Raw genomic sequence first — 56328 nt, 5'->3', positions numbered from 1 at the left:
GAGGGTCATGCCGATGTTCTCGAAGGACTGGAAGGCGAACCAGGCGACGATCCCGGCGGCCACGATCGTCCCGTACAGCTCGGTGGAGTCACGGGCGATGCGGCAGGCGCGCCAGAGGACCACGCCGAGCAGGAAGATGATGAAGCCCGCGCCGAGGAAGCCCAGCTCTTCCCCCGCGACCGTGAAGACGAAGTCCGTCTGCTGCTCGGGCACGAACTGGCCGGTGGTCTGCGAGCCGTGGAAGAGGCCGGCGCCGGTCAGGCCGCCGGAGCCGATGGCGATACGGGCCTGGTTGGTGTTGTAGCCGACGCCCGCGGGGTCCAGGTCCGGGTTGGCGAAGGCGGCGAAGCGGTTGATCTGGTACTCGTCCAGGATGTGCAGCTGCCAGATGGCGACACAGCCCATCACACCGGCGATGAGCAGGCCGAAGATCCAGCGGTTGGAGGCGCCGGAGGCGAGCAGCACGCCCAGGATGATGGACACCATGGCCAGGACCGTGCCGAGGTCGGGCATGAGCAGCACGATCAGGATCGGCACGGCCGCCAGGCCGAGTGACTGCACGACCGTGCGGTGGTCGGGGTACGGCTTGTCCCCGGCGTCGACCCGGGCCGCCAGTATCATCGCCATGCCCAGGATGATCGTGATCTTCACGAACTCGGCGGGCTGGAGCGAGAAGCCGCCGCCGAACACGATCCAGTTGCGGCTGCCGTTGATGGTGGCGCCGAGCGGGGTGAGCACCAGCAGCACCCCGAACAGCGAGATGCCGTAGAGGATCGGCACGGCGTTGCGCAGGGCGCGGTGGCCGAGCCAGATCGTGCCGATCATCAGGGCGAGCCCGATGCCGAGGTTCATCAGGTGCCGGATCAGGAAGTAGTACGGGTCGCCCTGGTTGATCTCGGTGCGGTTGCGGGTCGCGGAGTACACCAGCAGGGAGCCGAGCAGGGACAGCCCGGTGGCCGCGAACAGGATCGGCCAGTCGAGCCGGCGGGCGAGCGAGTCGCGGGCGAAGATCCTGGTCCAGCCGGCCCGCTCGGGCCCGTACCCGGAGACGGAGAAGCCGTTCGCGCCGGTCATGAGGGCATCCTCCGGCTTCCCCCCGCGCGAGTCCCGCGTGGCCGTCTGCGGGTGTTGCGGTTGCGGGTGGTGGGCGAGGGCGAGGTGGCGGGCTGCTGGTCGTCCCCGTTGCTGGGGTTGTCCTGCTGGGCCTTCTCGGCGTCCTCGGCGGGGTCGCCGGTGACCTTGGGGGTGATGATCGTGCCGTCCTTGCGGACCTTCGGCAGGCCCTTCTGCGGCGTGGGCAGCAGCGCCTTCTTCGTGTCGATGGAGCCGTCGCCCTGGACGCCGTAGAGCGCGCTGTAGATGTTGCGCACGGCCTCACCGGCGGAACCGGAACCGGTACCGGCCTGGGAGATCGTCATGATCACCGAGTAGTCCTTGGAGTACGTGGCCAGCCAGCCTGTGGTCTGCTTGCCGTAGACCTCCGCCGTACCGGTCTTGCCGTGCAGCGGGATCTTGTTCTGCGGCCAGCCGCCGAACTTCCACGCGGCGGTACCTCGGGTGATGACGCCCGCGAAGGCGTCGTCCATGCCCTTGAGGGTGGCCTGGCTGACGGGCAGCTTGCGCTGCACCCTGGGCTTGATCTCCTGGACGGTCCTGCCGTCGGCGCTGATGATCGCCTTGCCGATGGTCGGGTAGTACTCGGTGCCGCCGTTGGCGACCGCGCCGTAGATCATCGCCTCCTGGATCGGCGTGACGAGGGTGTCGCCCTGGCCGATGGAGTAGTTGATCTCGTCACCCTCGCGCATCTTGTTGCCTTCGAGGCAGTTCTCGTAGGCGATCTTCTCGACGTAGGAGCCGTCCTTCTTGCCGCTCTTGCACCAGGCGTCCTTGTTGGCCTTCCAGTAGTCGAGCTTCCACTGGCGGTCGGGGACACGGCCGCTGACCTCGTTGGGGAGGTCGATGCCGGTCTCCTTGCCGAGGCCGAACTGGTGGGCGGTCTTGAAGAAGTAGTCCTTCGGCTGGCCCTTCCTGGGGTTGATGCCTCCGTCCCTCTTCCACTCCCTGTCGGCGAGGCCGTAGAAGACGGTGTCGCAGGAGACCTCCAGGGCGCGGCCGAGGGAGATGTCGCCGAAGTTCTCGCCCTCGAAGTTCTTGAAGACCTGGCCGCCGACGGAGTAGGAGCTGGTGCAGGGGTAGCCGCCGTCCCAGGCGTAGCCGGCGTTGACCGCGGCGGCCGTGGAGACCACCTTGAAGGTGGAGCCGGGTGCGGCCTGACCCTGTATGGCCCGGTTGAGCAGCGGGTAGTCGGAGTCCTTGCCGGTGAGGGCCTTGTAGTCCTTGGCGGAGATGCCGCCCACCCACACGTTCGGGTCGTAGGTCGGTGCCGAGGCCATCGCGACGATGCGGCCGGTCTTGGCCTCCATGACGATGACGGCGCCGGAGTCGGCCTTGTAGTTCTCGCCGGTGATCTTGTCGTACTGCGTGCGGGCGGCCTTCATCGCCTTGTCCAGTTCGTACTCGGCGACGCGCTGCACGCGGGAGTCGATGCTGGTGACCAGGTTCGAACCGGGCTCGGCGGCGTCCGACTTGGCCTTGCCGATGACCCGGCCGAGGTTGTCCACCTCGTAGCGGGTGACGCCGGCCTTGCCGCGCAGCTCCTTGTCGTACTGCCGCTCCAGGCCGGAGCGGCCGACCATGTCGGAGCGCAGATAGGGCGAGTCGGTGTCCTTGGCCTTCTGGATCTCGGCGTCGGTGACGGGCGAGAGATAGCCGAGCACCTGCGCGGTGTTGGCCTTGCCCGGCCCCGGGTAGCGCCGCACGGCCTCGGGCTCGGCGGTGATGCCGGGGAAGTCCTCGGAGCGCTCGCGGATCTGCAGGGCCTGCTTGGGCGTGGCCTCGTCGGTGATCGGGATCGGCTGGTACGGCGAGCCGTTCCAGCACGGCTGGGGGGTCTTGGCGTCGCACAGCCGGACCTTCTGGATGACCTCCGCGGGCTTTATGCCGAGGATGCCGGCCAGCTTGGTCAGGACCGCCTTGCCGTCGTCCTTCTGCTTGAGCAGGTCGGTGCGGGAGGCGGAGACGACCAGGCGGGTCTCGTTGTCGGCGAGGGGCACGCCGCGGGCGTCCAGGATGTCGCCGCGCACGGCGGGGTCGACGACCTGCTGGACGTGGTTGCCGGAGGCCTCCTTCTGGTACTGGGCGCCCTGGCGGATCTGCAGGTACCAGAGCCGGCCGCCGAGCGTGCCGAGGAGGGAGAGGACGAGGATCTGGATCACGACGAGCCGGATCTGGACCCGTGGGGTCCGGCCGGTCTCGGGGATGTTGGTCACTGCGGCTGTCTCCCCCTCTCAGTGCGCACAGGCGAGTACGCGTACGAATGATGAACGACCGGCCGGTGAGCCGCCGTTCCGTGAAAGCTGACCCGTTCGAGTGAACTCGTGGGCACTCACAGCCGCTTGACCCCCTTGATCCGGCTGACCCGCGCGGAGCGGGTGCGGGCCTTGGCCTTCAGCGCGCCCAGGCCGCCGCGCTGGCTGCCGATGCGCAGGCCGGTGCCGGAGGAGAGCCAGCCGGCGGAGATGTCGCCGGACTTGGTGGCCGGGCCGGTCTCGGCGAGCGGGTCGTTGTCGGAGCGGCGGGCCAGCCACATGATCGCTGGGACCACGAACGGGGCGAGCAGCAGGTCGTACAGGGCCGCCGAGAACAGCAGTCCGGGCAGGCCGACATGGCGGGCGGCGGTGTCCCCGACCAGCGCGCCGACGCCCGCGTACAGCAGGGTGGAGCCGATGGCGGCGGCGACCACGACGGCCATCGGGCCGCTCGCCGACTTCAGGCGGCCGTTCTCCGGCCTGATGAGCCCGGCGAAGTAGCCGGTGACGCACAGCACGAGGGCGTAGCGGCCGGCCGCGTGGTCGGCGGGCGGGGCGAGGTCGGCGAGCAGGCCGGCGCCGAAGCCGACGAGGGCGCCGCCGACATGGCCGTAGACCATGGCGAGGCCGAGGACGGTGAGCAGCAGCAGGTCGGGGACGGCGCCCGGCAGGTGCAGGCGGGCGAGGACGCTCACCTGGATCACCAGGGCCACGACGACCAGCGCGGAGGAGAGCAGGATCCGGTTGACACGCATGGGGATTCAGCTCCTACTGCTGCTGGTCGTTGGCGGTCGCGTCGGCGGACGGGTTGACGGTGACCGTCACCGTCGGCGTCGGAACCGGCTTGGGCTTGGCCGGCAGGACCTCGTCGCGCGGGTCCTTCTTCGGGGCCTGGACGACCACACCGACGATGTCGAGCTTGGTGAAGCCGACGTACGGGGTGACGTAGATGGTGCGGGTGAGGCCGCCGTTGGAGGGTTCGACGCGGGAGACCACGCCGACCGGCACGCCCGGCACGAACGGCCGGTCGGCCTCCGAGCCGAAGGTGACGAGCCGGTCGCCCTTCCTCACCTCCGCCTTGCCGTTGAGCAGTTCCACGCGCAGTGGGCGGTCGCCCTGCCCGGAGGCGAAGCCGAGTTCGTCGCTGCCCTCCATGCGGGTGCCGACGGTGAAGTCGGGGTCGTTGGCGAGCAGCACGGTGGAGGTGTCGGGGCCGACCGTGGTGACCCGGCCGACGAGCCCGTCGCCGTTGAGCACGGTCATGTCGCGCTTGATGCCGTCGTTGGCACCGGCGTCGATGGTGATGGTCCAGGAGAAGCCCTGCGCCGCTCCTATGGCGATGACCTGGGCGCCCTTGATGCCGTACTGGCCCTCGCCGGCGATCTTCAGCATCCTGTCGAGCTGGTTCAGGCGGCTGCGGTTGCGGTCGTCGCTGCCGAGCTTCGCCTTGAGGGCCGCGTTCTCCTTCTCCAGGGTGGCGAGCCGGTCGTGCCGGCTGCCGGAGTCCCGGATCGCCGAGACCGCGTTGCCGACCGGGTCGACCGCCGAGGACAGCCCGTTCTCGACCGGGCCGAACACCGCGGCCGCGGCCTGCCGGGCACCGTCGACCGGGGAGTTCCTGCCCCCGCGGATATCCACCGTGATCAGCGCGAATGCGATGGCAACCAGCAGGACCAGGAGCAGCCGGCTCTCTTTCGTGTCCCTCACGTGCGGCGGCCGTGCCCTTCCTCAATAGGAATTCGGGAGCCCCTTTGCGGGCGCGATACGCGAAACGCAAGCCCGAGGGGCCATTTGTGGGAGCTTATGCCTCTCATCAACGATCCGCCGCACGAGCGGAGAACGTCTCGTACGGCGGAATCGAAGTGTTATGTCATCTGCGCGGCTGGGCGTCCAGGACCTGCTGCAGCGCCTCGAACTCCTCGACGCACTTGCCGGAGCCGAGCGCGACGCTGTCCAGCGGGTCCTCGGCGATGTGGATCGGCATGCCGGTCTCCCGCCGCAGCCGCTCGTCGAGTCCGCGCAGCAGGGCTCCGCCGCCGGTCAGAACGATTCCTCGGTCCATGATGTCGCCGGACAGCTCCGGCGGGCACTTGTCGAGCGTCGTCTTGACCGCGTCCACGATCGCGTTGACCGGCTCCTCGATCGCCTTGCGGACCTCGGCGGCCGAGATCACGACCGTCTTCGGCAGCCCGGAGACCAGGTCCCGGCCGCGGACTTCGGTGTGCTCGTCGGCGTCGAGGTCGTACGCCGAACCGATCGTGATCTTGATCTGCTCGGCCGTGCGCTCACCCAGCAGAAGGCTGTACTCCTTCTTGATGTACTGGATGATCGCGTTGTCCAGTTCGTCGCCCGCGACCCGGATGGACTGCGCGGTGACGATGCCGCCGAGCGAGATGACCGCGACCTCCGTGGTGCCGCCGCCGATGTCCACCACCATGTTGCCGGTGGCCTCGTGGACCGGCAGACCGGAGCCGATGGCCGCGGCCATGGGCTCCTCGATGATGTGCACCTGGCGGGCACCGGCCTGGGAGGACGCCTCGATCACGGCGCGGCGCTCGACGCCCGTGATGCCCGAGGGCACACAGACGACGACCCGCGGACGGGCGAGGTAACGCCGCTTGTGGATCTTCAGGATGAAGTAGCGGAGCATCCGCTCGGTGATCTCGAAGTCGGCGATCACGCCGTCCTTCAGCGGGCGGACGGCCACGATGTTGCCCGGCGTCCGGCCGATCATCTTCTTCGCTTCGGCACCGACCGCGAGGATCCCACCCGTGTTGGTGTTGATCGCGACGACGGACGGCTCGTTGAGCACGATTCCACGACCCCTGACGTACACCAGCGTGTTGGCGGTCCCGAGGTCGACAGCCATGTCACGGCCGATGAACGACATTGAGTTCCCCATCCGGATTCATCTGGCCTTCCCGAGCTTTGAGGGCATGTCAGGACGGCGAGGCGGGTGCTGTGACGTGAAGGCTTCCATCGTAAACGCGCCTGCACGGACACTGCGCGAGGGTCTCCGCCATTGTCACCAGATGGCGGCCCGCCCCGCTTGTGGAGACGGTCCAACGGAGGCACGCGTTCCCCCGATCGGTAAGGCATATGCCAAGGGACGGCCGGAAATGTACGGCCGTCCCTGGCCGGGCGCCATCGGGCGGACCTGACGCGCCGTCAGAAAAATTACCGAAAACTCAGACAGCCGCAGTTCACGCCCGGCCGGGGAAGAAGATCTTCACCTCGCGCTCGGCGGACTCCTCGGAGTCCGAGGCGTGGATCAGGTTCTCGCGGACGATCACGCCGTAGTCGCCGCGGATGGAACCGGGCGCCGCGGCGATCGGGTCGGTCGGGCCGGCGAGCGCGCGCACGCCCTCGATGACCCGCTCGCCCTCGACGATCAGCGCGACGACCGGACCGGAGGACATGAACTCGACCAGCGGCTCGTAGAAGGGCTTGCCCTTGTGCTCGCCGTAGTGCTGCTCCAGGGTCTCCTGGTCCAGGGTGCGCAGCTCCAGCGCGGTGATCTGCCAGCCCGCCTTGCGCTCGATCCGGCTGATGATCTCGCCGGTCAGGCCTCGACGGACGGCGTCGGGCTTGAGGAGGACGAGGGTGCGCTGGCTCACGGGAGGACTCCTTTGACTGACGTCTGCGGTGGGACGAGGTTACAGGGCGTGTCGGGGCGCCCGTTACGCAGCGTCAGCTGTGGAGGAGCCGGACTCCGCCTGCGCGGCGAATCTGGCCTTCGCCTCGTCCACCTTTCTGCCGAAGTGCACCGACGCCCACCACAGCGCCGCGAACACCGCACCCATGAAATACATGGTCGGGACGAAGACACCGGAGGCGATCAGCGCGATCTGCAGGGCCCAGCCGAGGGCCACCCCGCCGGGCCGGGTCACCATGCCGCACAGCAGCACGCTCAGCAGCATGGCGATACCGCTGACCAGCCACACCGTGGACATGGACAGGCTCGGGTCCTTCATGGCGACGAGCCCCGCGAACCCGATGACGAAGAACTCGCCGATCAGCGTCGACGCACAGAGCGTACGCATCTACGATCCTCAGCCCTTCCCCAGCAGCAGCCGGGCCTCGCCGACGGTGATGACGGAACCGGTGACCAGCACGCCACCGCCGGAGAACTCGCCCTCCTCCTCGGCCAGCGTGATCGCGGCCTCCAGGGCGTCCGGCAGCCGCGGCTCGACCTGCACCCGCTCCTCGCCGAACACCTCGACCGCGATCGCGGCCAGCTCGTCCGCGTCCATGGCCCGCGGGGTGGAGTTCTGCGTGACGACGACCTCCGCGAAGATCGGCTCGAAGGCCTCCAGCAGACCCCGCACGTTCTTGTCGCCGCTCGCGCCCACGACACCGATCAGCCGGCTGAAGTCGAACGCCTCCTGGACGGCCTCGGCGGTGGCGCGGGCGCCCGCCGGGTTGTGCGCGGCGTCCAGCACGATCGTCGGGGACCGCCGTACGACCTCCAGGCGCCCCGGCGAGGACACCGCCGCGAAGGCCTTCCGCACGGTGTCGATGTCCAGCGGTTCCGCGCGCTGCGCGCCGACGCCGAAGAACGCCTCGACCGCGGCGAGCGCCACGGCGGCGTTGTGCGCCTGGTGGGCGCCGTGCAGCGGGAGATACACCTCGGTGTACTCGCCGCCGAGGCCGCGCAGCGTGAGCAGCTGCCCGCCGACCGCGATCTGCCGGTCGACGACCCCGAACTCCAGCCCCTCGCGGGCCACCGTGGCGTCCACCTCGACGGCCTTCTTCAGCAGCACCTGCGCCGCGTCCACCGGCTGCTGCGCCAGGATCACCGTGGCGTCCTGCTTGATGATGCCGCTCTTCTCACCGGCGATCTCGGCCGGCGTCCCGCCCAGGCGGTCGGTGTGGTCCAGGTCGATGGGGGTGATCACGGCGACGTCACCGTCGATGACGTTGGTCGCGTCCCAGGAGCCGCCCATGCCCACCTCCACGACGGCCACGTCGACCGGGGCGTCCGCGAACGCGGCGTACGCCATGCCGGTGAGGACCTCGAAGAAGGAGAGGCGGTACTCCTGCTGCCCGTCCACCATCTCGACGTACGGCTTGATGTCGCGGTAGGTCTCGATGAAGCGCTCGGCGGAGACAGGCGCGCCGTCCAGGCTGATCCGCTCGGTGACCGACTGCACGTGCGGGCTGGTGTAGCGGCCGGTGCGCAGCTCGAAGGCGCCGAGCAGGGCCTCGATCATGCGGGCGGTGGAGGTCTTGCCGTTGGTGCCCGTGATGTGGATCGAGGGGTACGAGCGCTGGGGCTCGCCGAGCACGTCCATCAGCGCGGAGATGCGGCTGACCGAGGGCTCCAGCTTGGTCTCGCCCCAACGGGAGGCCAGCTCCGCCTCCACCTCGCGCAGGGCCTTGTCGACCTCCGGGTCCTCCGGCCGCGCGGGCACGTCGGCGTACGGCTGCCCGCCCTGGGTGCGCAGGGTTCGGCTGCCGGCCTCGATCACCGCGAGGTCGGGGTCGCGGGTGGTCTCGGCTTCGATGATCTCGTCGAAGCTGTCGAGGGGGTCGGGGGTGTCGCTGGTGCCGGGGTGGTCGCTCACAGGGCCAGTCTACGGAGCGGCGGTGACAACGGGCCGGTTCGGGGTGGCTGCGCGCCATGGCCGGGTCCCCGAGGCCGGCAAGGCCCCCGGCGCGTCCCACGCACCGGGGGCCTCACCTCCGTACGAACCCTTACGCCGGCGGCAGCTTCTCCAGCTGGGCCGTGATGCGGGCGATGTCCTCCTCGGCCTTGGAGAGCCGCGTGCGGATCTTGTCCACCACGTTCTCCGGGGCCTTGGCCAGGAACGCCTCGTTGCCGAGCTTGGCCGTGGCCTGGGCCTTCTCCTTCTCGGCGGCGGCGAGGTCCTTGGCCAGGCGCTTGCGCTCGGCGGCCACGTCGATCGTGCCGGAGAGGTCGAGGGCGACCTCGGCGCCGGCGACGGGCAGGGTGGCCGTGGCCGTGAAGGACTCACCCTCCGGCTGGAGGCGGAGCAGCTGGCGGATGGCGGCCTCGTGCGGGGCGAGGGCCGTACCGTCGAGCGTCAGGCGGGCCGGGACGCGCTGACCCGGCTGCAGACCCTGGTCGGCGCGGAAGCGGCGGACCTCGGTGATGACCGACTGGAGGGCCTCGATCTCCTTCTCGGCCGCCCGGTCCCGGAAGCCGCTGTCCTTGGGCCACTCGGCGATGACGACCGACTCGCCGCCGGTGAGGGTCGTCCAGAGGGTCTCGGTGACGAACGGGACCACCGGGTGGAGGAGCCTGAGGGTGACGTCCAGGACCTCGCCGAGGACGCGCTTCGAGACCTCCGCCGGCTCGCCGCCCGCCATGAAGACCGTCTTGGACAGCTCGACGTACCAGTCGAAGACCTCGTCCCACGCGAAGTGGAAGAGGGTGTCCGACAGCTTGGCGAACTGGAAGTCGTCGTAGTGGGCGTCGACTTCGGCGACGACCGAGTTCAGGCGGGAGAGGATCCAGCGGTCCGTCGCCGACATCGCGGACGGGTCCGGCAGCGGGCCCTGAACCGTCGCGCCGTTCATCAGGGCGAAACGGGTGGCGTTCCAGATCTTGTTGGCGAAGTTGCGGGAGCCCTGGACCCAGTCCTCGCCGATCGGGACGTCGACGCCGGGGTTGGCGCCGCGGGCGAGGGTGAAGCGGAGGGCGTCGCTGCCGTACTTGTCCATCCAGTCAAGGGGGTTGACGGCGTTCCCGAAGGACTTCGACATCTTCTTGCCGAACTGGTCGCGGACCATGCCGTGCAGGGCGATGGTGTGGAACGGCGGGGTGCCGTCCATCGCGTACAGGCCGAACATCATCATCCGGGCGACCCAGAAGAAGAGGATGTCGTAGCCGGTGACCAGGACGGAGTTCGGGTAGAACTTCGCGAGCGACTCGGTCTGTTCCGGCCAGCCGAGCGTCGAGAACGGCCACAGGCCGGAGGAGAACCAGGTGTCGAGGACGTCGGTGTCCTGGTGCCAGCCCTCACCGGTGGGAGCCTCGTCGTCGGGCCCGACGCACACGACTTCCCCGTTGGGGCCGTACCAGACCGGGATCCGGTGACCCCACCACAGCTGGCGCGAGATGCACCAGTCGTGGAGGTTGTCGACCCAGTCGAAGTACCGCTTCTCCATCTCCTGCGGATGGATCTTGACCTTGCCGTCGCGGACGGCGTCGCCGGCCGCCTTCGCCAGCGGGCCGACCTTGACCCACCACTGCATCGACAGGCGCGGCTCGATGGTGGTCTTGCAGCGCGAGCAGTGGCCGACGGAGTGGACGTACGGCCGCTTCTCGGCGACGATCCGGCCCTCGGCGCGCAGCGCGGCGACGATCGCCGAGCGGGCCTCCAGGCGGTCCATGCCCTGGAAGGGGCCGTGGACGGTGATGACGGCGTGCTCGTCCATCACGGTGATGGAGGGCAGGCCGTGCCGCTGGCCGATCTCGAAGTCGTTCGGGTCGTGGGCCGGGGTGACCTTGACGGCGCCGGTGCCGAACTCGGGGTCGACGTGGGTGTCCGCGACGACCGGGATGGAGCGGTCGGTCAGCGGGAGCCTGATGAGCTTGCCGACGAGGTGCTTGTAGCGCTCGTCGTCGGGGTGGACGGCGACGGCGGTGTCACCGAGCATGGTCTCGGCACGGGTGGTGGCGACGACGACCGCCTCGTCGCCCTCGCCGTACTTCAGCGAGACCAGCTCGCCGTCGTCGTCCTGGTACTCGACCTCGATGTCCGAGATGGCCGTCAGACAGCGCGGGCACCAGTTGATGATGCGCTCGGCGCGGTAGATCAGCTCGTCGTCGTAGAGGCGCTTGAAGATGGTCTGGACGGCCTGGGAGAGCCCCTCGTCCATGGTGAACCGCTCACGCGACCAGGCGACGCCGTCACCGAGGCGGCGCATCTGTCCGCTGATCTGCCCGCCGGACTCGGCCTTCCACTGCCAGACGCGCTCGACGAAGGCCTCGCGGCCGAGATCGTGCCGGGACTTGCCCTCCTTGCCCAGCTCGCGCTCGACGACGTTCTGCGTGGCGATACCGGCGTGGTCCATGCCCGGCTGCCACAGCGTCTCGTAGCCCTGCATGCGCTTACGGCGGGTCAGCGCGTCGATGAGGGTGTGCTCGAAGGCGTGGCCCAGGTGCAGGCTGCCCGTGACGTTCGGCGGCGGGATGACGATCGTGTACGGCGGCTTGTCGCTCTTCTCGTCCGCCTCGAAGTAACCGCGCTCTACCCAGCGCTCGTACAGCGGCCCCTCTACATCGGCCGGCGCGTACTGGGTCGGCAGTTCGGGGTCGGGCGCGGGTGGCTGCTGCTGAGCGTTCTCGGTCACGGGGGTCAGTTTAGAGGTGTCACGGGGTGGTCCCGAAACGCGTTTGTTCTGTAACGGTGCGGCCCCCGGTGCCATGCGCTTCCCGGGCCTGGGACAGGATGTTCGGAACGCATAAGGATCTGGAGGGGAACCCAGAGATGAGCAACAACCAGCCGGGCCCGTACGGCGGGCCGCCCCAGCAGCCGGGTCCGTACGGCCAGCCGGGGCAGCCTGGACCGTACGGCCAGCCGGGGCCGTACGGCCAGCAGCCGCAGGCTCCGCAGCCTGGCTACGGCTACCCCCAGCAGGCGCCGCCGGTCCCGCCGCAGCCCGGGTACGGCTACCCGCAGCAGGGCATGCCGCCGCAGCCGAACCCGTACGGCCAGCAGCCGGGGCCCTACGGCCAGCAGCCCTACGGCGTGCCGCAGCCGCCGCAGGCCGGTGGGGGCAAGAAGAAGACGGGCGTGATCATCGGCGCGGTGGCCGTGGTGGCGGCCGTGGCGGTGGGGGCGTACTTCCTCTTCAGCGGGAACGGCGGCGGTGTGACGGACGACGGGCCGCACAAGCTGACGGCGCCGGCCACGGTGATCAACGGCACGTACACGAAGGACGCGAACTCGTCCGGTGAGAAGGTCAGCTCGTCCGACCTGAAGGACTTCGAGAAGGCCGGCGTCAAGAACCCCCAGGGCGTCAGCGGTACGTACAAGAGCGGCACAGGGCTCACCGCGAACGGGTTCACCTTCAGCGGTGTCTACGGCACCATCGACGATCCCGCAGCGGTCCTCGACGCCGTCTTCGCCAAGGCCAAGGCGGAGTCGGAGAAGGACCAGAGCGACTCCGACGTGAAGGGCAAGCTCATCGGCAGCCCCGAGACGGTCACCCCGTCCGGCTTCTCCAACGGCATCATGAAGTGCCAGGTGATCCAGCTCGACAACACCAGCCCGTCGGCGTCGTCCAGCAAGGCGGCGAAGACGATCAAGGCGCCGGTCTGCATCTGGGCGGACCACAGCACGATCGCCCGGGTCACGAGGTTCAGCGTTGCCATGCTCGCCTCCGGTGACGGCGGCACGATCAACGACACGGCGGACTTGGCGGCCAAGCTCCGCAACGACGTGCGTGTCCCGGCCTGACGCGCTCCCCTGAGCGGCGAAGGGGCCCCGGTCTGCCGACCGGGGCCCCTTTCCGCTGTCCTGTGCGTTACGCCGACTTCTGCTCCCCCGACCCCCGCCCCCGCGCGTCCCGTGGGATCAGCGTCGGGTTGACGTTGGAGAGGACCACGTCGGCGGTGATGACCACGCGGGCCACGTCCTTGCGGGAGGGGACCTCGTACATCACGCCCTGGAGGACTTCCTCCATGATGGCGCGGAGGCCTCGGGCGCCGGTCTGGCGGAGGATGGCCTGGTCGGCGATGGCTTCGAGGGCCTCGCGTTCGAAGTCCAGCTCCACGCCGTCGAGTTCGAAGAGGCGCTCGTACTGCTTGACGAGCGCGTTGCGGGGCTCCACCAGGATCTTGAGCAGGGCCTCGCGGTCCAGGTTGTGGACCGAGGTGATCACCGGGAGGCGGCCGATGAACTCGGGGATCATGCCGAACTTGACCAGGTCCTCCGGCATGACGTCCTCGAAGACGTCCTTCGCCTCCAGCTCGCGCTTGGAGAGGATCGTCGCGCCGAAGCCGATGCCCTTGGCACCCGCGCGGGCCTCGATGATCTTCTCCAGACCGGCGAAGGCACCGCCCACGATGAACAGGACGTTCGTCGTGTCGATCTGGATGAACTCCTGGTGGGGGTGCTTGCGGCCGCCCTGGGGCGGGACCGACGCCGTGGTGCCTTCGAGGATCTTGAGCAGGGCCTGCTGGACGCCCTCGCCCGAGACGTCGCGGGTGATCGACGGGTTCTCGCTCTTGCGCGCCACCTTGTCGATCTCGTCGATGTAGATGATCCCGGTCTCGGCCTTCTTGACGTCGTAGTCCGCCGCCTGGATCAGTTTCAGGAGGATGTTCTCGACGTCCTCGCCGACGTAGCCCGCCTCCGTGAGCGCCGTCGCGTCGGCGATCGCGAAGGGCACGTTCAGCATGCGTGCCAGGGTCTGCGCGAGGAGGGTCTTGCCGGAGCCCGTGGGGCCCAGCAGGAGGATGTTGGACTTCGCGAGCTCGATGGCGTCGTCACGGCCGCTCGGGCCGCCGTTCTCGCCCGCCTGGACCCGCTTGTAGTGGTTGTACACCGCGACGGAGAGAGCTTTCTTCGCCGCTTCCTGGCCGACTACGTAGCCCTCCAGGAACTCGTAGATCTCGCGGGGCTTCGGGAGCTCCTCCCAGCGCACCTCGCTCGTCTCGGCGAGCTCCTCCTCGATGATCTCGTTGCAGAGATCGATGCACTCGTCGCAGATGTACACACCGGGCCCTGCGATGAGCTTCTTGACCTGCTTCTGGCTCTTGCCGCAGAACGAGCACTTGAGCAGATCGCCGCCGTCACCGATGCGTGCCACGGTGTGCTTCCCCTTCGCCTGGGAGACGACTGGACGCTTTCGAATCCAGCGGCTCCTGGTGCTGCCTTATGTCCGACGGTACCTTGCCGGGCCCGGTGTTCGGGCCCCCCTTGGCAGGGTTCACTTTGACGTGCACCGTGCCAAGAGGGGCAAAGAGCGTGCCGCTCCGCGTCAGCGGACCGCGGCGTTGTTCAGCTTGCGGGTGGAGATGATCTGGTCGACGAGGCCGTACTCCAGCGCCTCCTCGGCCGTGAGGATCTTGTCGCGCTCGATGTCCTCGCGGATCTTCTCGATCGGCTGGTTCGAGTGCTTGGCCAGCATGTCCTCCAGCTGCTCACGCATCCGGGTGAACTCGTTGGCGATGATCTCCAGGTCGGAGAGCTGGCCGCGGCCGGTGGAGCCGGCCGGCTGGTGGATCAGCACGCGCGAGTTCGGCAGCGCCATGCGCTTGCCGGGCGTACCGGCGGCGAGCAGGATGGCCGCGGCGGAGGCCGCCTGGCCCATGCAGACCGTCTGGATGTCGGGCTTCACGAACTGCATCGTGTCGTAGATCGCCGTCAGGGCGGTCATGTCGCCGCCAGGGCTGTTGATGTAGATCGAGATGTCCCGGTCCGGGTCCATCGACTCCAGGCACAGCAGCTGTGCCATGACGTCGTTGGCGGAGGCGTCGTCGATCTGGACGCCCAGGAAGATCACGCGCTCCTCGAAGAGCTTCGCGTACGGGTCGTACTCGCGGATGCCCTGGGAGGTGCGCTCGACGAAGCGCGGGATGACGTAGCGGCTTTCGGGGCGGGGCCCTTCGTACCTGCCGCTGGCGGCGCCGGGGAAGTTGCTCATGGGGTTCACCGTCCTGGTGGCGTTCTGGGGGCTGGGGTGGTGGCGGTGCGTGGCGTGGCCGGGCCGGTCAGGCACCGGTGCCGCCGCCTCCCGGAACACCCGAGGCGTTCGTGATGATCTCGTCAATGAGACCGTACTCCTTGGCCTCTTCCGGGGTGAACCAGCGGTCGCGGTCGGCGTCGCGGAGGATCGTCTCGACCGACTGGCCGGAGTGCCGCGCGGTCAGCTCGGTCATGGTCTTCTTGGTGCGCAGCAGGTACTGGGCCTGGATCTTGATGTCCGAGACCGTACCGCCCAGGCCCGCGGAGCCCTGGTGCATCATGATGTCCGTGTGCGGCAGGGAGAACCGCTTGCCGGCGGTGCCGCCCGTGAGCAGGAACTGGCCCATCGAGGCCGCCATGCCCATGCCGATCGTGACCACGTCGTTCGGGATGTACTGCATGGTGTCGTAGATCGCCATGCCGGCCGTCACCGAGCCGCCGGGGCTGTTGATGTAGAGGTAGATGTCCTTGTCAGGATCGGCGGCGAGGAGCAGCAGCTGCGCGGTGATCTTGTTGGCGATGTCGTCGTCGACCTGCTGGCCGAGGAAGATGATCCGCTCGCCGAGCAGCCGGTTGTAGACCTGGTCGCCGAGGCCACCACCGATGGAAGGCTCGCCGGCGGCGGAGGGCATCAGATTCGTCACGTATCCACCTGCTCGTCTTACGACGGCGCCGGGCCGTCTCATTGTTCTGCCTTTCATGGACCCTAACGCGAGGGTCCCTTCGGCGAATCCCGGAGATGGGGGTGTTCGCCGGGGGCGTAGCGGCTCCGCCGGGCACCGGGAGCCTGCTCGCGGTGGCGCGTGCGGTGCGTGGGCGGCTGCGGGGAGTCCGTGGTCGCTCGCGCAGTTCCCCGCGCCCCTTCAGGCCGGCTGCCACCCCGCATACGGCAAACGGGCCCCGGGGTGGTCCCCAGGGCCCGTTGTACGCGCCTCAGCGGCGCCGCAGGGCTGCTCAGCCCTCGGTGTTCTCCTCGGAGGTCTCCGACGCCTCGGCGGCCTCGGTCTCCTCCTCCTCGTCGTCCAGGTCGACGATCTCGCCGTTGGTGTCCTTCACCGTGGCGGCCTCGACCACGACGGCCAGGGCCTTGCCGCGGGCGACCTCGCCGACCAGGAGCGGCACCTGGCCGCCCTCGACGACGGCCTGGGCGAACTGGTCGGGGGACATGCCGGAGGAGGCCGCACGCCGCATGAGGTGCTCGGTGAGCTCCTCCTGGTTGACGTTGAGGTTCTCCTTCTTGACCAGCTCGTCGAGGACGAACTGGGTCTTGATGCCCTTGACCGCGGCCTCGCGGGTCTCGGTGTCGAACTCCTCGGCGGTCTTGCCCTGGATCTCCAGGTACTTGTCGAGGGTGAGGCCCATCTGGCCGAGCTGGTGGTGCTCCAGGTTGTGCTTGCGGGTGTTGATCTCGTCCTCAAGCAGCTTCTCGGGGACCGGGACCTCGACCAGCTCCAGGAGCTTCTCCAGGACGCGCTCCTGCGCCTGGGTGGCCTGGTCGAACTGCTTCATGTTCGCGAGGCGCTTGCGGCTGTCGGCCTTGAGCTCGTCCAGGGTGTCGAACTCGGAGGCGAGCTGCGCGAAGTCGTCGTCCAGCTCGGGCAGTTCACGGGCGGCGACCTGGGTGACCTTGACGGTGACCTCGGCCTCCTTGCCCGCGGCGGAGCCGCCCTTCAGCTCGGAGGTGAAGGTGGCCTCCTCGCCGGCGGACAGGCCCTTGACGGCGTCGTCGATGCCGTCCAGCAGCTCGCCGGAGCCGATGGTGTAGGAGACGCCGTTGGCGATGCCGTCCTCCAGCACCTCGCCGTCGACCTTGGCCTCCAGGTCGATGGTGACGACGTCGCCGTCCTCGGCGGCGCGCTCGACCGGGGAGGTGGAGGCGAAGCGCTCGCGCAGCTGCTCGACCGACTTCTCGACGTCCTCGTCGGTGACCTCGACGGCGTCGACCTCGACCTCGATCCCGGAGTAGTCCGGGATCTCCAGGGCCGGGCGGACGTCGACCTCGGCGGTGAAGTTCAGCGTCTCGCCGTCCTTCAGCTCGGTGATGTCGACGTCGGGCTGGCCCAGCGGGCTCAGCTCGGCCTCGTTGACCGCTTCGGTGTAGAACTTCGGCAGCGCGTCGTTGACGGCCTCCTCCAGCACCGCACCGCGGCCGAACCGCTGGTCGATGACGCGGGCCGGGATCTTGCCCTTGCGGAAGCCCTTCACCGTGACCTGCTGGTTGATCTTCTTGTACGCCGCGTCGAGGCTGTCCTTGAGCTCCTCGAAGGGCACCTCGACAGTGAGCCGAACCCGGGTCGGGTTCAGGGTCTCCACGGCGCTCTTCACGGTTCGGTCTCCTTGTGGCTGACTTCTTGGGTTCTGCCGGAGCCAGACTGGTCCGGCGGATTCGCCGCCCGGAGGAGTACGTAGGCCGTGAGGGCCGGGTCACACGGGCGCGCAGCTTGCATAGTAACCGCAGCGGGTCAGCGCCCCAAAAGGCGATCATCACGGCGCCGTGAGCAGATGCGTGGGCAGGTGGTCGGGGTGGCGGGATTTGAACCCACGGCCTTCCGCTCCCAAAGCGGACGCGCTACCAAGCTGCGCCACACCCCGTCTGGTGCGACACGTAGGGTACATGCCCGGGACGATTACGTCGGCCGGATTCCCGGAGACGGCGCGCGCGACGGCTCCGGAACCAACTCGTTGGCCTCGGCGGCGGGCGACCCGCTACGATGCCTCCAGTGCTGCGGTCACGGACCTGCGGCGCACTGTTGCGGGCGTAGCTCAATGGTAGAGCCCTAGTCTTCCAAACTAGCTACGCGGGTTCGATTCCCGTCGCCCGCTCTGTACGACTCAGGGCCAGGTCAGAGGATCAATCCTCCGCTTGGCCCTGATCGTTTCCGGGGGTCCGGATCAGTCCGCCGTGTCCCCCGCGTGCCCCTCCGGTTTTCGATCTTGCTTCTTCTTCGCCTCCTGCTTCGTCTTACGACCCTTGCTGACAAGGTTGCTCACAGCGTCGGCGATCAGCCGGTCACGGCCGGCGCTGGCGTGCTGGTAGATCAGCGCGGCGCGGGCGGTGCTGTGGCCCATGCGCGTCATCAGCTCCCGCGTGCTCGCTCCGGTGGAAGCGGCGAGGGTGTTGCCGGTGTGCCGAAGATCATGGAAGTGCAGGCCCTTGATCCCGGCATCGTCGCAGGCCTTGTGCCACAGCCGGTTGAAGTGGTTCCGGCGCGGAGTCGCACCCTTGGCCCCGACGAAGACACGACCGTCCGCCCCCGTTTCGGCGTACCGCTTCAGGTGATCGCGGACATCCGGGATGATCGCGGCCGGGATGGACACCGTGCGCTTGCCCGCAGCGCTCTTGGGCGCCTTGATCTCACGCTGCCCGTTGAACAGCTCAGCGACAGCACGACGGACGCGTACGGTGCCCTGGTCGAGGTCGATGTCCCGGCGGTGCAGGCCAATGAGCTCACCCCAGCGCAGGCCCAGGAAGCCGGCCATGAGCACGAGAGCGCGGTAACGCGGCTGGATCGCGTCAGCGAGGTCGTAGACCTCCTGCACGGTCGCGGTGGGCCGCTCAGGAGTGTGTACGACGCTGGCACCCTTGATCGTGCACGGGTTGCGCCTGATCATCTGGTCTGCGACGGCCGTCCCCATGATCGCGCGCAGCAGGGCGTACGCCTTGGCGACGGTCGTGGGGCCAGTGCCGGCAGCGAGCTTGTCAGCGCGCCAGCGTCGCACCAGCGGAGGCGAGATCTCGGCGACGTTGACGGCACCGAAGGCCGGTTCGAGATGGTGTCGCAGCAACGAGCCGTAGAGCTGGCGCGTGGTCGCGGTCAGCTCCCGTTCCTTGATCCAGGCAGCGGCGTACTCGCCGAACCGCACCTTTCCGGCGTCCGGGTCGTGCCAGTCGCCGCGCCGCATCTCGGTCTGCTTGTCGGCAAGCCAGTCGTCCGCGTCCTTCTTCGTGCGGAAGGTTTCCGGAGCAGGTCGGAGAAGTCCGTCAGGGCCGACGTAGCGCGCCTGGTAGCGGCCGGACGGGAGCTTGCGGACGCGGCCGAACTGTCGACGCTTACCAGCCATCAGGCAGCCTTCCCCAGGTTGGACCGACGAGGCTGCACCGTGTTGGCATCGATGAATTCTCGTACGGCGCTCTCGGGGATGCGCACGTGCCGGCCCACCTTCACGTAGGTGATCCGCCGCTCTTCGATCAAGCGCCGAGGAAAGCGCACGGTGGTGCCGAGCACTTCGGCCACCTGGTCAACGCTGAGGTACCGCTCATTCATGGTTGTGCGCTCCTTCCGAGGCGAGCAGGGCGGGTAGTTCCTCGCGGGCGATCTCGCGCTTGTGCTGGATGTCGCGGCGGATGTTGGCGGCGAGCCAGGACTCACCGGGGGTGTGGCCGTGGCCGGCGTAGGTCCAGTGGGCGAGGGTGAGCGTGGTTGCCTCCGTCTCGTCGCCGAGATCGGGCAAGCCCAGAGCGGCGCGCTGTTGGGCCGCGCGGTAGTCGGCGCGGACCTGGCGGAGGGCGCCCAGGGTGGTGGAGTAGCGGCGAGACTTGGTGGAGAAGTGGCCCCGGAAGCCGAGCATGTGAGCCCAGTCCCGGAGCTTCCGGTCCGGGTAGAGGGCGTGCAGGTCGAGGCACGCGGCGATGAGCCGGGCGGGGTGGTCGGGCACGCCGAGCAGCGCGAGGGCCTCTTTGTTGCCGATACGGCGATCCACAGTGCCGGTGGTCTCGGCTGCCTTGGTGGCGTACTTGGCTACGTAGGAGGCCACGGCCTGTTCGGTGATCTCCTCGCCGTCACCGAAGGCGCGGATCGGGCGCACGTCGAGCTGCTCGCCCCATGTGAGGGTGCGAGCCGGTTGGTCGCCGGCCGGGTCGATGTGGACCGCCAAACGTTCCGGGTCGGCTGCGGCGCGGATGGCGTCGGTGAGGAGGTCGAGGGTGGCCCAGGCTGGCGGCGGGCTGTCGGGTCCGTCGGGGCCGTCGAAGCGGATCACGGCATGGAAGTGGACGGCACCGCGCTTCTGGTACTCGGCGACCTTGCCGAAGGAGACGCGGGACTGTTCGCGAGCAGCCTTCTGCGTGAGTCCAGCCCGGCGGGCGATCTCGCGGCGCAGGTAGATCGTGAAGTAACGCCACAGGTCGGAGGCGTGGTTGTTCCACAGCACGGCGCCCGCGTAGTCGTAGGTGTCCGGGTCGAGCGGGGTGCCGAGTTCGGGAGCGTCCTCCGCGTGACGGGTGCCGCAGCGGCAGGGCCCGTTACCGGGCCGGTTGTGGACCGGGCCGAACGACGGCGCGGTGAGGGTGGCGAAGACGCGGGGGTGATCTCGGATGGTGTGCGGGGTGCCCTTGTCGGGGTCGCCGACGAGTCCGGCGCGGATGAGGTGGTAGGTGTCGCCCGCGTAGGTCCAGGCGCAGGACGGGCAGCGGGAGGCGCGGCGGTTTCCGCAGGCCAGGCGGAGCCGTCCGCCGGGTTCGCTGTCCGTGGAGTAGGAGTGCAGGACCTGCCCGGTGGCGCGGTCGCGGGTGACGGTGGCCCCGGTCAGGTGGATCGGGTCGGAGCAGCCGCCGGTGCGGCGGAGCTGTTCTTGAAGGCGGTCGAAGCCGGTGGACCCGGCCAGCCTCAGCACGTCGGCGAGGGTGGTCGGGTCCAGGCCCGCCATGGTGGCGGTGTCGGTCACGCGGCCACCTCCAGCGCGGTCGGGGCCAGGGAGCCCAGGACGGCGGTGGCAAGGGGTGCCGGGACGGCGTTGCCGATCTGCTCGAACTGTTTGGTGCGGGAGCCGGCCCACGGGTAGTCGGCACGGAAGCCCTGGAGGACAGCGGCCTCTTCGACAGCGAGACGGCGAATCGGGGTGCCCTCGGAGTCGATCCAGGAGACGTCGTTGAGAGCCTTGCCGAACAGGAGGGTCGGAGCGGGCTGGTCGAGGCGCCGGCGGGTCGCCGCCGGGCGGTTGCCGACCTTGAGCAACCAGGAGCGAGCGCGCCCGGTGACCGCCCAGGACGGGCCGGTGGTCGGGAAGCGGCTGCCACCGGTGGTGTGGTTCCCGCGAGTGATGACGACGCCGGGCGGGCAGCCCAGGACATCGAGCATGGTCCGCCACGGCGGAAGGCCGTCGCCGAAGAGGTCGGCAGGGCTGCCCCCATCGGCGTGGGTCGGCTCCGGGGGCAGCGCCGGGCGGATGCGGGAGGCGACCAGGAAGGCCCGTCGGCGGGTCTGAGGGAGGCCGAAGTCGGCAGCGTTGAGGATGCCGGTCCACGTCGAGTAGCCGACGCCAGCCAGCAGATGCGCGGTGTGTTCGAACAGCGGGAGTACCGCGGGGACTTCTTCCAGGGCGATCCAGTCCGGGTGCAGGTCGAGGGCGTAGCGGAGCGGTTCGACGACGAGCAGGGAGCGCGGGTCGGTGCAGGCGGTCCGCAGTCGTTCGCGGGTGTCGTGTCCGCAGGCGAGGTCGTCCAAGGCCTGGTGGCACAGGGGAAGGTCGTCGTTACCGGCGCGCAGGCCGGCGGCGCTGAACGTCTGGCAGGGCGGGGAGCCAATCAGCCCGGACGCCTTCCCGCGGAGTGGTGCGGTGGGGTAGGTGGCGACGTCGGCGCGGATCGTGGTGTGTCCTGCGGCGGCGCGGGTGGCGCAGACGGCCGGGTCGATCTCGATGCCGATGTCCCGAAGGCCGAGGGCGCGCAGACCCTCCGACCAGCCGCCGGGGCCGGCGAAGAGGTCGAGGACGCGGGACCGGTGCGCGGTGGTCACTTCTCGCCCTCCTTCGGGGTGTGGGCGTCGATCCATGCCTCCGCGCACACCTTGTGGACGGGCTTGCCACGGTCGGAGCGCAGCGGGGTGGGCTTGGTGCAGATCACGCAGGGCTTGTCGCCGGTGGGGTCGTAGTGCTTGGACGAGCGCCAGTCGAGGAGGGCCACGACGGTCACCTCCCGGCCGTGACGAGGGCGGGGGCAGAGGCGGTGTGGCCGGTGCCTTTGCACGTCGGGCAGGAGACGCGGAGCGTGGCGCGGGTGCCGTCGCGGTGGCGGGTGCCGGTGGTGATGTGGACGGTGGCGAAGCCGTCGCAGTCGCGGCAGACGGGCGTGTTCTGGGCGCGCTGAGGCATGATGGGGCTTCCCTTTCGGGTCCGTTGGATCAGGAAGGTGGGAAGGCACCGGGGCGGCGGTTCTTTGGCGAGAGAGCCGCCCCGGGGCCGGTCAGCGGTGCTTGTGCATGTCCTTGACGAGCGAGCGCAGGACGACGGCGGTCACGGCGACGGAGACGCCGGTGATGGCGACCGCCAGCAGCAGCGAGACCAGGACCGCGCCGACGACGAGGACCACGGCGGTGCCGCCACCGACGAGGGCGATCGCGGTACCGGGGGTGAGCTGCACCATCGGACGGTTCGAGGCCGGGGCCGCCGGCGCGACCGAGGCAGGGGCCTGTACGGCGGGCGCCTGAACGGCGGTCTCGGGCTGGAGGACGGTCGGGGGCGGGGCGGTGTCCGGGGTCGGGTATTTCGGGGTGAACACGGGCGGGTCTCCTCTCAGGCGCAGCGGTGGGTGCGGGCGGCGAGTTCGGCGGCGGAGCGGTCGTTGTGCTCGGTGGAGAAGCCGCACTTCGGGGCGGTGCAGGCGGCGGCGTGCTTGGTCTGGCCACGGCCGTTGTTGAAGGTGGCGACCTGGACGGGCCCGATGCGGATCACGTCGTAGAAGCGGTTCGGGCGCACGGTTGAACCTCCTTGGGTGTCAGGCGAGTTGAGCGACGATCGCGCCGGCGAGCTCTTCGGGGACGCCGAGGCGGGCGCGCAGGGTGGCGGTGTCGATGTCGGTTCCGGTACGGGTGCGGTGGTCGGCGGCGACCTTGCGGGCGTGGTCGACCAGGGCCGGAGGAACCGATGGGGCCGGAGCCGACGACTGCTGCGGCAGAGCGGGCGTGGGCTCCGGAGTGGTGACGGGCTCACGCTCGACTTCCGGCGCGGGAGCGGTCGGTTCGGGCGCCAGCGGGACCGGCGTCGCGTTGCTGGCCGGAGTCGGGGCATGGGCGAGCAGAGTGCCGCCGAGGAAGGCGAGGGCGGGCCACCCGGCGACGCCGAGCCGGAGCAGCGCGGGCGGGTGGGCCAGGTCGAGGAAGCCGGCGGTGGCGACGTTAGCGCCGAGTGAGGCGACCAGGGCGACCAGGAACCAGCACCAGGCCAGCCGGGTGCGGTGGGCGCGCAGCCGTCGCCAGGCGGCAACGAGGAGCAGGTCAACGGAGACCGGGTAGGCCCAGGCCTTCCAGCCGGACTGTCCGGCGGCGGCGGCCAGGTCATGCAGGTGGGCGAAGGACAGCGCTCCGGCGATCACAGCCTGGATGAGCACGGCGTCGGGGCGGATCGAGCGGGTCACGGGCTTCACCTCCTTAGAGGAGTTGGGCCGGGAGGGGGCGGGGATCGGGTCGCCCGCCCCAGACCCGACGGGTTCAGTCGGCGGGGGCGTCGCCGGAGCCGAGGCAGTTCAGGCACAGGCCCGTCTGTTCGCCGACTGTTCGACGCTTGCGGCCGACGCGGACCGTGCGGGAGACCTCACCGGTGCCGTGACAGACCGAGCACTTCGCCGGTTCCGGCACGGCGGGCTTGCGACGGGTGGTGGTCTTCCGGGCGGCCGTGATCACCAGCCCTCACCGGGGTACTCGGGCCCCTCGTTGGGGTCGAAGCCGGGCGGCAGAAGGCCGGGCGGCGGCTCCGGCAGCGACGCGGCCAGGGCAGGGCCCACGGCGTCGATGAACTCCGGGTCGGCGCCGGGGATGTGGGCGTACACGGTCAGGGCCAGGAGCAGGGATAAGGTGCGGTGGAAGTCGTCGCAGGGCTCGCACATGGCGGTGGTTCTCCCCTCTTCAGGCATGGCGGGGGTAGGGACTTGGCACGAAGCGGTCGCGCCGACCGGTGAGCGGGTGGGGTTACGTGGTGACGGGCTGAGCCGGCCCGGTCTCCACCGCCGAACCGATCTGGGCGACGGGCCGGAACGGGGCCAGGAACGGCAGCTCCGGTGTCAGGTCGGCGAAGTCGCGGCAGACGGCCGTCGCCTCGTCGGGGGTGATCCCGGGAGTGCGGATGCGGGACCAGCGGCCCGAGGAGTCGCCGGCGACCGCGATGCCGGGGCGGTCCGGCCGGATCGTGGTGACCGCAGCCACCGCGTCCGGGGCGATGTCGCCCAAGCCCATCTCGGCGGTCTGCTTGTCGTTGACCCGGTGCACGACCCGGCCGGTGAGCTGAGCCCGCAGGGCGGTGGCGCCCTTGCCGAGGTCGGAGCCGAAACGCTGCCCGCAGACCTCCAGGTAGATCCCGACCGCGCGGGCCATCTGGCCGAGGCGGACCAGTTGCATGACGGTGTGGTCGCGGGCCGGTTCCTCCTTCTTGGAGGTCACCCAGAACAGTTCGGCCACCTCGTCGATCAGGACGACCAGCGGGACCGGCCGCTCCTTCTCCGGCAGGTCCCACATGTCCGAGACCCCGTAGAGGGCGAGCAGATCGAAGCGGTCTTCCATCTCGCCGACCAGGGCGTCGATCAGGTGGCCGGCGGTCTGCGGGTCGGTGGCCAGGGCCGACAGGCGGGGCGCGTACCGGTTGTGCTCCACCCCGCGCTTGCAGTCGATCCCGACCAGGCCGACCGGCAGACGAGCCAGACCGGTGATCAGGTTGCGCTGATACATCGACTTGCCAGACTGGTTGGCGCCCAGGGTCAGAGCCATGGGGACCTTGCGGTAGTCCCGCTCATAGACCGTGCCGTCCTCGCGTAACGCGACCGGGACGACCAGGTCATGAGGGCGGGCCCTGCGCGGCAGACGGACCCGCCGGAGCACGTCATACCCCGTCATCCGCAGCTCCACGAACCCCGGCTTGGTCTCCAGCACGGACACCGACTGCACCCCGAAGGCGTGCCGAAGACGCTCGGACGAAGCCGCGATGTCCGCCGGTTCCAGCCCGGCCGGAAGCCGCAGCGTGATCCGCAACCCGGTCGACGTCGGCGAGACACGGCGGACCTTCGGCGGCACCCGCCGCACCTCCCGGCGAGCCACGTTCCGGGTCACGAACGCCCGCAGGCGGGACGGCTGCACCGTCAGCCCGCACACGTCCATCGTGGAGCCGTAGTTCCAGGTGAACCGACCCCAGGTGAGCGGCATACCGACCAGCGACCAGTACACGCGCGGGGCGCGGACCCTCGCATACCCGAGGCCGCCGGCGCCGGCCGCGACGCCTCCCACCTCGAACCAGGTGGCCAGGTCGGCCATGATCAGGCTCCGAGCGGCGTGATCGCGACCGCGCGGAACGAGATGCCGTGCCGCTTCTGGCCGTTGAACTCGTTCTCCCAGTCACGAGCCTTCAGCCCGGTCACGGCCACCGGGGTGCCCGGCGTGAGTCCCTCGGGGACCCCGGTCTCCGGAACGGTCACCTGGTAGAGGTTCCCCTCCCCCTCGTCCGAGACCAGCAGGCCCACGGTCGACAGGCTCCGATTCTCCTGGTCCACGGCCCGCTCACCGGTCTTCTTGTTGACCAGCTTCGGTTCCGGCGCGGTCGCCACGAACACCACGGCGGTCGACAGATCGATCTTGAACGACGGCATGGCAGTTCCCTCTGCTCGTGAGGCCGCCCCCAATGAGCAACCTCTCTAGAGATGACTCAATAGAACGGCAGATCTCTAGAGATGTCAACACGTCTCTAGAGATGTTTGGGGGTCGCCACTATGGCCAGCCGCGATGTGAGGGGGTAGATACAACCCCTAAGCTGTCTAGAGAAGAGAGGAGGGATCACATGGCCACCCAGGGCAGCGAGCGCCAGCCGAAGTACCAGCGCATTGCCGACGAGCTACGGGAAGCGATTCAGGCCGGCGAGTACGGCCCCGGTGATCGGCTACCAGGAGAGAACGACCTCATGGCCACGTACGGCGTGGCCCGCATGACCGCGCGCCAGGCGCTCGGCGTGCTCCAGAACGAGGGTCTGGCGGAGTCTCGCAAGGGTGCCGGCGTGTTCGTACGCGCCTTCAAGCCGCTCCGGCGGCGTGGTATTCAGCGGCTGTCCCGTGATCAATGGGGTTCAGGACGTTCCATCTGGTCAGCGGACATCGAGGACCGCACGCTAGTGGTCGACCAGGTACGCGTCTTCGAAGAGGCTTCACCCGAACGGATTAGTCAGGTCCTGGGCATGGAGCCCGGCGCGCCCGCCTGCATCCGCAGCCGCCGGTTCGTACTGGATGACAAACCCGTCCTGCTGTCCACGTCGTACCTGCCTGCGGACCTGGTAGCGGGTTCGGCGATCACCCAGGAGGACACCGGCCCCGGCGGCACCTACGCCCGTCTCGCCGAGCTTGGGTACAAGCCCGTCCACTTCCGCGAAGAGATCCGCTCTCGGATGCCGTCGCAGGAGGAGGCCAGCCGGCTCCAGCTCTCCATGGGCACTCCCGTGATTCTCATCTGCCGCACGGCGTTCGCCGACGAGGGCCGGCCCGTCGAGGTGAACGAGATGATCCTCGACTCCGCCGCGTACGTGCTGGAATACGACTTCGACGCCTGATCAGCCGACCCAGGTACGCGCGTCGCGCGCCACGCTGTAGATGCGCGCTACCTGATCGGACGTGAGTACGGGCGAGAGGCCCGAGAGCACCCGGTCGAGGTGCTTCACATCCAGGACGAGCACCGGCGGGTTCGCGTTCTTGACCGTGAGCTTCGCTGCGTGCACCACCGAGATCACGGGACGGACAGGAACGTCGACCCCGCAGCGGCGAGACAGGGCGCGGGACACGCGGCGTGCTTCGGACTGACTCACTGCGATGTGGCGCTGCGCAACCCCGTTCACCGTGATAGCCATGTCGCCGTACCAGACGGACTTCCCGCGGTGACGCTTGGAGTTGATGGAGAAGACGCCGGCGGGGCCGATGGCTAGGTGATCGATGTCAGCACCGCTGGCCCACTGGATGGCATGAAGGGTGAACCAGCCGTGGCCCCGAAGGCTCCTCAGTCTCCGACCAGTTACACGCTCGCCAATGAGACCGTCCGACCAGCTACGAATCTCCGACCCCGAAGACCAGCGTCCGATCAGTCGCAGCAGTGGGTTCGGCTGTAACTCACGGATCTTGCGGCTCACCGCGTCGCCCGGCCGGTTCCTCGCTAAGTCGTCTAACAGCGGCTGCACCTTGCCCCCTTGTGTGCCGTTCACTGCCAGACCACCACGGAGGCTCAACCGCTCCAAGACCCGTATCAGCCATGAGCTGTTACAGGTTTCTCTACCTCATCAAGCCCCGGCTGCGCTCCGCTCCGCCGGGCGCGCTTCCCGGCTCCGCTCCGCGCGACGCTCCTGCCTTCGGCCCGCTCCGCGCGCGCTGCGCCGACGCGCGCCCACGTGTGGATAGGGCCGGTGGCCATGAGTCGATCACCGCGTACGCGACGGTCAGAACAGTGCCTCCGGCGGGGGATCGGCCGGCACCGGGATGGAGGGGGCGCCGTCGCCGACTGCGGGTCCGTCGTGGCGGATGCTGGGGCTCCCATCCCGCACACCATCGACCCAGGCAGAGCCGAGCAGACGCGGCCCCTGGCGTCCAGGTCGTTCGTACAGTGGCGCGCTCCACCTGGACGCCAGGAACCACGCCTGCTCCACGGTGTGTGGGTCGACGGCGTACGGGATGGGAGCTGGGGAGGGTAGTGGGCTGAGGTATGACTGAGGGCCCGGGAATCTCCCAGGCCCTCAGCTACGACTTCGCGGATAGATCAGGCAGCGATCCGATTCTCAGCCCGCTTGCCCTTGTTCCACTCGGAGAGGATGAGCTGGTAGCACGTGCTCACCCTCGACCCCGTTCCGCTGTGCTGCGTACCGCCCGCGGACGCAAGTGCGGTGATGTTGGCGCGCCACCGGAACGCAGGGTCCTTCTTGCCGATCTTCTCGGCAAGAGCATCATCGCCCACGTGGTCACCATGCCGCCCCAGGAACATGCCGATGCCGCCGAGCAGCATTCCGTCCCAGGTGTCCTTCGTACGCCCCCACGCGGTCTCAGCGACCTTGAGCGTGCGCTCCAGGATCTCAGGCCCATACTGATCAGTGATGCGGAGCACACCCGCAACCGCGCCCACGGTGTTCGTCCCGGAGGAGCCCATGGACAGGTTGCGCGCCACCAGCGCCGACTCCGTGTCAACGAAGAGGGGCAGCCCCGCGGTCAGGCCGATCCTGTACTCGTCAAGAGGCCTCGGCTTGCTCGACTCGCGGTTCTTGATCAGGAACAGCACGGCCTCTTCCATCTGGTCGAGGTCATGGTGCACTTCGGCCACCAGGGTGGGAATGCCAGAGAGCTTGGCAGCGTGCCAACGGTGCATGCCGTCGACGATGTAACGCTCCCCGTTCGCGCGCTGCGAGACCACGATGGTCCCGAGCGCCTCGGGAACCATGTTCTTCGCGATACCCATAGCGCGCGGTTCGTTCAGCGTGCGCTGGGCCTTGTCGTCGATCTTGAGTTCTTCGACGGGGATGCTGACCCCGTGGACGACCCGGTGCTTCGGGAGCTGGTACGGGTACTTCTTGGGCATAGCTCTGCCCTCTCTCCGCCGCGCTTAGGAGGTTGGCCATCTGCCAGTTAAGGGATGCGACGTGCCGTCAAGAGTACTGGGCCAAAAGGGTGATGCAACACGTTTTACCGTTTGACTACTGCTCACTTAGCGGCGGAGCCTCCCCGCACCCACACGGCGCGCGTGCCCCTTGCATGCCCGGTCCAGCGGCATCGGAGGGGGGAACAACGGGGAGCTGCAGCGATCGCGTCCGAAACGCTCAGGTCAGAAAGTTGGCAGGTCAGCCCCCATCCAGTTACGCGATCTTCCAAACTAGCTACGCGGGTTCGATTCCCGTCGCCCGCTCTCATCGGTCACTGTGACCGGCCCAGGGGCCCGGTTCCGCTTCGGCGGAGCCGGGCCTCTGGCGTGCTCAGAGCTCCTTGATGTTGACGGTGTAGACGCAGCGGATGGCGTAGGGGACGTACAGGGCGTCGCCGTGGATCAGCGGTGTCGAGCCCGAGTACACGAAGACGGGGTCCGTTCGGTCGTCGCGGCCGGGAAGGCTGTGCAGTTCCCTGCCCGTGCGGCGGTCGAGGGCGGCGAGCCGGCCGCCCGGGGAGACCACGAAGAGGGAGGAGCCCGTGACGGCGGGCGGGCCGGGGCGCTCGACGGAGGAGCGGGTGTCCCAGCGGGTGCGGCCGGTGACCGGGTTGACGGCGCGGACCTCGCCGCTGTTGAAGGTGAAGTAGAGGGTGTCGCCCAGCAGGGTGGGCGTGGAGTCGGCCGACACGCTGCGGACCAGGGGCACGATGTGGGGGGCGTGGTCGGTGACGTCGAGCAGCGTGATGCGGCGGTAGGGGGCTGCCTTGAAGCTGTCGTCCGGCAGGTCGGACGCGGCGAAGGGCTGGAGAAGGACCAGGCGGCCGCCGGTCTGGCCGGCCAGTGTGAGGTCACCGTCCAGCGCGGCGGTCCAGCGCGGGCGGCCGTGCGCCGGGGCGAGCTGGGCCACGGTGGTGCGCTTGCGCCTGGAGTCGTCGCAGAGCAGGTATCCGCGGCCCCGCGCGGCCCCGGTCTCACAGGTGCGGTCGGTGTCGGTGTGCGGGGCGGGCATGGCGCGCGTCCAGCGCGGGATACCGGTGGCCGGGTCGAGCAGGGAGTACGTGGCGTGCGCGCCGATGACGAGCGGCCCGTCGGCCGTGATCGCGACCGTGCCGTTTGCCAGGGAGGGCTCCACATCGCCGACGGGCCTGCTCCAGCGGACCTTCCCGGTGCGGGCGTCGACGGCCTGGAAGGCGTAGGAGGAGTCCTGGGAGCCCTTGGGCGTGGTGTCGGCCGCCGCGTAGACGTCGTGCCCGTGCGTGCCCAGCACCCCGCCGGTGGGCAGCGTGCCGCCGCCGTTCGCCGGGTCGGGGTGAGCGGCGGCGGGCAGGCTCCACTCGACCTTGCCCGTGGCGAGCGAGAAGCGGACGGCCTTGAGTCCGTCCCCGGAGCAGATCAGCCCGCCGTCGAGCGCCGTACAGGACGGGAAGGCCGAGCTGGGGCTGGTCTTGTCGTCGGTCTCCCGGGCCTGCCAGGCCCGCCAGCCCGTGGGCAGGTCGGCGCGGGAGCCCCCCTTCGCGTCTCCGGTCAGCTGCAGGGCCACCAGGGAGCCGGTCGCGGCGAGCGCCAGGGCGCCGGCGATCGGGGCCAGCCACCGGGCACGGCGCCGGCGGCGGGGTCGTACCGGCTCGGTGTCCTGGTCCAGGGGTTGCTCCAGCCGCTCGGGCAGCCGGCCGTCGCGGAGCAGGTGCAGGAGTTCGCCGGGGGTCGGGCGGGCCTTGGGGTGCTTCTCCAGGCAGAGGCGGACGAAGGGGAGCAGGTCGGCGGGGACGCCGTCGAGGTCGGGCTCCCGCTCGACGACCCGCGTCGCCGTCTCCCAGTGGCTCGCGCTGTCGAAGGGGCCGCGCCCGGTGGCGGCGTACGCGACGACCGCGCCGAGGGAGAAGACGTCGGTGGCGGGGCCGACCTCGTGCGGGGAGGTGAACTGCTCGGGGGACATGAAGGGCGGGGTGCCCATCACCCGTCCCGTCTGGGTGAGGTCGTCGGCGGCGGTGGACTCGGCGGCGCGCGAGACGCCGAAGTCGATGACGCGCGGGCCGTCCTCGGCGAGCATGACGTTGGCCGGTTTCAGGTCCCGGTGGACGACTCCGGCGCGGTGGATGTCGCGCAGCGCCTCGGCGAGGCCGGCGGCGAGTTCGCGCAGCCGGTGCGGCGGGAGCGGGCCGTGGCGGCGGACGTGGGTGCCGAGGTCCTCGCCGGGGATGTAGAGCGTGGCCATCCAGGGGCGCGGGGCGTCGGCGTCCGCGTCCACCACGGGGGCCGTGAAGGCGCCGCTGACCTGGCGTGCCGCGGCCACCTCGCGGCGGAACCGGATGCGGAACTCGTCGTCGTCGGCGTACTGCCCGTGGACGACCTTGACCGCGAGCCGGCGGCCGGAGGCGGACCGGGCGAGGTACACCACACCCATGCCGCCACTGCCCAGGCGGTCCTCGATCCGGTAGCCGCCGATCTCCGCCGGGTCCGTCTCGCGCAGCGCCATACCCGTGGGTCCCCCGTTGTTTCAGTTGTTCAGCACGTTCCGCTCCGGCTGCCCCGCACCGGTCAGAACTTGATCGAACTGATGGAGTCCGCTATCGAGTTCAGGAAGCGGTCGATGGACGGGGCCATGCCGGTCGAGGCGAGGAAGAAGCCGAACAGGACCGCGACGATGGCGGGGCCCGCCTTGATGTTCCCCCCTCTCAGGAGCACTACAAGGATGATCGCCAACAGCAGCACCACAGACAGTGAAATGGCCACAACTGATCACACCCTCGGTCGGTCCGCTCTCCCGGCCCGGAGGTACGGCCCGCGCACCCCCGCCAGAACCATCGTGCCACCAACCCGGCCAGGCTATGCGGCCCATGACGCAACGTCGGGCCCGGGCCGGGCGCGGGGGATGCGCCGCACGGTAATTCGGGGACGCGTCCGCGGACGTCCTCCCGGGATATTGCGCGACTTCGTTTCGCTGCGCACACACCTTCTGCGCAGGTAATTCGAATCGACCGCACCGGCATGACGTATGCACCAATTGGCCGGGATGAACAGGACAACAGGGACGAACGGGCGGCCTGCCGTGTGCCCATCATCACGTAGGTCCGGGCGTCGAGTTCGGTAAATCACGGGGTATACGAAGTCACCAACCAGAAATAGCTGCGGTAGTTTTACGAAATCCCACGGACGACGCTAGGGTGCGTCAGATGTTTGACGCCGCCCCGCTCCCCGGCCAGAACCGCAGGCCGCTCCCCCCGGCACAGTCGCCGGCGGACGGAGCGCCCGGTCCCCGCACCCCGATGGGCACGCAGGAGCGGCGGCCCCCGGCGGACAGACCGGGCAAACAGCGCGACGCGTTCTTCGACAACGTCAAGTACCTGGCGATCGTGCTGGTGGCGGTGGGCCACTCCTGGTCGCCGGTGAAGAGCGACAGCCGGATCCTCGAAGGCCTGTACGACGTGGTGTACACCTTCCACATGCCGGCGTTCATCATCATCTCCGGCTACTTCTCCCGGAGTTTCGACCTGCGGCCGGACCGGCTGAAGCGTCTGATCACCGGTGTGGCGGTGCCGTACGTCCTGTTCCAGACGGCCTACTCGCTGTTCCGGCGCTACGTCGGCCATGTCACCGACCAGCCGTTCAACCTCTTCTCCCCCTGGTACCTGACCTGGTTCCTGTGCGCGCTGTTCGTCTGGCGCCTGATCACCCCCCTGTGGAAGCTGGTGCGTTGGCCGGTGCCCGTCGCGCTGGGGATCGCCATGCTCGGCTCGGTCTCCGCGGGGACGGAAAGCGGTCTTGACCTCGGTCGCGTCCTGCAGTTCCTGCCCTGTTTCGTACTGGGCCTGTGCCTGAGGCCCGAGCACTTCACCGCGCTGCGCCGCAGGTGGGTGCGGATCGCGTCGGTACCGGTGGTGGCAGCGGCACTGGCCGTCGGCTGGTGGAGCGCACCCCGTATGGACGTCGGCTGGTTCTACCGGGAGAGCGCCGCGCAGGACCTGGGCGCACCCTGGTGGGCCGGGCCGCTGATGACGCTGGCGCTGTTCGGCTGCGCCATGCTGCTGACCGCGTGCTTCTTCGCGTGGGTGCCGCGCCGCAGGATGTGGTTCACCGCACTCGGAGCGGGCACGCTGTACGGCTACCTGCTCCACGGCTTCGTGGTGAAGGGCTGTCTCTACGCGGGCGTTTTCGACGTCGCCCAGCGGTACGGCATGCTCGGTTCGCTCGCCGTCACGGTGCTCGCGGCCGCCGTCGTCACGCTGCTGTGCACGCCGCCGGTGCAGCGGGTGTTCCGCTTCGCCATGGAGCCGAAGCTGGGGTGGGCGTTCCGGCAGGACGCGGCCGAACTGGCCCGCGAGCGCCAGACGAAGGAGCGCGAGAAGGTCAGCGCCTAGGCGGGTTCCGAAGCCCCCTGGTACCCGACAACCCCTGGTACCCGACTCCGCCGACCTTGGTACCCGACTCCTCCTCCCCCGGTGTCCGACGTGCCGGGACCTCGCGGAAACGGACGCGCGATGCCATCATGTAATAGACGCTAATCGCCAGCAGCTATTACCTGCTCATGGAGGGGCCGTGTCTTTCGGGAGTACTGCCGAAGCTGTACGCGCATGGGTCGAGGGCTGGGTCGTGTCGCGCGGGGCGGCCGAGCCGACGCGCGAACCCTGGGGTTTCACGGTCCAGGTCGGCCTGCCCAAGGAGGTGGCCCGGCATGTACTGACCGCCGCCGACGAGGCGACCGTCCGGAAGCTGGCCGAGAACAGCACCGCCGGTGTCGCACTCAAGGCGTTCGTGCCGGCGCCGACCCTTCAGGCGTGGCTGCCGCCGGGATGGGGGCTGCTCGACGGTCACGCCGCCTTCATGGCCGTCTCCCTGACCGGGGCCGGGGCCCCGCCCGGCGTCCCCGACGGCTACCGGCTGAGCAGCTGGCGCCGGGGCGGCGTCACCCGGGTCGTGGTGCGAGCCGCCGACGGGGCCTTCGCGGCGCGCGGCCAGATAGCCGTCACCGGTGCGACCGCCGTCGTCGACCAGGTGGAGACCGACCCCGCCCATCAGCGGCGGGGCCTCGGGCGCGCGGTGCTGGACACGCTCGCCGCGGCTGGCGCGGGCCAGGGCGCGAGGGCGGCCGTGCTGGGCGCGACCGAGGAGGGCCGGGCGCTGTACGAGGCCTTGGGCTGGCGCGTAGTGGCCCCACTGAGCGCGGCCATGCGCGTCACAGCACCCGGCACGCGTGTCACCGGCGTCCCGGGACAGCACGGCTAGCCCGCTCCCGCTCCGCCCCGGCCCAGACCGAGCAGTGCGCGCATCCGGGCGTACTTCTCGGTCAGCCGTTCCCGGGTCGGTCCGTCCAGGATCGCGAGCCGGTCCGGGTCGGCGTTGTGCGCCAGGTCGGCCTCCTTCACCAGCCGGGCGCCCTCCGTGGCGAGGATCCGCCGCGCGTACGCCTCCGGCTCCTCCCCAGGCCGCTTGGTGAGGGCGTCCACGATGGCCTTGGTCCGCGCGGTCAGCGCCGCCCGTGCCAGCCACTCCCGGGACAGCGCGTCGTCCTCGACGGAATCGTGCAGCCAGGCCGCCGCGATCTGCTCCAGGTCCCCGCCCCGCGCACGTACCCCGGCGGCTACGGCGGCGAGATGCTCGGCGTACGGCCGCCCCGCCTTGTCGGTCTGGCCTGCATGGGCGGCACGGGCGAGAGCCTCGACCTCGGCGAGCGTGAGCTGTGTCATCGGCCCAGTGTCTCGCGAAGCCCGCCGCGCGATGTCTCCGTCCGCGCGATCTCTCCGTCCGCGGGGCGGCGCGGTCCGGGAGGGTGGCCTCGGCCGGGGCGAGGAGTTCGGCCGCGGTGGTGGTGTCCGGCGCCCGGGCAGGCCTCAGCGGGTGGGACCCGACGCCTGGCGGCAGATCAGGAGGAGGGCCCGGTCGTCGTTGACGTCCTTCGCGACCGCCTCGATGAGGTGCCAGGCGGCGCCGTGGAAGCCGCCGGCGACATAGCGGTCGGCCTCGCCGGTGAGGCGGTCGATGCCCTCGACGATGTCGCGGTCGGAGGTCTCCACCAGGCCGTCCGTGAAGAGCATCAGGACGTCGCCGGGGCGCAGGGAGCCCTTCACGGGGTCGAACTGGGCGCCGTCGTACACGCCGAGCAGCGGGCCCTCGGCGGCCTTCTCCTCCCAGCGTCCGCTGCCCGCGCTCAGCTGCAGGCCCGGGGGATGGCCGGCGGAGTACAGCTCGTAGTCGCCGGAGTCCAGGTCCAGGACCAGGTGGATGGAGGTGGCGAAGCCCTCGTCCCAGTCCTGGCGGAGGAGGTAGCCGTTGGCGGCGGGGAGGAAGGCGTGCGGGGGCAGCGAGCCGAGGAGGCCGCCGAAGGCGCCGGAGAGCAGCAGGGCGCGCGATCCCGCGTCCATGCCCTTGCCGGACACGTCGGTGAGGACGACCTCCAGGGTCCGGCCGCCGTTCGTACGGGCCGCGACGACGAAGTCGCCGGAGAAGGACTGGCCGCCGGCCGGGCGCAGCGCCATCTCGTGGTGCCAGCCCTGCGGCAGCTTCGGCAGCTTGCTCTGCACCCGGATCCGCTCGCGCAGGTCGAACAGCATGGTGCCGCCGCGCCGCCAGGGCACGCCGACCCGGCTGCGGAACTGGGCCGTGAGCAGGCCGAAGAAACCGCAGGCCGCCACGACGAGGACGATGCCCGGGGTGACCCGGGAGGGGCCCTCGGTGTAGGGGCCGAGCCGTACCGACTCCACGATCAGTGCGGTGGCTCCCGCCGCGTACAGGCCGAGCAGGCTCGCCGGACGCAGCAGCAGGCCGCCCGCGACGATCGGCAGCACCAGCGTGGCCGGGGAGCACCACACCGAGTCGACGAGCGTCATGGCCATGAGGACCGGGATGGTGAGCAGCAGTCCGGCGAACGCGATCCAGTCGGAGCCGTCGCCGCGGAAGTAGTCCACGGCGCTTCTGCGCAGGCCGACGCGGGCCCGGTGCCACTGCATCTTCCACCGGGCCGTGAACGTCTCGGCCTTCGCGCGCCGCCCTCGTCCTGCTGCCATTAGTTCGGACCCTATCCAGCGGACCGGCTGCTTGGCACGGGAGGTCCCACTTGTCCCCCGTGCGAGGCCCAACTTCGTGGTGCGTCCGATGTTTGTCCGTGGTTTGTCCGTCCTTCGTCCCGTGGTGCGTGCCCGCGGTGAGCGGCACGCGGGGCCATCGCGCCGCCGACCGGGAGAAATTCACTGGCTCGCCCCGCATTGCCCTGATAGGCATGGCTCATGGGGACTGACCGCGGGACCGAGCTGAGGACGCTGCGCCCTGAGGAGTTCGACCGGTGGTGGGATCACCTGGTCCGTGCGTTCGGGGGCGGGCCGGCCTCGCCCGAAGAGCGCGAACTGGACCGATCCGTCACCGAGTTCGACCGTTCCCTGGCCGTCTGGGACGCGGACGAGATCGTCGGTACGTCCGGGGCCTTCAGCTTCCGGATGACCGTGCCGGGCGGAGCGGTGGTGCCCACGGCCGGTGTGACCATGGTCAGCGTGGCCGCGACGCACCGGCGGCGCGGGATCCTGACGTCGATGATGCGGCGGCTGCTGGACGACGCGCACGCCAGGGGCGAGCCGCTGGCGGCCCTGTTCGCCTCCGAGCCCGCGATCTACGGCCGCTTCGGGTACGGCACGGCGACCTTCCAGCTCATCGCCGAGATCGACACCGGCCGGGTCACCCTGGCAGTGCCCGCGGGCACCGACGAGGTCCGGTTGCGCTACGCGCCGCCCGCCGACGTCCTCAAGGAGTGCGAGACGGTGTACGCGGCGCTGGTGCCCCGCCGCCCCGGCATGCTGGTCCGGCAGCCCGGCTGGGAGCAGGCCGCCCTGCTCGACCCGGAGAGCGGACGGAACGGGGCGTCGGCCCTGCAGTGCGTGGTCGCCGAACGGGACGGGGAGGTCACCGGGTACGCCCGGTTCCGCACCAAGGAGGGCTGGGGGCCGAGCGGGCACGACGGCACGGTGACCCTGGAGGACCTGGCCGCCCTCGACCCGGTGACCGAGGCCGCGCTGTGGCGTTTCCTGTTCGGCATCGACCTGATGACGACACTGACGGTGCGGCGACGACCGGTCGACGAGGCCTGGCAGCACCTGGTCTCCGACATCCGCCGCTGCCGGCCACGGCTGCGGGACGCCGGACACCTCCGTCTCGTGGACGTGGGGACGGCCCTGTCGGCGCGTACGTATCTGACGCCGGTGGACGTCGTACTGGACGTCGAGGACACCTTCTGCCCCTGGAACGCGGGGCGTTGGCGGCTCACGGGGGACGCCGAGGGGGCGTCCTGCGAGCGCACCTCCGGTACGGCCGAGCTGGCGCTGTCGGTACGGGAGTTGGGCGCGGCCTGTCTCGGCGGGGTCTCGCTGCTGTCGCTGGCGGCGGCCGGGCGGGTACGGGAGCTGCGGCCGGGGGCGCTGACGGAGGCGTCGGTGGCGTTCGGCTCAGCGGTGGCCCCGTGGCTGCCGCACGGCTTCTAGATCGCCTCGCGGGTCGTCGCGGTCAGCGTTTCTGGCAGGTGGGGCACCAGAAGAGGTTGCGGGCGGCGAGGTCGGCGGTGCGGATCCCGGTGCCGCAGATGTGGCAGGGCAGGGTGGCGCGGCGGTAGACGTACACCTCGCCGCCGTGATCGTCCACGCGCGGCGGCCGGCCCATGGCCTCCGGGGTGTGCTCGGGCCGCACGGTGTCGATCCGGTTGTTCCGCACGCCCTCGCGCATCAGCGCGACGAGGTCGGCCCACAGGGTGTCCCACTCGGCCGGTGTGAGGTCCCTGCCCGTCCGGTAGGGGTCGATGCCGTGCCGGAAGAGGACCTCGGCGCGGTAGACGTTGCCGACGCCGGCGACAATCTTCTGGTCCATGAGCAGCGCGGCGATCGTCGTACGGCTGCGGGAGATCCTGCGGTACGCCGCGGTGGGGTCGGCGTCCTCGCGGAGCGGATCGGGGCCGAGGCGGGCGTGTATCGCGCGCTTCTCCTCGTCCGTGATCAGTGCGCAGGTGGTGGGGCCGCGGAGGTCGACGTACGACGTGTCGTTCGCGAGCCGGAGCCGGACGGTGTCGGTCGGCGGGGGCGCGGGGGCGTCACCGAAGCCGACCTTGCCGAACAGGCCGAGGTGGATGTGGACCCAGTCGGTGTCCCGGAAGCGGAGGAAGAGGTGCTTGCCGTGGGCTTCGGTGGCCGTCAGTTCGGCGCGGTCCAGGAGGGCGGCGGCGTCGGAGAACTTGCCCTGGGGGCTGGTGACGCGGGGGGCCGTGCCGCGGAAGCGGGCGGCGTAGTCCTGGGCCAGCCGATGGATGGTGTGCCCTTCCGGCAAGGCGGGGGTGTCCTTTCGTGTCCTGTCCGCCCGCCCACCCGGCTCGGTCCGCTGAGCGGTGAGCGTTCGGGGGCGCGGGCGACCTCTCGGGGCGGGCTGTCTCCTCAGAGCAGGATGCCACCTCGAAGCCGACCGCCCTCTCGCAGCCGAGCCGGACCACTGCCCCCTCCCAGCTGAGCCGGACCACCGACCCTCCCAGCCGCCCGAGCAAGACCACCGCCCCCTCCCAGCCGCCCGGGCCGAGCGGTCGGCTCTTCAGTCGGCTGCGTCGGGGGGCGGGTGGGCAGGTCGGCGGAGTGGTGGAGTCAGGGGGCTGGGCTCCATGGGGCGGTCGACGCCGGAACGGTCCAGTCGGCGGAGGCTACTGCTGGGGGTGGTGCGCGGGGATCGGCGGGAGGTCGCCCGTCGTCTCGTACGCCGACAGCATGTCGATCCGGCGGATGTGCCGCTCGTCACCGGAGAAGGGGGTGTTCAGGAACACCTCGACGAACTTCGTCGCCTCCTCGGTGCTGTGCATCCGCGCGCCCACGGCCACCACGTTGGCGTTGTTGTGCTGCCGCCCCAGCGCCGCCGTCTCCTCGCTCCAGGCCAGCGCCGCACGCACGCCCTTCACCTTGTTCGCCGCGATCTGCTCACCGTTGCCGGAGCCGCCGATCACGATGCCGAGGGCGTCGGGGTCCGCGGCCGCCTTCTCCGCGGCGCGCAGGCAGAACGGCGGGTAGTCGTCCTGGGCGTCGTAGATGTGCGGCCCGCAGTCGACGGGCTCATGACCCGCCGCCTTGAGCCAGTCGACGAGGTGGTTCTTGAGTTCGTAGCCCGCATGGTCGGAGCCGAGATACACGCGCATGCAATGAGTGTGACATGGCTGTCAGGGGGCAGCAGCGTCGGGTGGCGACGCCCTCATTTGTGCCAGAAATGTGAGCGGGGCCATAGAACCTCAAGGGAACCTCAAGTAACGATACGGATTCAGAGGTTCCCGAATTCGTTCGCCTCGGATTCACTGGACCGACTCGTACACCGCTCATACGAGCTGCTCCTCCTGGTGCAAAGGAAATTCCGTCCATGACCCCTGGTTCGGGCCTTCAAGCAGGACTGAAGAACCGCCATCTGTCGATGATCGCGATCGGTGGTGTGATCGGGGCCGGCCTCTTCGTCGGTTCCAGTTCCGGCATCGCAACCGCGGGCCCCGGCATCCTCCTGTCGTACGCCGTCGTCGGCACCCTCGTCGTCCTCGTGATGCGGATGCTCGGCGAGATGTCCGCCGCCAACCCCGCCTCCGGCTCCTTCTCCGCGCACGCCGACCGTGCCCTCGGCCGGTGGGCCGGGTTCTCCATCGGCTGGCTGTACTGGTTCTTCTGGGTCGTCGTGCTGGCCGTCGAGGCCACCGCCGGCGCCGGGATCCTGCACGGCTGGGTCCCGGGCGTGCCGCAGTGGGCCTGGGCGCTCATCGTGATGACCGTGCTGACCGCGACCAACCTGGTCTCCGTCGGCTCCTACGGCGAGTTCGAGTTCTGGTTCGCCGGCATCAAGGTCGTGGCGATCGGCGCGTTCATCGTCATCGGCCTGCTGGCCATCTTCGGCGTCCTGCCCGGCGCGCACGCCGACAAGGCCTCCTTCGGCAACCTGACCAACCACGGCGGGTTCCTGCCGCACGGTCCCGGCGCCATCCTCACCGGTGTGCTGCTGGTCGTCTTCTCCTTCATGGGCAGCGAGATCGCCACGCTGGCGGCCGGCGAGTCGGAGGACCCGCAGCGCGCGGTCACCAAGTCCACCAACAGCATCATCTGGCGTATCGGCGTCTTCTACCTGGGCTCGATCCTGGTCGTCGTCGCGCTGCTGCCGTGGAACGACCCGTCCATCAAGAAGGACGGCTCCTACGTGGCCGCGCTGAACTCGCTCGGCATCGCGCACGCCGGCGAGATCATGAACGTCATCGTGCTGACCTCGGTGCTGTCGTGTCTCAACTCCGGCCTGTACACGGCCTCCCGGATGGCCTTCTCGCTCGGCCAGCGCGGTGACGCCCCGAAGGCGTTCGCCCGCACCACCTCCCGCGGTGTGCCGCTGACCGCGATCCTCGCCTCGGTCGTCTTCGGTTTCGTGGCGGTGTTCTTCAACTACGCCTACCCGAAGACCGTCTTCCTCTTCCTGGTCAACTCCAGTGGCGCGGTTGCCCTGTTCGTGTGGCTGGTCATCTGCTTCTCGCAGCTGCGGATGCGGAAGATCATCCAGCGGGAGGCGCCGGAGAAGCTCATCGTCAAGATGTGGCTCTACCCGTACCTGACCTGGGTGACGGCCGCCTTCATCGTCTTCGTCCTCGGCTACATGCTGACCGACACCAAGGGTGAGAGCAGCGGCCGCACGACCGTGCTGCTGTCGGTGGGCGTGGCGGCGATCGTGGTGCTGGTCGCCGTGGTGAAGGAGAGGCTCGCGGCGAACCGCCCGGCGCCCGCCGTGGACGCCCCGGCCGACAAGGTGTCCGTCGGCTGATCCACCCTCCCGGCTGAACATGGCCGCACAGCTTGACGGCACGCGTCAGGCTGTGCGGCCATGCTGCATGCCATGACCTACGTGGACGCGCACCTGGACCTTCCTCTCCTCCGCCCCGGCGACGCCGGTTACGACGACGAAGTCGCCGGCTTCCAGCTCGGTTTCGCCCAGCGGCCCGCCGTGGTCGTGCCCGCCCGCTCGGCGGCCGACGTGGTGGCCGCCGTGCGGTACGCGGCGGCCCGCGGTCTGCCCGTCGGGGTGCAGGCGACCGGGCACGGGCTGCCCGGCGGTTACGACGGCGGGATGCTCGTCAGCACGCGGCGGATGGACGGGATCTGCGTCGATCCCGGGGCCGGTACCGTCCGGGTCCAGGCCGGGGTGCGCTGGGGCCGGGTGGCCGCGGCGGCCGAGCCGTACGGGCTGGCGCCGCTGAACGGGTCCGCGCCGAGCGTGGGCGCGGTGTCGTACACCCTGGGCGGCGGTCTCGGCATCCTCGCCCGGGAGTTCGGGTACGCGGCCGACCATGTGCGGTGGCTGGAGGCCGTCACCGCCGACGGAGAGCTGCGGCACGTCACCCCGGAGTCCGACCCCGAGCTGTACTGGGCGCTGCTCGGTGCCGGGCAGAGCATCGCACTCGTCACCGAGCTGGAGATCGGGCTCGTACCGGTACGGACGCTGTACGGCGGCTCGCTCGCCTTCGACGGGCGCGTGGTGGACCCGGCGTCCGTGCTACGGGTGTACGCGGACTGGACGCGGACCGTGCCGGACGGGCTGACCTCGTCCTTCGCGGCCGTACCGTACCCGGACCTGCCCACGCTGCCCCCGCACCTGCGGGGCAGGTACGTCGTCTCGATCCGGGTCGCCCACACCGGCGCCGGCGGGGAGCGGATCGTCGCCCCGCTGCGGGAGGCCGGCCCGCTGCTGTCGGACTCGCTGCGCGTGATGCCGTACGCCGAGAGCCACACCATCCACGGCGACCCGGACTTCCCGCACGCCTACCACGGGGACAGCGCGGTCCTGCGGGACCTGGACGTCGAGCGGGCCGGTGACGTGCTCAAGGCGACCGGGCCGGACGCCCCGGGGATGTGTGTCGTCCAGGTCAACCACCTGGGCGGGGCGCTCGCCCGGCCGGCGCCGAACGCGGTGCCGTACCGCGAGGGGCGGTTCCTGGTGCGGCTGCTGACGGTCGGCGAGCGGGAGCAGGCGCGGGCCGTGCTGGACCCGGCGTTCGCGCTGCTGGCCGACGACACCCTCGGCCGGTCCCTGAACTTCGCCTTCGGGGCCGGGGACAGGAACAGCGGGCTGTACGACCCCGAAACGCGCAAGAGGCTCGCCCGGGTCAAGGAGACCTATGACCCGGCGAACCTCTTCCGCAGGAACTACGGCGTCTAGCGCTTGTTCGCGAACTTCCAGGCGGTGGGCAGCGCGCCCATCGCCAGGGCGGCCTTGAGGGCGTCGCCGATCAGGAAGGGGGTGAGGCCGAGCGCGACGGCCTGGGAGAGGGGCATGTGGCCGGCGAGGGCCAGGTAGGGCACGCCGACGGCGTAGATGACCGCCTCGCCGAGGATCATGGTGCCCGCCATGCGCAGCGGCGAGCGGTCGGCGCCGCGCCGGGCCAGGGCGCCGACGGCCGCCGAGGCGAGCAGCATGCCGAGGATGTAGCCGAAGGAGAGCGAGGCCGCGCCGGAGGTGCCGCCCGCGAACCACGGCACGCCCGCGACACCGGCGAGCGCGTACACGGCGAGGGAGAGGAAGCCGCGGCGGGCGCCGAGCGCGGTGCCGACGAGCAGCGCGGCGAAGGTCTGGCCGGTCACCGGCACCGGGGAGTGGGGCACGGGAACGGCCACCTGGGCCGCGAGGCCGGTGAGCACGGCGCCGCCGATGACCAGGGCCGCGTCGCGGACGCGGGACGCGGGGAGCAGATCGGCGAGGACTGCGCCGGGGCGAGCGGTGGCGGTGGCGGTGCTCATGGGGACTCCGCGGGTGACGGGAACATGCTGGGACACGGTGACGCTATCCCAGCCGCCTCGGGCCGATCACCGTCAGCGCTCGACAAAGGGCGGAACGAGAGCTTGGTGGGCTCCGGACAAAGAGTGCGGGCTACACCGATCAGGGCGTGACACTGGTCACTGACCGGCAGTGATTCCTGGCCGTCTGGCCGGATCCGCCTTCCTGTCCTACCCTTCCAGCCATGGTCGCCCAGGCCCGGAACTTCACGTCGCGTCGCTATGTCGACCTGCGACGCCAGGGCACGGCCACCTGTCGCCGCCCCTAGGGGCGGGCTGCGCGGCGCGCCTCGCCCTTCCGGCTCTCCCGAGTCCCAGAGACGTGTCGGCCCCGTTCCCGAGGACGGTCCTCCATGCCCCGTACCGCGGCATCCCTTCCTGTCTCGCCCGTTCCGCGTGCCGCCGACAGCGACCGGCGGCGCACCAGCGCCAGTGTCGTGCTGCGGTCCGTGCTGGAGCACGGACCGGTGGCGCGCAGCACCATCGCCCGGCTGACCGGGCTGTCGCCCGCGTCGGTGACCGAGCACTGTGCCCGGCTCGCCGGCCTGGGCCTCATCCGGGAGTCCGCCGCGCCCCGCCGCTCGAACGGGGTCGGCCGGCCGCATGTCCCGGTCGACCTGGACGACGTGGGGCATCTCGTCGGCGGGGTGCACGTGGCGGTGCCCTATACGACGGTCGCGCTGCTGGACCTGCGCGGCCGGGTGGTGGCCCGGTGCGAGCTGAAGCACGAGCGGACCGATCCCGGCTGGGTGCTGGGGCGGGCCGCCGAGGGGCTGAGGGCCCTGCTCGCCGGGGTGCCGGGCCGCCGGCCGCTGGGAGTCGGGGTGGCGGTCGGCGGCTGGGTGGACCGGGAGACGGGCAGCGTGGTCGAGCACGAGCTGCTGGGCTGGCGGGAGGTGCCGGTACGGGAGCTGCTCGGTGCCCGCACCGGCCTGCCGGTCCGGGTGGACGGGCACGCGCGGGCCCTGGTGAACGGGGAGCGGCTGTTCGGGCGGGCCCGGGGCAGCCGGAGCGTGCTGCACCTGTTCGTGGGCAATGTGGTCGACGCGGCCTTCGCCACCCATGACGAGGTGCACCACGGGCCGCGTTCGGCGGCCGGGGCGATCGCGCATCTGCCGGTGCCGGGCGGCACCGAGCCGTGCCCGTGCGGCCGTACCGGCTGCCTCCAAGTGGAGCTGAGTGAGCGGACGTTGTGCCAGCGGGCCCGGGCGGCCGGGGTGATCGGCTCGGCCAACCCGATGCATGTGGTGGCCGCGGCGGCGGCCGGGGACGCGGTGGCCCGGCGGCTGCTGGTGGAGCGGGCCCGGGCCACCGGGCGGGCGGCCGGGCTGCTGCTGGACGTGCTCAATCCGGAGACGGTCGTGGTGACCGAGGTGGGCGTGATGCGTTTCGAGGAGTGCCTCGCCGCACTGCGGGAGGCGGTCGGTACGGCACGTTCGGCGGACCTCCTCCCGTCGAGCTTCCCGGATTCCGTGCTGGCGGTGGCGGGTGGATCGGTGGCGCTGGACGCGTTGTTCCGGGACCCGTTGACCGCCTCACCTGAGGCTATTTAATTCAGAAACTCGGAATATTGACAGGGGTCGCTCAGGGCCGGGAACATGCTGGTCATGAGCCTTCTTACGAGCTGTCGCACCCTTTGTTGCTGACATATTGCCGCGCGTGAAGCGCGTGTTTCCGGCTCCGTGCTCTGTCTTTCCTCCGGTTTTCTGCTCCGGAATTCTGCCTGCCTTTCCCCTCCTTTCCTCCGGGGAGTCCTCCCATGCACCGTCGTGTCTTTCTCGCCTCCCTGCTGGGCGCGTCCGCCGCCGTGGGCCTCAGCGGCTGCGCCAAGGGCGACGCCTCCGCCGACGCCGGCGGCGCCGCGACCAAGCCGCTCGCCGGCAAGGTCCCGGCCGGCACCAGCCTGAAGATCGCCTCCTACCAGGGCGTGCAGCAGCTGCAGTTCAAGCTGGCGAAGCTGCCCGCGCTGCCGTTCACGGTGTCGGACTGGCTGAACATCGGTGCCGGTCCGGATGTCATCAACGCCTTCCGCGCCGGGTCCCTGGACCTCTCCAACAACGCGGGCATCCCGCCGATCCAGGCGCACTACCAGGGCTTCGACGCCAAGATCGTGGCGATCGACCTCACCCGCAAGCCCACCTACCTCTTCGCCACCAAACCCGGCAGCGACATCCGCGCGGTCGGTGACTTCAAGGGCAAGCGGCTCGCCTTCTCCCAGGGGCAGGCGCAGGGGGTCGTCCTGCTGCGGGCGCTGAAGCAGGCGGGACTGGCGTACGACGAGGTGAAGCTGGTCCCGCTGACCAGCAACCAGTTCTTCACCGCCCTGCAGTCCGGGCAGGTCGACGTGGCCCCGCTCGCCATCAACCAGGCCCCCGCCTATCTGCAGAAGTACGCGGCCGCCGGCGCCCGCGCCATCGACACCGACGTCGTCGACCTGCTCAACCTGCTGTGGGCCCCGCAGTCCGTGCTGAACGACCCCGCGAAGGCCGCCGCGATCGCCGCGTACATCCCGCAGTGGGCCAAGGGCCAGGTGTGGCAGTACGAGCACCCCGACGTGTGGGACGAGGAGTTCTACGTCAAGACGCAGAACCTGACCCTCCAGCAGGCACAGGGCATCACCCGGCTCGCCAACAAGCCGCTGTTCCCGCCCCGTTGGGACGAGGCGGTCACGTGGGAGCAGGAGACGGCCGATCTGCTCGCCGACGGCGGATTCGTGAAGAAGTTCGACGTCTCCTCGCTCTTCGACCGCCGCTTCGAGTCGATCGCCGCCAAGGCCGTACCCGAGGAGTACCGCAAATGAGCGCCGTGACCACCACCACGACCGCCGTCGCGGCGGCGCAGGCCCGGGAGCTGCCCCAGGTCCGCCGGCGCCGCCGGCTGTCCCCCGGCCGCCGGCTGCCCGCCGCCCGGCTGGCCGGCCCCCTCGTCGTCCTCGCCCTGTGGGCCGCCGCCTCCGCCGCCGGAGCGCTCGACACCGGTGCGGTACCGGCGCCCTGGACGGTGCTGAGGACCGCCGGTCACCTGTGGGCCGACGGCACGCTGGCCGGCGACATCCTGACCTCGCTGACCCGGGCCGGGTACGGCTTCGCGATCGGCCTGGCCGCGGGTGTGCTGCTCGCGCTCCTCTCCGGGCTCAGCCGGACCGGGGAGGCGCTGATCGACGGGACCGTGCAGCTCAACCGGGCGATCCCGACCCTCGGCCTGATCCCGCTGTTCATCCTGTGGCTGGGCATCGGGGAAGCCTTCAAGATCGCCATCATCGCGATCGTCGTCTACATCCCCGTCTATCTGAACACGCACGCCGCGCTGTCCGGCATCGACGGCCGCTATGTCGAGCTCGCCGAGGTGCAGGGCCTGTCCCGGCTCGCCTTCGTCCGCCAGGTGGTGATCCCCGGCGCGCTGCCCGGATTCTTCGTGGGACTCCGGCTCGGCGTCACCGGCTCCTGGCTCGGCCTGGTGGTGCTGGAGCAGATCAACGCCACCAGCGGGCTCGGCTACCTGATGTTCCAGGCGCAGAACTACGGCCAGTCCGACGTCATCCTGGTGGGTCTGCTGGTCTACGGCGTCTTCGGCCTGGTCTCCGACAGCGTGGTCCGTCTGATCGAACGGAGGGTGCTGTCGTGGCGCCGCACACTCAGCAGCTGACCCGGCCGGCCGTCCGGCTGCGCGGCCTGACCCGGTCCTTCGCCGGCCGTACGGTCCTCGACGGCATCGACCTCGACCTGCCCGCCGGCCAGTTCACGGCCCTGCTCGGGCACAGCGGCTCGGGCAAGTCCACCCTGCTGCGGGCGGTCGCGGGCCTGGACCACGGAGTGCCGGGCAGCGGGCGGCTCACCGCGCCGGAGCGGGTCTCGGTGGTCTTCCAGGACTCCCGGCTGCTGCCGTGGCGCCGGGTCCTGGACAACGTCCTCCTCGGCCTGGACGGCAGGGACGCCGAGGAACGCGGCCGTGCCGCCCTCACGGAGGTCGGCCTCGGGGGCCGCGAGCGGGCCTGGCCCGGCGAGCTCTCCGGCGGCGAGGCCCAGCGGGCCGCGCTCGCCCGCTCCCTGGTCCGCGAACCGGAACTCCTGCTGGCGGACGAGCCGTTCGGCGCGCTGGACGCGCTGACCCGGATCAAGATGCACCACCTGCTGCGCGACCTGTGGCAGCGCCACCGCCCGTCCGTGCTCCTGGTCACCCACGACGTCGACGAGGCGATCGTGCTCGCCGACCGCGTCCTCGTCCTGCAGCAGGGCCGCATCGGCCTCGACCTGACCATCGACCGTCCCCACCCGCGCTCCTACCGCGAGCCGGTGCTGGGCGAGTACCGCGAGCGGCTGCTGGCCGCACTGGGCGTCACGGAGGACCACCAGTGACACAGAGAAAGCTGCACCTCAACGCGTTCCTGATGAACACCGGACACCACGAGGCCTCGTGGCGGCTGCCGGAGAGCGACCCGTACGCGCACGTCGATCTCCAGCACTACGTGCGGCTCGCGCGGATCGCCGAGCGCGGCACCTTCGACTCGCTCTTCCTCGCCGACGGCCCCCAGCTGTGGAGCAACCTCGCCCAGCGCCCGGCCGGCGCCCTGGAACCGCTCACCCTGCTGACCGCGCTGGCGACGGCCACCGAGCACATCGGCCTGATCGCCACCGCCTCCACGTCCTACAACTCCCCCTACAACCTGGCCCGCACGCTCGCCTCGCTGGACATCATCAGCGGCGGCCGGGCCGGGTGGAACATCGTCACCACGGCGGGCACGGAGGCCGCCCGGAACTTCGGGATCGACGCGGAGCCCGCGCACGCCGAGCGGTACGCCCGTGCCGCCGAGTTCCTCGACGTGGTGCGCAAGCTGTGGGACAGCTGGGAGGACGACACGGTCGTCGCCGACAAGGCGGCCGGTGTCTGGGGCGACGACGGCAAGATCCACCCGGCCCGGCACCGGGGCACGTACTTCGCCGTCGCCGGCGCCCTCAACGTCCCCCGCACACCCCAGGGCTACCCGCTCCTGGTGCAGGCGGGGTCGAGCGAGGACGGCAGGGCCTTCGCCGCCCGGTACGCGGAGTCGGTCTTCACCGCCCAGCAGACCCTCGCCGGCGCCCAGGCCTTCTACGCCGATCTCAAGTCCCGCACCGCGCGGGCCGGGCGCGACCCCGAGCACATCAAGGTGCTGCCCGGGATCGTGCCCGTCCTCGGGTCGACGGAGGCGGCGGCGCGGGCGGCCGAACAGCTGCTGGAGGACCACATCGTGTACGAGCACGGAGTGGGGCGGCTGGAGAGCCTGCTGCAACTCCCGGAGGGAACACTGGAGCTGGACGAGCAGCTGCCCGCCGGCCTGCCGCCCGAGTCCGCCGTCGAGGGCGCCAAGAGCCGCTACACGCTCGTCGTGGAGCTGGCCCGGCGCGAGCGGCTCACCGTCCGGCAGCTGATCACGCGGCTCGGCGGCGGGCGCGGCCACCTCACCTTCACCGGCACCCCCGAGCAGGTCGCCGACCAGATCGAGACCTGGTTCACCCAGGGCGCGGCCGACGGCTTCAACGTCATGCCGGCCGTGCTGCCCTCCGGCCTGGACGCGTTCGTCGAGCACGTCGTACCGCTGCTGCGCGCCCGCGGCCTGTTCCGCGACGCCTACGGCCCGCGCCGGACCCTCCGGGAGCGCTACGGCCTCCCCCGCCCCGCCAACCAGTACCTCAGCCCCGCGTTCGCCTGAAAGGAACCTCCATGTCCATCGAGATCACCAAGGTCACCGCACGCATCGGCGCCCGTGTCCGTGGCGTCGACATCACCCGGCCGCTCGCCCCGGAGGAGGTCGCCGCGATCCGCGAGGCCCTCAACGTCCACAAGGCGCTCGTCTTCGACGCCGGCGACCTGGACGACGCCGGCCAGCAGGCCTTCGCCCGCCACTTCGGCGACCTGACCACCGCCCATCCGACGGTCGGCGCGGTGGACGGCGCCCCGAACGTGCTGCCCGTGGACAGCGAGCGGGGCCGCGCCAACCACTGGCACACCGACGTCACCTTCGTCCTCAACCCGCCGCAGGCCAGCACCCTGCGCTCGATCACCGTCCCGCCGTACGGCGGCGAGACCCTGATCGCGAACGCGGCGGCCGCCTACCGGGACCTGCCCGAGCCGCTGCGCCGCCTCGCCGACACCCTGTGGGCCGAGCACACCAACGACTACGACTACGCCGTACCGGACGAGGAGATCGACGAGGAGCAGGCCGCCCAGCGCGCCCAGTTCACCTCCATCAAGTACCGCACCGCCCACCCGGTGGTCCGGGTGCATCCGCTGACCGGCGAGCGCGGGCTGTTCATCGGCGGGTTCGCGCAGCGGATCGTGGGCCTGTCCGCCGGCGAGTCCCGCAGGATCCTGGACCTGCTCCAGGCGTATGTGACCCGCCCGGAGAACATCCTGCGCCACCGCTGGGCGGAGCGGGAGCTCGTCCTCTTCGACAACCGGATCACCCAGCACTACGCCATCGACAACTACGACGGCCGGCCGCGCCGCCTGCACCGGGTGACCGTCGCCGGTGACGTCCCGGCCGGCATCGAGGGCAAGGAGAGCTACGCGATCGAGGGCGACGCCTCGCACTACACACCGGTCGCCGCGTAACCGTTCGATCACCCTGCGCACGGCAGGTGTCCGGATACTGGGCAGCCCCTTCGCGGCAGCGGACGGGCCGCCCAGACTGGCGGGGTTTTTGCCCGCCCATTGCACGGGGGAGCCGCACCCATGCCCACCAGCAGCACGACCACGGAGACACCGCCGGAGCAACGGGACGGCGGCTCCCTCTCGCACGGCCTCAAACAGCGCCATCTGTCGATGATCGCCCTCGGCGGGGTGATCGGCGCGGGTCTGTTCGTCGGCTCCGGCGCGGGCATCGCCGCCGCCGGCCCGTCGATCGTCGTCGCCTACACGCTCTCCGGCCTCCTCGTGATGCTCGTGATGCGGATGCTCGGCGAGATGTCCGCCGCCTACCCGTCGTCCGGCTCCTTCTCGGCGCACGCCGAGCGGGCGATCGGCCCCTGGGCGGGCTTCGCCGCCGGCTGGTCGTTCTGGGTGCTGCTGTGCACGGCCGTCGGCCTGGAGGGCATCGGCGCCGCGCACATCGTCTCCGGCTGGCTGCCCGGCACCCCCGAGTGGCTCTGGGTGGCGCTGTTCATGGTCGTCTTCTGCGGCACGAACCTGGCCGCCGTGAAGAACTTCGGCGAGTTCGAGTTCTGGTTCGCCGCGCTGAAGGTCGGCGCGATCTCCCTCTTCCTGATCCTGGGCGTGCTGGCGATCGCGGGCGTGCTGCCCGGCACGGACGCCCCCGGCACCGCGCACCTGAGCCACTTCCTGCCGCACGGCGGCAACGGCCTGATCATCGGCCTGCTCGCCTCCGTCTTCGCCTACGGCGGCCTGGAGACGGTCACCATCGCGGCGGCCGAGTCGGAGAACCCGGTCAAGGGCGTGGCCTCCGCCGTCCGTACGGCGATGTGGCGCATCGCCCTCTTCTACATCGGCTCCATGGCGGTCGTGGTCACCCTGGTCCCGTGGGACTCCAAGGAGGTCGTGGCGAAGGGCCCCTACGTCGCCACGCTGGACCACCTCGGCATCCCCGGCGCCGGTCAGCTGATGAACGTGGTCGTCCTGGTCGCCCTGCTCTCCGCGATGAACGCCAACATCTACGGCTCCTCGCGCATCGCCTACTCGCTGGTCGAGCGCGGCCAGGGCCCGAAGGTGCTGGCGAAGCTCTCCGGCGGGGTCCCCAGGACCGCCGTCCTGACCTCCTGCGTGCTGGGCTTCGTCTGCGTGCTGCTCAGCTACTGGCGGCCGGACGACGTGTTCAAGTGGCTGCTGAACATGATCGGCGCGGTCATCCTGGTCGTCTGGATGTTCATCGCCGTCTCCCAGCTGCTGCTGCGCCGCCGCATCGAGCGCGACGCCCCCGAGAAGCTGGTCGTGCGCATGTGGGCGTTCCCCTGGCTGACCTGGGTCGCGCTGGCCGGCATGGTCGCGATCTTCGCCCTGATGGCCCGCGAGCAGGACACCCGGGTCCAGCTGTACTCCACCGGCGCCATGACCCTGCTCCTGGCGGCGGTCGGCTACGCCTGGCAGCGGGCGCGCGCCCGGCGCTGACCCCGGCCGGCTCCGCCGAGGCCCCCACGTGCGACGTGGGGGCCTTTCCGCTGCCCCCACTCCTGTTGCGGGGGTCTTCCCCACCCCAAGGGTCCACCGAACGGCCGACCCGAAGTTCCACCGGGCACCCGTGTCCGCCGAACGCCCTGCTCGGCAAGGCTTTCGGGCATGAACTCACTGACCGTGCGCATGGCACGCTGGAGCGCCGGGCACCCCTGGCGGGCGCTCGTCGGCTGGCTGCTCTTCCTGGCGCTGTGCCTGGGCGTCGGCAGCGCCGTGGGCACCCGCAGCGCGAAGACCGCCGACTACCGGGTGGGCGAGGCCGGGCGGGCCGAGGCCATGGCCGCCGAGGGGCACCTGGACCGCCTGTCCACCGAACAGATCCTGATCTCCTCCCGCGTCGGCGCCCTGGACGAGGGACCCGCCGCCTCCGCCGCGCGTGAGCTGACCGGACGCATGCGACAGCTGCCCGAGGTCGCGGAGGTGGCCGCCCCGGTGCGGTCCTCCGACGGGGGCGTCCTCATGGTCGAGGTGTCCCTCAGGGGCGAGGAGCTGGAGGCCGACGCCAAGGTCGGCGCGCTGCTCGCGCAGACCCGGGCGGTCCAGCGGGCGCACCCCGGGCTGCTGGTGCAGGAGACCGGCGCCGCCTCCGTCAGCAAGGGGGTCGACCAGCAGCGCGACGACGACCTGGCCCTCTCCGAGAAGATCAGCCTGCCCGTCACCCTCGTCACCCTGCTGATCGTGTTCGGCTCGCTCACCATGGCCGCCGTACCGCTGCTGCTCGCGCTGTCGTCGATCGCGGCGGCCATCGGGCTGGCGATGGTCGCCTCGCATCTCACCCCGGACGCCGGAGTCGGCAAGAACGTCATCCTCATGATCGGCCTCGCGGTCGGCGTCGACTACACGCTCTTCTACCTGAAGCGGGAGCGCGAGGAGCGGGCCCGCTCCGGTGGCCGGCTGGGCACCGAGGCGCTGGTGGAGCTGGCGGCGGCCACGTCCGGGCGGGCCGTGGTGGTGTCCGGGCTGGCGGTGGCCGCCTCCACCGCCACGCTGTACCTGGCCTCGGACGTGATCTTCTCCTCGCTCGCCACCGGCACGGTCGTGGTCGTGCTGGTCGCGGTGGCCAGCTCGCTGACCGCGCTGCCCGCGCTGCTGACCGTGCTGGGCAGGCGGGCCGAGCGCAGGGCGCGCATGGGGGTCCCCCCGCGCGAGCGAAGCCGAGCATGGGGGAAGGCGGGGCACGGCAGGCCCTCCCGGCGCCTTCGGGGCCGGGGCGACGGCCGGTTCTGGTCCGCGCTGCTGCGCCCCGCCGCCCGGCATCCGCTCGCCACCCTGTGCTGCTCGTCCCTCGCCCTGCTCGCTCTCGTCCTTCCGCTGACCGGCCTGAAGATCACCGAGATGAGCCGGGACACCCACTCCCGCGCGATCCCCGCCATGCGGGTGTACGACCGCCTCAACGCGGAGTTCCCGGAGCGCCGGGTCACCCACCAGGTCGTCGTACAGGCCCCCGCCGCGCGGTCCGCCCAGGTCACCGAGGAACTGCGCGCCCTGGCCCGCCGGGCCGCCGCCGACCCGCTGTTCACCGGCTACGCCCGCGTCCGCACCGCCGCCGACCACCGGACCAGCACCCTGGAACTGCGGGTGCCCTACCTGGGCGACTCCCCGCAGGCGCGCGACTCGCTGGAGCACCTGCGGCACGACTACCTGCCCGCCACCGTCGGCAAGGTCGCCGGCGCGCGGTACGGCGTGAGCGGCGACGTGGCCCGCTACACCGACCATCCGGCCCACCAGGAGGGCAAACTGCCCCTGGTCATCGGCGCGCTGCTGCTGGTGACCTTCGTGATGACGCTGTACGCGTTCCGCTCGGTCGTGCTCGGTCTGCTCGGTGTCGCACTGAACCTGCTGTCGGCGGCGGCCTCGCTCGGCCTGCTCGTGCTGGTCTTCCAGCACACCTGGGCGGAGGGGCTGCTGCACTTCCGCTCCACGGGGTCCATCGGTTCCCGGGTGCCGCTGTTCCTCTTCGTGATCCTCTTCGGCCTGTCGATGGACTACCAGGTCTTCGTGGTGAGCCGGATCCGGGAGGCGGTGCTCGCCGGCACACCCACCCGGCAGGCCGTCGTCGAGGGCGTCCGGCGTTCGGCGAGCGTGGTGACCAGCGCGGCCGTGATCATGACGACCGTCTTCGTGAGCTTCGTCTTCCTGCACCTCATCGAGATGAAGCAGATCGGTTTCGTGCTCGCCGCGGCCGTCCTGCTGGACGCCTTCGTGGTGCGCGTGCTGATCCTGCCGGCGGCCCTGCTGCTGCTCGGCGAGCGCGCCTGGTGGCCGGTGCGGCCCGCGCGGACCACCACCACCGTCACGAACTCCGCCCTGGTGGACGTAGGTTGACAGCCATGACCACGACCGCCGACGCCCTGTGGGCGACCTCGCTGCGCCGCTGGAACGCGGTGTGCTGGGTCCTGTTCGCCGCGATGGCGGTGGGGATCACGGCCCTGGGTCACGGCGCCGACCGGTACGCGGCCCTCGCCCTGCTGGGCAGCGTGGCCCTGGGCTTCGCCGCGCTGGTCCGCTGCCCCGGCCGTCCCGTCGTACGACCGCACGGGTACCTCGCGGTGCTGGTGATCGCCCTCACCGGTCTCGCCTACCTGGGGACCAGTTACGCGGCCCTGTTCATGGTCACGCTGCCGCACTACTGGATGTTCGGCCGCACCCCCAGGATCTCCCTCGCCTTCCTGGGACTGGCCACCGCCGGAACGCTGGTGGGCAGCTGGGTGCGGCAGGGCTGGTCCGGCAAGTTCTTCGGCGAGTCGGTCGTGGGCACGCTGATCGTGGTCTCGGTCGGCGTCCTGATCGGGCTGTGGGCCCGCGCGGTGGTCGAGCAGAGCAGCGAACGCGCGCGGCTGATCGAGGAGTTGGAGCGCACCCAGGCGGAGCTGGCCGAGGCGCATCTGCGGCAGGGCGCGGCGGAGGAACGGGAGCGGATGGCGCGGGAGATCCACGACACGCTCGCGCAGGGCTTCGCCTCGATCGTGGTGCTGGCCGAGGCGGCCCGCGCCGGGCTCACCACCGACCCCGGGCGCTCCGCCCGGCAGCTGGTGTCGATCGAGACGACCGCCCGGGAGAACCTGGCGGAGGCCAGGGAGCTGGTCGGCTCGGGCCGGCCGCCGGGCGGAGCGCACGCCGGCTCGGTGGCGCAGACCCTGCGGCGGATCGTGGACCGGTTCGCCGAGGACACCGGGCTGAGCGTGGCCGCCGAGCTGGCCGATCTGGACTGCGACCAGCAGACCCGGGTCGCGCTGCTGCGCTGCGCCCAGGAGTCCCTGGCGAACGTGCGCAAGCACGCCCGCGCCTCGGCGGTCGGGGTGGTGCTGGCCCGGCGTCCGTACGGCGTGGAGCTGGAGGTCACGGACGACGGCACGGGATTCGCGGTCGAGGCGTCCACCGGCTTCGGCCTCGACGGGATGCGCAAACGGCTCGCCGAACTCGGCGGGCGGCTCACGGTGACCAGCTCGGTCGGGGACGGGACCAGGATCCTCGCGGTGATCCCGGTGGAGGGAGCGGCATGACCGGGGACAGACTCCGGATCGTCGTGGTGGACGATCACACCGTGATGCGGGCCGGGGTGATCGCCCTGCTGGACGGGGAGGCGGACATCGAGGTCGTCGGCGAGGCGGGCGACGGCCGGGCCGCCCTCGGGCTGGTCGCCCGCCTCGACCCGGACGTGGCCCTGGTCGACCTGCGCATGCCGGTGCTGGACGGTGTCGCGACGACCGCCGGGATCGTCGCCCGTCACGCCCGCACCCGGGTGCTGATCCTCACCACGTACGACACCGACGCCGACATCGAGCGGGGTGTCGAGGCGGGCGCCATCGGCTACCTGCTCAAGGACACCACCCGCGAGCAGCTGGTCGACGCGATCCGCTCGGCCGCGCGCGGCGAGACCGTGCTCGCGCCCCGGGTGGCGGAGAAGCTGGTCGCCCGCATGCGGCGCCCGGTCCACGATCCGCTCACCGCCCGCGAGACCGATGTGCTGACCGCGGTGGCCGACGGACTCACCAACGCCGAGATCGGCCGCCGCCTCGTCATCTCCGAGGCCACCGTCAAAACGCATCTGCTGCGCCTGTTCGCCAAGCTGGACGTCAACGACCGGACGCGGGCGGTGGTCGTCGCGATGGAGCGGGGGCTGCTGGGCAGGCCGTAGGGGTTCCCGGGCGCGGGAAAGGGCCCGGCGCCGACCGCCGGGCCCGTCGTACGCCTACAGGTTGCTGAAATCCGGGCCTGCGGTCCGCGTCCGCTTGAGCTCGTAGAAGCCCGGCACCGAGGCGACCGCGAGCGTGCCGTCCCAGAGGCGGGCCGCCTCCTCGCCCTTCGGGGCGGGGGTGACGACCGGGCCGAAGAAGGCGATCTCCTCGCCGCCGGGGCCCGGCACCGCGATGACCGGGGTGCCGACCTCCTGGCCGACCTTCTCGATGCCCTCCTTGTGGGAGGCGCGCAGCTGGGCGTCGAACTCGAAGGGCTGCTGCTCGGCGTAGTCGATGAGGTCGGCGGGCAGGCCGACGTCCGCGAGGGCCCCGGCGACGGCCTCCAGGGTCGGGCCCTCGCCGTTGTTGTGGATGCGGGTGCCGAGCGCGGTGTACAGCGGGCCGAGGACGTCCGCGCCGTGCTTCTGCCAGGCGGCGGTGACCACGCGGACCGGCTGCCAGGCCTTGGTGGCGAGCATCTCCCGGTACTGCTCGGGCAGCTCGTCCAGCTTGTTCTCGTTGAGGACGGCGAGGCTCATGATGTGCCAGCGGACCTCGATGTCGCGGACCTTCTCCACCTCCAGCACCCAGCGGGACGTCATCCACGCCCAGGGGCACAGCGGGTCGAACCAGAAGTCGACGGGGGTCTTGCCGGTCTCGGACATGGTTCTCCTCAGCGAAAGACTCTTTTCAGCCGTCAACGACGACCTCCCGCCCCGCATTCCCTGCTGCCTCTCGTCAGGGGCACATGGGAAGATCGGTCCTGTTCAGCCGTCAGTCACGTGATCACGAGGGAGTGCCGCCCGTGCCCGGTGAGAATCTGTCCCGCGACGAGGCCCGGGAGCGGGCCGCTCTGCTGTCCGTCGACGGGTACGACGTGTCCCTGGACCTCAGGTCCGCCGTCGGCGACGGCGACGGGGGCGGGCAGCCGCGCACGTTCCGCTCGGTGACCACGATCCGCTTCCGCTGCAGCGAGCCGGGCGCGGCGAGCTTCGCCGATCTGATCGCGCCGAGCGTGACCGCCGTGTCGCTGAACGGCCGTGACCTGGACCCGGGCGAGGTCTTCGACGGCTCGCGGATCACGCTGGAGGACCTGGCCGCGGAGAACGAGCTGGTGGTGGACGCCCAGTGCGCCTACTCCCGCACCGGCGAGGGCATGCACCGCTTCGTCGACCCCGAGGACGGCGAGGTCTACCTCTACACCCAGTACGAGCCGGCCGACGCCCGCCGGGTCTTCGCCAACTTCGAGCAGCCGGACCTGAAGGCGCCGTACCGCTTCGAGGTGCGGGCGCCGGAGGGCTGGACGGTGTGGAGCAACGGCGCGGGTGAACGGGCCGACGGAGTCTGGCGGTTCGAGGAGACCAAGCCGATCCCGACGTACATCACCTGTGTGGTGGCGGGCCCGTACCACTACGTCACCGACTCCTACACCCGCACCTTCGAGGACGGTACGAAGCTGGAGATCCCGCTCGGCGCGATGTGCCGCAAGGGGCTCGCCCCGCACTTCGACGCCGACGACGTCTTCCTGATCACCAAGCAGGGCCTGGACTTCTTCCACGACCACTTCGACTACCCGTACCCGTTCGGGAAGTACG

54 protein-coding genes and 2 tRNA genes (2 of these 56 only partly in view) are annotated in these 56328 nt (G+C 70.6%); 19 read left to right on the top strand and 37 right to left on the bottom strand.

The window, feature by feature from the left end; translation table 11 throughout:
- From rodA to ABT171_RS21130, 9 genes are all read right to left on the bottom strand, one after another.
- A protein-coding gene (gene rodA / locus ABT171_RS21170) for a rod shape-determining protein RodA (protein WP_351245965.1) crosses the window boundary here: on the bottom strand, positions 1-1074 show its 5' portion. It extends 126 nt beyond the left edge of the window; the window shows 1074 of its 1200 coding nt (coding positions 1-1074); the start codon lies at positions 1072-1074; the stop codon falls past the left edge of the window.
- Positions 1071-3329 carry a penicillin-binding protein 2 gene (gene mrdA / locus ABT171_RS21165; protein WP_351245963.1) on the bottom strand — a complete coding sequence of 753 codons (2259 nt, stop codon included), beginning with the start codon at positions 3327-3329 and terminating at the stop codon, positions 1071-1073. Before mrdA ends, rodA begins: the two co-directional genes overlap by 4 nt.
- 116 nt (positions 3330-3445) lie before the next feature.
- A complete protein-coding gene (gene mreD, locus ABT171_RS21160; RefSeq protein ID WP_351245961.1) occupies positions 3446-4123 on the bottom strand; it encodes a rod shape-determining protein MreD in 678 nt (225 codons plus the stop codon).
- A 13-nt stretch (positions 4124-4136) separates the two neighbouring features.
- The gene (gene mreC, locus ABT171_RS21155) at positions 4137-5075 is read right to left on the bottom strand and encodes a rod shape-determining protein MreC (protein ID WP_351245959.1); all 939 of its coding nucleotides are present in this window, start codon (positions 5073-5075) and stop codon (positions 4137-4139) included.
- Positions 5076-5238: 163 nt separating this feature from the next.
- Positions 5239-6258: a rod shape-determining protein gene (locus tag ABT171_RS21150; protein ID WP_031158632.1), complete on the bottom strand. Its 1020-nt coding sequence runs from the start codon at positions 6256-6258 to the stop codon at positions 5239-5241.
- Positions 6259-6571: 313 nt separating this feature from the next.
- Positions 6572-6985, bottom strand: coding sequence for a nucleoside-diphosphate kinase (ndk, locus tag ABT171_RS21145; RefSeq protein WP_351245956.1), 414 nt, complete (start codon positions 6983-6985; stop codon positions 6572-6574).
- 63 nt (positions 6986-7048) lie between these two features.
- Positions 7049-7411, bottom strand: a complete 363-nt coding sequence (locus ABT171_RS21140; protein ID WP_351245954.1) for a DUF4233 domain-containing protein — start codon at positions 7409-7411, stop codon at positions 7049-7051.
- A gap of 9 nt (positions 7412-7420) precedes the next feature.
- The gene (gene folC / locus ABT171_RS21135) at positions 7421-8935 is read right to left on the bottom strand and encodes a bifunctional tetrahydrofolate synthase/dihydrofolate synthase (RefSeq protein ID WP_351245952.1); all 1515 of its coding nucleotides are present in this window, start codon (positions 8933-8935) and stop codon (positions 7421-7423) included.
- Positions 8936-9065: 130 nt separating this feature from the next.
- The gene (locus ABT171_RS21130; protein ID WP_351245950.1) at positions 9066-11690 is read right to left on the bottom strand and encodes a valine--tRNA ligase; all 2625 of its coding nucleotides are present in this window, start codon (positions 11688-11690) and stop codon (positions 9066-9068) included.
- A 137-nt stretch (positions 11691-11827) separates the two neighbouring features.
- Here ABT171_RS21130 and ABT171_RS21125 point away from each other — a divergent pair, with 137 nt between their 5' ends.
- Complete coding sequence (locus tag ABT171_RS21125; RefSeq protein WP_351245948.1) at positions 11828-12799, top strand: hypothetical protein; 972 nt, start codon at positions 11828-11830, stop codon at positions 12797-12799.
- Between the two features lie 67 nt (positions 12800-12866).
- Here ABT171_RS21125 and clpX read toward each other — a convergent pair whose 3' ends face one another.
- The 5 genes from clpX to ABT171_RS21100 form a co-directional block, all read right to left on the bottom strand.
- Complete coding sequence (clpX, locus tag ABT171_RS21120; protein WP_023550749.1) at positions 12867-14153, bottom strand: ATP-dependent Clp protease ATP-binding subunit ClpX; 1287 nt, start codon at positions 14151-14153, stop codon at positions 12867-12869.
- Positions 14154-14324: 171 nt separating this feature from the next.
- Positions 14325-14990 (bottom strand): ATP-dependent Clp protease proteolytic subunit, encoded by a 666-nt coding sequence (locus ABT171_RS21115; protein ID WP_351245945.1) that lies wholly within the window; start codon positions 14988-14990, stop codon positions 14325-14327.
- Positions 14991-15057: 67 nt separating this feature from the next.
- A complete protein-coding gene (locus ABT171_RS21110; protein WP_071384870.1) occupies positions 15058-15663 on the bottom strand; it encodes an ATP-dependent Clp protease proteolytic subunit in 606 nt (201 codons plus the stop codon).
- Between the two features lie 322 nt (positions 15664-15985).
- Positions 15986-17356 carry a trigger factor gene (gene tig, locus ABT171_RS21105; RefSeq protein WP_351245943.1) on the bottom strand — a complete coding sequence of 457 codons (1371 nt, stop codon included), beginning with the start codon at positions 17354-17356 and terminating at the stop codon, positions 15986-15988.
- A 190-nt stretch (positions 17357-17546) separates the two neighbouring features.
- A tRNA-Pro gene (locus ABT171_RS21100) sits at positions 17547-17623 on the bottom strand.
- A 160-nt stretch (positions 17624-17783) separates the two neighbouring features.
- Between ABT171_RS21100 and ABT171_RS21095 the strand changes: the two genes are divergently transcribed.
- A tRNA-Gly gene (locus tag ABT171_RS21095) sits at positions 17784-17854 on the top strand.
- Between the two features lie 69 nt (positions 17855-17923).
- Here ABT171_RS21095 and ABT171_RS21090 read toward each other — a convergent pair.
- The 13 genes from ABT171_RS21090 to ABT171_RS21030 all read right to left on the bottom strand — a co-directional run bounded on the left by ABT171_RS21090 (position 17924) and on the right by ABT171_RS21030 (position 25595).
- Positions 17924-19093 carry a tyrosine-type recombinase/integrase gene (locus ABT171_RS21090; RefSeq protein WP_351245941.1) on the bottom strand — a complete coding sequence of 390 codons (1170 nt, stop codon included), beginning with the start codon at positions 19091-19093 and terminating at the stop codon, positions 17924-17926.
- On the bottom strand, positions 19093-19296 hold the full coding sequence (locus ABT171_RS21085) for a helix-turn-helix domain-containing protein (protein WP_351245939.1): 204 nt from the start codon (positions 19294-19296) through the stop codon (positions 19093-19095). Before ABT171_RS21085 ends, ABT171_RS21090 begins: the two co-directional genes overlap by 1 nt.
- Positions 19289-20695: a replication initiator protein RepSA gene (gene repSA / locus ABT171_RS21080; RefSeq protein ID WP_351245937.1), complete on the bottom strand. Its 1407-nt coding sequence runs from the start codon at positions 20693-20695 to the stop codon at positions 19289-19291. Before repSA ends, ABT171_RS21085 begins: the two co-directional genes overlap by 8 nt.
- Positions 20692-21765: a DNA cytosine methyltransferase gene (locus ABT171_RS21075; protein WP_351245935.1), complete on the bottom strand. Its 1074-nt coding sequence runs from the start codon at positions 21763-21765 to the stop codon at positions 20692-20694. The genes repSA and ABT171_RS21075 overlap by 4 nt, the downstream gene beginning before the upstream one ends.
- On the bottom strand, positions 21762-21932 hold the full coding sequence (locus ABT171_RS21070) for a hypothetical protein (protein ID WP_351245933.1): 171 nt from the start codon (positions 21930-21932) through the stop codon (positions 21762-21764). The genes ABT171_RS21075 and ABT171_RS21070 overlap by 4 nt, the downstream gene beginning before the upstream one ends.
- A 5-nt stretch (positions 21933-21937) precedes the next feature.
- Positions 21938-22120, bottom strand: coding sequence for a hypothetical protein (locus tag ABT171_RS21065; protein WP_351245931.1), 183 nt, complete (start codon positions 22118-22120; stop codon positions 21938-21940).
- A gap of 91 nt (positions 22121-22211) precedes the next feature.
- A complete protein-coding gene (locus ABT171_RS21060) occupies positions 22212-22526 on the bottom strand; it encodes a SpdD protein (protein WP_351245929.1) in 315 nt (104 codons plus the stop codon).
- Positions 22527-22540: 14 nt separating this feature from the next.
- Complete coding sequence (locus ABT171_RS21055) at positions 22541-22723, bottom strand: mobile element transfer protein (protein ID WP_351245927.1); 183 nt, start codon at positions 22721-22723, stop codon at positions 22541-22543.
- Between the two features lie 19 nt (positions 22724-22742).
- Complete coding sequence (locus ABT171_RS21050; RefSeq protein ID WP_351245925.1) at positions 22743-23381, bottom strand: DUF2637 domain-containing protein; 639 nt, start codon at positions 23379-23381, stop codon at positions 22743-22745.
- A gap of 73 nt (positions 23382-23454) precedes the next feature.
- Positions 23455-23649 (bottom strand): hypothetical protein, encoded by a 195-nt coding sequence (locus ABT171_RS21045; protein WP_503075904.1) that lies wholly within the window; start codon positions 23647-23649, stop codon positions 23455-23457.
- Positions 23643-23849 (bottom strand): hypothetical protein, encoded by a 207-nt coding sequence (locus ABT171_RS21040; protein ID WP_351245921.1) that lies wholly within the window; start codon positions 23847-23849, stop codon positions 23643-23645. The genes ABT171_RS21045 and ABT171_RS21040 overlap by 7 nt, the downstream gene beginning before the upstream one ends.
- An 82-nt stretch (positions 23850-23931) precedes the next feature.
- A complete protein-coding gene (locus ABT171_RS21035; protein ID WP_351245919.1) occupies positions 23932-25263 on the bottom strand; it encodes an FtsK/SpoIIIE domain-containing protein in 1332 nt (443 codons plus the stop codon).
- Positions 25264-25265: 2 nt separating this feature from the next.
- On the bottom strand, positions 25266-25595 hold the full coding sequence (locus ABT171_RS21030; protein ID WP_351245917.1) for an SCO3933 family regulatory protein: 330 nt from the start codon (positions 25593-25595) through the stop codon (positions 25266-25268).
- A 188-nt stretch (positions 25596-25783) separates the two neighbouring features.
- Here ABT171_RS21030 and ABT171_RS21025 point away from each other — a divergent pair, with 188 nt between their 5' ends.
- Positions 25784-26542 carry a GntR family transcriptional regulator gene (locus ABT171_RS21025; RefSeq protein WP_351245915.1) on the top strand — a complete coding sequence of 253 codons (759 nt, stop codon included), beginning with the start codon at positions 25784-25786 and terminating at the stop codon, positions 26540-26542.
- On the opposite strand, the gene ABT171_RS21020 is transcribed toward ABT171_RS21025, so the two are convergent.
- The 4 genes from ABT171_RS21020 to ABT171_RS21005 form a co-directional block, all read right to left on the bottom strand.
- On the bottom strand, positions 26543-27184 hold the full coding sequence (locus tag ABT171_RS21020) for a nuclease-related domain-containing protein (RefSeq protein ID WP_351245913.1): 642 nt from the start codon (positions 27182-27184) through the stop codon (positions 26543-26545).
- Positions 27185-27732: 548 nt separating this feature from the next.
- On the bottom strand, positions 27733-28542 hold the full coding sequence (locus tag ABT171_RS21015) for a DUF6551 family protein (protein ID WP_351245911.1): 810 nt from the start codon (positions 28540-28542) through the stop codon (positions 27733-27735).
- 391 nt (positions 28543-28933) lie between these two features.
- On the bottom strand, positions 28934-31081 hold the full coding sequence (locus tag ABT171_RS21010; protein WP_351245909.1) for a protein kinase domain-containing protein: 2148 nt from the start codon (positions 31079-31081) through the stop codon (positions 28934-28936).
- 62 nt (positions 31082-31143) lie between these two features.
- Positions 31144-31338: a hypothetical protein gene (locus ABT171_RS21005; RefSeq protein WP_055703542.1), complete on the bottom strand. Its 195-nt coding sequence runs from the start codon at positions 31336-31338 to the stop codon at positions 31144-31146.
- Positions 31339-31778: 440 nt separating this feature from the next.
- Here ABT171_RS21005 and ABT171_RS21000 point away from each other — a divergent pair, with 440 nt between their 5' ends.
- Positions 31779-32963: an acyltransferase family protein gene (locus ABT171_RS21000; protein WP_503075889.1), complete on the top strand. Its 1185-nt coding sequence runs from the start codon at positions 31779-31781 to the stop codon at positions 32961-32963.
- 178 nt (positions 32964-33141) lie between these two features.
- The gene (locus ABT171_RS20995; protein WP_351245906.1) at positions 33142-33828 is read left to right on the top strand and encodes a GNAT family N-acetyltransferase; all 687 of its coding nucleotides are present in this window, start codon (positions 33142-33144) and stop codon (positions 33826-33828) included.
- Here the strand turns inward: ABT171_RS20995 and ABT171_RS20990 are convergent.
- Complete coding sequence (locus ABT171_RS20990; protein WP_351245904.1) at positions 33825-34289, bottom strand: HD domain-containing protein; 465 nt, start codon at positions 34287-34289, stop codon at positions 33825-33827. The genes ABT171_RS20995 and ABT171_RS20990 overlap by 4 nt on opposite strands.
- 144 nt (positions 34290-34433) lie before the next feature.
- The gene (locus ABT171_RS20985; protein WP_351245902.1) at positions 34434-35606 is read right to left on the bottom strand and encodes a SpoIIE family protein phosphatase; all 1173 of its coding nucleotides are present in this window, start codon (positions 35604-35606) and stop codon (positions 34434-34436) included.
- Between the two features lie 219 nt (positions 35607-35825).
- Between ABT171_RS20985 and ABT171_RS20980 the strand changes: the two genes are divergently transcribed.
- Positions 35826-37067 carry a GNAT family N-acetyltransferase gene (locus ABT171_RS20980; RefSeq protein WP_351245900.1) on the top strand — a complete coding sequence of 414 codons (1242 nt, stop codon included), beginning with the start codon at positions 35826-35828 and terminating at the stop codon, positions 37065-37067.
- A gap of 22 nt (positions 37068-37089) precedes the next feature.
- On the opposite strand, the gene ABT171_RS20975 is transcribed toward ABT171_RS20980, so the two are convergent.
- Both ABT171_RS20975 and ABT171_RS20970 read right to left on the bottom strand, forming a co-directional pair.
- Positions 37090-37899, bottom strand: a complete 810-nt coding sequence (locus ABT171_RS20975; RefSeq protein WP_351245898.1) for an Fpg/Nei family DNA glycosylase — start codon at positions 37897-37899, stop codon at positions 37090-37092.
- Positions 37900-38260: 361 nt separating this feature from the next.
- Positions 38261-38746 (bottom strand): ribose-5-phosphate isomerase, encoded by a 486-nt coding sequence (locus tag ABT171_RS20970; protein ID WP_351245896.1) that lies wholly within the window; start codon positions 38744-38746, stop codon positions 38261-38263.
- Positions 38747-38961: 215 nt separating this feature from the next.
- Between ABT171_RS20970 and ABT171_RS20965 the strand changes: the two genes are divergently transcribed.
- On the top strand, positions 38962-40386 hold the full coding sequence (locus ABT171_RS20965) for an amino acid permease (RefSeq protein WP_351245894.1): 1425 nt from the start codon (positions 38962-38964) through the stop codon (positions 40384-40386).
- Positions 40387-40458: 72 nt separating this feature from the next.
- The gene (locus ABT171_RS20960; RefSeq protein WP_351245892.1) at positions 40459-41778 is read left to right on the top strand and encodes an FAD-binding oxidoreductase; all 1320 of its coding nucleotides are present in this window, start codon (positions 40459-40461) and stop codon (positions 41776-41778) included.
- Here ABT171_RS20960 and ABT171_RS20955 read toward each other — a convergent pair.
- Positions 41775-42356, bottom strand: coding sequence for a biotin transporter BioY (locus tag ABT171_RS20955; RefSeq protein WP_351245890.1), 582 nt, complete (start codon positions 42354-42356; stop codon positions 41775-41777). The genes ABT171_RS20960 and ABT171_RS20955 overlap by 4 nt on opposite strands.
- A 389-nt stretch (positions 42357-42745) precedes the next feature.
- Here ABT171_RS20955 and ABT171_RS20950 point away from each other — a divergent pair, with 389 nt between their 5' ends.
- The 10 genes from ABT171_RS20950 (at position 42746) to ABT171_RS20905 (ending at position 54693) form a co-directional block, all read left to right on the top strand.
- Complete coding sequence (locus tag ABT171_RS20950) at positions 42746-43945, top strand: ROK family protein (protein WP_351245888.1); 1200 nt, start codon at positions 42746-42748, stop codon at positions 43943-43945.
- Positions 43946-44151: 206 nt separating this feature from the next.
- On the top strand, positions 44152-45192 hold the full coding sequence (locus ABT171_RS20945) for an ABC transporter substrate-binding protein (protein WP_351245886.1): 1041 nt from the start codon (positions 44152-44154) through the stop codon (positions 45190-45192).
- Positions 45189-46037, top strand: a complete 849-nt coding sequence (locus ABT171_RS20940) for an ABC transporter permease (RefSeq protein ID WP_351245884.1) — start codon at positions 45189-45191, stop codon at positions 46035-46037. The genes ABT171_RS20945 and ABT171_RS20940 overlap by 4 nt, the downstream gene beginning before the upstream one ends.
- A complete protein-coding gene (locus tag ABT171_RS20935) occupies positions 46013-46747 on the top strand; it encodes an ABC transporter ATP-binding protein (RefSeq protein ID WP_351245882.1) in 735 nt (244 codons plus the stop codon). Before ABT171_RS20940 ends, ABT171_RS20935 begins: the two co-directional genes overlap by 25 nt.
- The gene (locus tag ABT171_RS20930; protein ID WP_351245880.1) at positions 46744-48081 is read left to right on the top strand and encodes an LLM class flavin-dependent oxidoreductase; all 1338 of its coding nucleotides are present in this window, start codon (positions 46744-46746) and stop codon (positions 48079-48081) included. Before ABT171_RS20935 ends, ABT171_RS20930 begins: the two co-directional genes overlap by 4 nt.
- A gap of 11 nt (positions 48082-48092) precedes the next feature.
- Positions 48093-48983: a TauD/TfdA dioxygenase family protein gene (locus tag ABT171_RS20925; protein ID WP_351245878.1), complete on the top strand. Its 891-nt coding sequence runs from the start codon at positions 48093-48095 to the stop codon at positions 48981-48983.
- Between the two features lie 120 nt (positions 48984-49103).
- A complete protein-coding gene (locus ABT171_RS20920) occupies positions 49104-50492 on the top strand; it encodes an amino acid permease (RefSeq protein ID WP_351245876.1) in 1389 nt (462 codons plus the stop codon).
- A gap of 168 nt (positions 50493-50660) precedes the next feature.
- The gene (locus ABT171_RS20915) at positions 50661-52880 is read left to right on the top strand and encodes an MMPL family transporter (protein WP_351245874.1); all 2220 of its coding nucleotides are present in this window, start codon (positions 50661-50663) and stop codon (positions 52878-52880) included.
- 5 nt (positions 52881-52885) lie between these two features.
- A complete protein-coding gene (locus ABT171_RS20910; protein WP_351245872.1) occupies positions 52886-54058 on the top strand; it encodes a sensor histidine kinase in 1173 nt (390 codons plus the stop codon).
- Positions 54055-54693, top strand: a complete 639-nt coding sequence (locus tag ABT171_RS20905) for a response regulator (protein WP_351245870.1) — start codon at positions 54055-54057, stop codon at positions 54691-54693. The genes ABT171_RS20910 and ABT171_RS20905 overlap by 4 nt, the downstream gene beginning before the upstream one ends.
- 54 nt (positions 54694-54747) lie before the next feature.
- On the opposite strand, the gene ABT171_RS20900 is transcribed toward ABT171_RS20905, so the two are convergent.
- The gene (locus ABT171_RS20900) at positions 54748-55398 is read right to left on the bottom strand and encodes a mycothiol-dependent nitroreductase Rv2466c family protein (RefSeq protein WP_351245868.1); all 651 of its coding nucleotides are present in this window, start codon (positions 55396-55398) and stop codon (positions 54748-54750) included.
- 140 nt (positions 55399-55538) lie between these two features.
- Between ABT171_RS20900 and pepN the strand changes: the two genes are divergently transcribed.
- On the top strand, positions 55539-56328 hold the 5' portion of the coding sequence (gene pepN / locus ABT171_RS20895; RefSeq protein WP_351245866.1) for an aminopeptidase N. The gene runs 1796 nt beyond the window's last position; 790 of the gene's 2586 nt are visible here — the first part of the coding sequence; its start codon is at positions 55539-55541; its stop codon lies off the right edge, out of view.

The organism is Streptomyces sp. NPDC001851, from assembly GCF_040297165.1.
GTDB lineage: Bacteria > Actinomycetota > Actinomycetes > Streptomycetales > Streptomycetaceae > Streptomyces.
The sequence above is the reverse complement of the archived record's forward strand: the minus strand, read 5'-3'. Positions and strand labels throughout refer to the sequence as shown.

What these genes read in the sequence shown, in the direction of transcription:
- ABT171_RS20965 (WP_351245894.1), top strand. Translation starts at nt 38,962, where the DNA reads ATGACCCCTGGTTCGGGCCTTCAAGCAGGACTGAAGAACCGCCATCTG.
- ABT171_RS20955 (WP_351245890.1), bottom strand. Translation starts at nt 42,356, where the DNA reads ATGAGCACCGCCACCGCCACCGCTCGCCCCGGCGCAGTCCTCGCCGAT.
- ABT171_RS21115 (WP_351245945.1), bottom strand. Translation starts at nt 14,990, where the DNA reads ATGAGCAACTTCCCCGGCGCCGCCAGCGGCAGGTACGAAGGGCCCCGC.
- ABT171_RS21140 (WP_351245954.1), bottom strand. Translation starts at nt 7,411, where the DNA reads ATGCGTACGCTCTGTGCGTCGACGCTGATCGGCGAGTTCTTCGTCATC.
- ABT171_RS21035 (WP_351245919.1), bottom strand. Translation starts at nt 25,263, where the DNA reads ATGGCCGACCTGGCCACCTGGTTCGAGGTGGGAGGCGTCGCGGCCGGC.
- ABT171_RS21150 (WP_031158632.1), bottom strand. Translation starts at nt 6,258, where the DNA reads ATGTCGTTCATCGGCCGTGACATGGCTGTCGACCTCGGGACCGCCAAC.
- ABT171_RS20900 (WP_351245868.1), bottom strand. Translation starts at nt 55,398, where the DNA reads ATGTCCGAGACCGGCAAGACCCCCGTCGACTTCTGGTTCGACCCGCTG.
- ABT171_RS20980 (WP_351245900.1), top strand. Translation starts at nt 35,826, where the DNA reads ATGGGGACTGACCGCGGGACCGAGCTGAGGACGCTGCGCCCTGAGGAG.
- ABT171_RS21040 (WP_351245921.1), bottom strand. Translation starts at nt 23,849, where the DNA reads ATGTGCGAGCCCTGCGACGACTTCCACCGCACCTTATCCCTGCTCCTG.
- ABT171_RS21025 (WP_351245915.1), top strand. Translation starts at nt 25,784, where the DNA reads ATGGCCACCCAGGGCAGCGAGCGCCAGCCGAAGTACCAGCGCATTGCC.
- ABT171_RS21015 (WP_351245911.1), bottom strand. Translation starts at nt 28,542, where the DNA reads ATGCCCAAGAAGTACCCGTACCAGCTCCCGAAGCACCGGGTCGTCCAC.
- ABT171_RS21065 (WP_351245931.1), bottom strand. Translation starts at nt 22,120, where the DNA reads ATGCCTCAGCGCGCCCAGAACACGCCCGTCTGCCGCGACTGCGACGGC.
- ABT171_RS21010 (WP_351245909.1), bottom strand. Translation starts at nt 31,081, where the DNA reads ATGGCGCTGCGCGAGACGGACCCGGCGGAGATCGGCGGCTACCGGATC.
- ABT171_RS21125 (WP_351245948.1), top strand. Translation starts at nt 11,828, where the DNA reads ATGAGCAACAACCAGCCGGGCCCGTACGGCGGGCCGCCCCAGCAGCCG.
- ABT171_RS21110 (WP_071384870.1), bottom strand. Translation starts at nt 15,663, where the DNA reads ATGCCCTCCGCCGCCGGCGAGCCTTCCATCGGTGGTGGCCTCGGCGAC.
- ABT171_RS20905 (WP_351245870.1), top strand. Translation starts at nt 54,055, where the DNA reads ATGACCGGGGACAGACTCCGGATCGTCGTGGTGGACGATCACACCGTG.
- ABT171_RS21030 (WP_351245917.1), bottom strand. Translation starts at nt 25,595, where the DNA reads ATGCCGTCGTTCAAGATCGATCTGTCGACCGCCGTGGTGTTCGTGGCG.
- ABT171_RS21090 (WP_351245941.1), bottom strand. Translation starts at nt 19,093, where the DNA reads ATGGCTGGTAAGCGTCGACAGTTCGGCCGCGTCCGCAAGCTCCCGTCC.
- ABT171_RS20985 (WP_351245902.1), bottom strand. Translation starts at nt 35,606, where the DNA reads ATGGCAGCAGGACGAGGGCGGCGCGCGAAGGCCGAGACGTTCACGGCC.
- ABT171_RS20960 (WP_351245892.1), top strand. Translation starts at nt 40,459, where the DNA reads ATGACCTACGTGGACGCGCACCTGGACCTTCCTCTCCTCCGCCCCGGC.
- ABT171_RS20950 (WP_351245888.1), top strand. Translation starts at nt 42,746, where the DNA reads ATGCCCCGTACCGCGGCATCCCTTCCTGTCTCGCCCGTTCCGCGTGCC.
- ABT171_RS20910 (WP_351245872.1), top strand. Translation starts at nt 52,886, where the DNA reads ATGACCACGACCGCCGACGCCCTGTGGGCGACCTCGCTGCGCCGCTGG.
- ABT171_RS20970 (WP_351245896.1), bottom strand. Translation starts at nt 38,746, where the DNA reads ATGCGCGTGTATCTCGGCTCCGACCATGCGGGCTACGAACTCAAGAAC.
- mreD (WP_351245961.1), bottom strand. Translation starts at nt 4,123, where the DNA reads ATGCGTGTCAACCGGATCCTGCTCTCCTCCGCGCTGGTCGTCGTGGCC.
- ABT171_RS20915 (WP_351245874.1), top strand. Translation starts at nt 50,661, where the DNA reads ATGAACTCACTGACCGTGCGCATGGCACGCTGGAGCGCCGGGCACCCC.
- ABT171_RS21085 (WP_351245939.1), bottom strand. Translation starts at nt 19,296, where the DNA reads ATGAATGAGCGGTACCTCAGCGTTGACCAGGTGGCCGAAGTGCTCGGC.
- ABT171_RS20920 (WP_351245876.1), top strand. Translation starts at nt 49,104, where the DNA reads ATGCCCACCAGCAGCACGACCACGGAGACACCGCCGGAGCAACGGGAC.
- ABT171_RS20945 (WP_351245886.1), top strand. Translation starts at nt 44,152, where the DNA reads ATGCACCGTCGTGTCTTTCTCGCCTCCCTGCTGGGCGCGTCCGCCGCC.
- ABT171_RS20925 (WP_351245878.1), top strand. Translation starts at nt 48,093, where the DNA reads ATGTCCATCGAGATCACCAAGGTCACCGCACGCATCGGCGCCCGTGTC.
- ABT171_RS20990 (WP_351245904.1), bottom strand. Translation starts at nt 34,289, where the DNA reads ATGACACAGCTCACGCTCGCCGAGGTCGAGGCTCTCGCCCGTGCCGCC.
- ABT171_RS20940 (WP_351245884.1), top strand. Translation starts at nt 45,189, where the DNA reads ATGAGCGCCGTGACCACCACCACGACCGCCGTCGCGGCGGCGCAGGCC.
- ABT171_RS21000 (WP_503075889.1), top strand. Translation starts at nt 31,779, where the DNA reads ATGTTTGACGCCGCCCCGCTCCCCGGCCAGAACCGCAGGCCGCTCCCC.